Here is a 57,671-nt window from a genome sequence, read left to right as displayed (position 1 = left end):
ATTTTTCTTTATCAACAATAATATAGCCGTCTTTATCGCGCCCTATTTGCCAACAATCGTCAATTACAATATACTCATAACCAACATCTTTTAACCCTTTTTCTACCATGGCATCTGCCATTTCTCTAATAACAGTTTCGTTTACGCCTTCACATTCAAAAGCGTTCCAACTGTTCCAGCCCATGGGAGGCGTTAAGGCTAAATTTTCGAATTTTTGACCAAAAACCAGGCTTGATGTTAGCAAGCATCCTAAAAAAAATAATTGTAATGATTTCATGTTTTATATATTAATTTATTCTATTATGTTCGTAAATGTTGATGCAGGAAATCTGTATTTGTTGATTAAGTTTCCGTTTGTAAACGACGAAAAAGCATATCTTACAAATCTAGGATTTTCAATTTTTGGCGACCAAACAATCAATTTATCATTTTTGATTTTCGCCATTGCTTTTACAAATACTTTATTAGCTCCTGCAATTTCTATATCGTTTATTTCATTTCCGTTTAGAGTTTTTAAACCTTCGGCATGTTTAAAATGGACTTCTAGTTTACTGTCGATTACGTTTACAAAGTCGAGTAAAGGACCCGAAAAAGCAATTGGTTTGTTATATAATTTTGCAAGTGCAATTTTAGACAATCGCTCGCCAACAATCCATTTTTGCGTAGGATGCACGTCGGTTTTGTGTCCCGCATCATAAGAAACCGCCATTCCTGTGTTTTTAATAGTTAATAATTTACGTTGCGCATTTCTAAACGCACCCCAATTGGGGCGATTGATGCTACTTAACTGCACATAATAAAACGGAAGTTCGGGCTTTTTAAAATGAGTTCGCCAATCGTTTACAAGCATTTTAAATAATCGAGTATATAAATCTTCGCGCTCTGCATTCGATTCGCCTTGATACCAAATAACGCCTTTAAAATTAAAATTTTTGAGTGGCGAAATTCCTGCATCAAATAAAAATGTTGGATCGTAAGGATGTCTGTTTTTTAAGTTTTTATTAAAATTGAAATTCTCAGATTTACGTTTCGAGTTCCAAGAATCTACCAATGGATTTAGCCACAAATCGTTAAGCATGCTAATAGTTTCGTGGGTTTTCTCCATACGTTCTCTACTTATCCAGCTTTGTATGGGCGAACCTCCAACGGCATTGCAAATAATACCAATGGGCACATTTAGTTCTTTTTGAAGGCGATAAGCATAGGCGTAGGCTATTGCCGAAAAGTTTTTAAAAACCTCGTCTTTTTGGTTACTCCAACCCGAATATTTAAAATAATCGTTTGCGTTAATTTTTGCAAAATCTTGCTGGGTATATTTGTTTCCGTGCAATACTTTGGCATCCATAGAAAACACAAAAACATTTGAATTAAGTGAATCTTTTACAACGGAAGGTGCCGATTGCATTTGATGGACTTTCCAATCCATGTTCGATTGTCCTGAAGCCAGCCAAACATCACCAACAAACACTTTGTTGAAAGTGATGTTTTTAGAACTTTGAGATGTCACAGAGAACTTATAAGCACCGCCAGCTTTCATGGCAGGAAGCGTAACTTGCCAAGTACCGTTTTTTGTTGCTTTTGTAGTTGCTTTATTATTGTGTAAACTAACCGAAATAACTTCGCTTGTGTTGGCAGTACCAGTAATAATAATGGGTTCGTTACGCTGAAACACCATGTTTTCGCCGTAGTATTCAGGAAGTTTTAATCCGCCAAAATCGCCAGAAATTGCGCCATAAACTTTAGTTGCAATTACATAAGCACCTTGTTTTGTGGGGTGTAAATTGTCTGGGAAATATTCTGGAAAACGATATAAAGGTTCGTGCAGATTTATAAGCTCTACGTTTGCGGTTTTAGCGATGGTTTCAATTTTATCTTGAATTTCTTGAAAATTTTCTCGCATGCCTTCTTCAAACCAATGATGCCCCGAAAAAGTAGGTGTCATTTTACAGATAATCACTCTGGGTTTTGAAGGTAGATTTATATACAGCGCAATCATCTCTAAATAATCGGCTATAAATTCGTCTTTATGTTTTGGCCAGTTATTATTGCCTTGGTCGTTTAATCCTAAATGAATAATTACGATGTTAGGGGCAAAGTTTTGCGAAGCTTTAAATTCAGTTTTATCCCAATACGGTTTATGCCCGTTTTTAAGCATGGTTGCTCCAGAGAACCCAAAATTGGCAACTTCATAATTGTTACCTAGTAAATTTTGTAATTGGGCAGGGTAAGCATTAGTGGCCCTGTCTTTAATACCAGCGCCATAGGTAACCGAATTGCCAACGCAAGCCACTTTTATGGTTTGGGCACAAATAGGGTTTGTTGTAAAAAACATTAGAAATACACTAATTAGAAGTATTTTAAGAGGCATATTTGGTATTAAGTTAAAATGTTGCAATTTGTTTAATTAGGTTTTTTAACTTTAATTTTGCCCAAATTAAACAGGTTTAATTGCTGGTGTTTAAAGTTAAGCAATAACACAAAACTATTGTACATTTTAAACCACAACAATGGCTGTAAGGGTTTAGCCAATTATTTGTTTAATACTTTAACTTCAAACAATTTGTCCCAGCGCTTACCTGTAACAAAAATAGTTTTATTTTCTGGGTTGTAGGCAATACCGTTTAAAACATCTAATTTATTATGTTGGGTAACTTTTTCTTTAAGTGAAGAGAAATCTATAACAGCATCAACAGCGCCGTTTTTTGGGTTTATAATGGCAACGCCGTTTTTTTGGTATATGTTAGCGTATATTTTTCCGTTAATCCATTCCAGTTCGTTAATACGTCCTATTTTGCCTTTATTGGTAAGTACTTGAATGTAATCTTGTTCAACCAAGGTTTCGGGGTGCAGTATCCATATTTTTTCTGTACCATCGCTTTTGTAAATAATATTCTTATCATTACATAAGCCCCAACCTTCTTTACTGTTTCCGTATTTAAAGCTGCTTAATTTGTTTAAGGTATTTACGTCGTAAACAAAGCCTGTATTTTCTTGCCATGTAAGCTGGTAAATTTTATCATTCAAAATCGTTAAACCTTCACCAAAATATTCATCGGCTAAATTTATATTTTTCAGCACTTTACCTGTTTTGTAGTCCACTTTTCTAAGTTTAGACTCTCGGTACTGCCCTGTGCTTTCGTATATGGTATCGTTAAAAAACTCGAGCCCTTGGGTGTACGAGGTAATATCGTGCGGATATTGGTTAATAATATTAAAGGTATATATTTTTGGGGCTACATCATTTAAAATGGTAATGCTGGTATTTGCGGTTTGCTTGCCGTTGTTAAAAAAAACGGAAGCTTCAATAGCATACTTACCTAGTTTGTGTGTATGCAATGCGAAGCTTTTACTAATTCTTTTTCCGTTTAAAGTATAGATTACAGAATCAATTATGTATTTTTTTTTATTTTCTAAGGAAAGGTTTAAGGTGTCTGATATCGAAATATTACCTTTCTGGGCATTGGTTTTAATAGAAAAATCATTTTTTTTCTCGGCAGAATTTGATCCACAGGATAATATAAAAAAACCTAAAAATATGATTGTGAGGTGTTTGAGGAAATACATGATAAGCTTAAATTTTCAAGCAAGATATTTATTTAAAAACAGTTTAAAAAATTATTGTGAAAATTTTAAAAGGTTGTATCTTTGCAGCCGGCAAGTCCTACACAACCAGCTCCTGTTGAATCCTCCAGGGCGGGAACGCAGCAAAGGTAAATGGTCGTAGCGGTGTGATGTAGGTAGCTTGCCTTTTTTAAGACTATCCTAAAATCCTTTCCAAATAAAAAGGGTTTTTTAAATTATATAAAAGATTTGTTGGTAATAATACCAACAAATCTTTTTTCATTTATACTATTTATATCGATATCATTATTAATTTTACCTTTTTAAATTTTTTATTAATATTTATGTCTAAAGTTGTTTTAATAACCGGCGGTTCATCGGGAATAGGAAAATCTGTTGGCGAGTATTTAACCCAAAAAGGCTTTACTGTTTATGGCACGAGCCGAAATCCAGATAACTATAAAAACAGCAAGTTCCCAATTTTAGCACTAGATGTTAAAGATATTACAACCATAACCAGTACAGTAAAGTTAGTAATTGAAAAAGAAGGGTGCTTAGATGTGCTAATAAACAACGCAGGCGCAGGCATTACAGGCCCCATAGAAGAAATCCCAGAGGCAGAAATTAAAGCCAATTTCGATACCAATTTTTTTGGTCCCATAAACGTTATCAAAGCAGTTTTGCCACAAATGCGCAAGCAACAATCGGGTTTAATTGTAAACGTAACATCTATTGCGGGCTACATGGGTTTGCCGTATCGCGGTATTTACAGCGCCAGTAAAGGCGCTTTAGAGCTTTTAACCGAAGCCTTTAGAATGGAGCTTAAAAACTTTAATATAAATATGACGAACGTTGCACCCGGGGATTTCGCCACCAACATTGCAGCTGGCAGATACCATGCGCCACTTTTAAACGATTCGCCCTATAAAAAAACCTACGGCAAAACTTTAGAATTAATGAACGAACATGTCGATTCTGGAAGCAACCCAAACCTAATGGCTGAAGCTATATTTAAAATCATAAACACCAAAAACCCAAAAGTACATTATAAAGTAGGGGAGTTTATGCAAAAGTTTTCTATTGTGCTAAAACGGATTCTTCCCGATAAGGTTTACGAAAAATTGTTGATGAATCATTACAAGCTTTAACAATTTTTTGGCGTTTCCCTGCGGGTCGGGCTTTTCGTTACAATCTTTTTGTTCGTGCCTCGCAAAAAGGATTTTCACTGCAATCCCTAACGCAATAATCCGCCAATGCCAGTAATAAACCAATAAACTTGTTTTTGTTTACTGTCAAAGCTAACCAATGTTAAACTTTAATATTTTTTATGGTATGTTATTTGATATAAGGTTTCAAAAAAATCTTTCATCATGAAACAATCAATACGCCTCATGCTTTTGCTTTCCTTTTTTACGTTCACTAATTGCGAAAACGTTGTCGATTGTATTATTAATGTACGCCCTGTTCTATCCGATGAAAAACTAGCTGTTGGTGGCGTTAATCAATATTATTCAGAAAAAATATATGCAGAAATAAAGAATGAACCCCAAGACAATGCCTACGACTACCATTTTGATGTTCGAGGAAAAATTCCCGATGGCTTGGAAGTAATTATTGATTTCAGAGAAGTGTTTATTGAAGGCATGCCAACCAAAGCGGGCAGATATACCTTTACAGTATATTTGGATGTCGATCCGCCAAACGGGTATTATTACGATGAATTTGGTAATGAAAGGTACGACGATTCTTTGTGCAGCGACAGTACCTCGAAGACTTATACCATTGCCATTAAATAACAACGAATACATATTTAAAATTGTTAATATATTTTAATTAAATTTTCTTCTGGAGGTCTGTTTTAGTTGTAAATTCGCAAAGAATTTATCACAACTAAATATATACAAATGAAATTTTTTATTGATACTGCAAATCTTAATCAGATAAAAGAAGCGCAAGACCTTGGTGTGCTTGATGGCGTTACCACAAACCCATCGTTAATGGCCAAAGAAGGCATTACCGGACACGATAACATTTTAAAGCACTACGTTGATATTTGTAATATTGTAGATGGCGATGTAAGTGCCGAAGTTATTGCTACAGATTTTGAAGGTATGGTTAGAGAAGGCGAGGCATTGGCCGAATTGCACGAGCAAATTGTTGTAAAACTACCCATGATTAAAGATGGTGTTAAGGCCTGTAAATATTTTGCCGAAAAAGGAATAAAAACTAATGTTACCCTAGTGTTTTCTCCCGGTCAAGCCTTATTGGCGGCCAAAGCTGGCGCTACTTATGTGTCGCCGTTTATTGGGCGATTAGACGATATATCTACCGATGGATTAAACTTGATTTCAGAAATTAGACATATTTATGATAACTACGCTTTTAATACTCAAATTTTAGCAGCTTCAGTAAGACATACCATGCATGTAATAGATTGCGCTAAATTAGGTGCCGATGTTATGACGGGGCCACTAAGCTCTATTGAAGGCTTGTTAAAACACCCATTAACCGACATTGGTTTAGCCAAATTTTTAGAAGACTACAAAAAAGGAAACTAAAACGTATTCGTTTTTTCAATATAAAAAAGCCTCAACTAAATAAAAAAAATTGAGGTTTTTTTTTACCTATTTATTAAACCCAAAAGCTGTTCTTCAAAATTTCGGGCAAAAATATTGGTTTTGCTGTTTACTATCTTTTTGTTTTCATCTACAATAAAAGCTTTAACCATAGGGTAAATGGCCAGCACTTCTTTTGAGGCTTTTGGGTTTTTAAATTGATACTGGTTTTTAAACGAAAAACGGTTGCGTTTTAATGCTTTTAATGAAGAGTCCAAACCATAATCATCAACATTAATAGCAATAAACCTTACTTCTGGGTATTTGGAACGCAGCTCGCTAATTTTATGTTGGCTTTCTTTAAAATGATCGTAATAAGATTGCGACCAAAAACTAATTACGGTTGGAGAGTTAATAAGTGTAGTAATACTGGTTTCGGTATTATTGCTATCTATAAGTTGTATTTCTGGGAAAGAGGCACCCGTTTTTAACTTGTTTAAAGTATTGGCGTAATGGGTAACCATTGCTTTGCCCTTTTTATTGGAACTTTTGTTTAAGTAATAATTTAGAATGGTGGTATTGTTTTTTTCGTTGTTGCTTTTATTTAAAAAGTTTATTGTATAGTGGTGCAACAGTTCTTCCTTTATTTGGGTATCTGTTACCAAACTATCAATTAATGCAAGCCGGTCTAGATTATAGCAAATATTAGAGCTTTTAAAACCATTGTTATTAGCGTGTTTATAATGCTCGTTAAGGGCAATATTGCTAAAATTCCACCGTAAAAATGTATTGTAAATATGGTAGTCTTTTAAAAAAGTATCGTTGTAGTTAATGTTTTTCCTGTAGTTGTAAAAGTCTTTGGGAAGGCCTTCTAATATGTCGTTTTTATTATGTCCATAATGTACAAACGGATAGATTTCTTTGTTAAAATAATAGTAATACTCAATATTGGCAAGTGCAATTTTGTTAAACAGCTCTGAGGTATCATATTTGTTTTTAAAATCCTTAAGCTTTTTGTGTTTTTTGTTTTTTAGGTTTTCTATTTCTTTTTGGTAAGCCCCTGCACTTAATTGGCAGAATTTAAAAATCTTTTTTTCTTCAATTTCGTTTTGTAAAAACTCGTTAATTAAGTAGTTGTTTTTTTTTGCGCCCTTGCCGGTGTAAACCAACGACTCGTCAAACTCTAAAGTATTTAACCTAAGCATAATACTGTCTTTAGGTTCTAGCAATACCATTTGCAGCTCGCCTCCATGTTTAAACGTGTAAATGCCAGGTTTTAAGTTGTTTATTTTATAAATAAAACGGCTGTTGCCGTCTAGCCTAATGGTATCTATAATATGTTTGGATTTAGAGAGCACCACAAAATTACCATTGGCATTAATAATTTCGCCACCCAAATAAGCATAGTCGCCATTGTTATTGGTGCCATCTTGTTTACATCCCAATAGGGTTATTGCAATAAGTAGTGTACAATAAAATAATTTCATAGTCCCGCTTCGGTTTTTTAGCATCAATGCTCAACAAAAACAAAAATATAGCTTGTATTTATAAAGTGCTGTTAAGGCGTTGTTAAATGTTAAACCTATGGTTTTAGGCTTAGTAACATTGCAAAAATAAGTAATGGAAGTTTCGACTTGTGGTTTGAATTTTCTACTTTTGCAAAAAATTAAATATATACTATGTTATCAGTTTCTAACTTATCAGTACAATTCGGGAAGCGTGTACTTTTTGATGAAGTAAATACCGCCTTTAATAATGGTAATTGTTATGGCATAATTGGAGCCAATGGTGCTGGAAAGTCAACTTTTTTAAAGATTATTTCCGGAAAAATGGAGCCCACATCCGGCCATGTGTCTTTAGAGGCTGGCAAACGTATGTCTGTGTTAGAACAAAACCATAATTTGTATAACGACCACAGTGCGTTGGAAACTGTTTTAATGGGAAACAAACCCTTATTTAAAATAAAAACTGAAATTGATGCCCTTTACGCTGATTATACCGATGAAAATGCTGAAAAAATTGGAGAGCTTCAAGTACAGTTTGAAGAAATGAACGGTTGGAACGCCGATAGCGATGCCGCATCCATGCTATCTAACTTAGGCATTAAAGAAGAGCATCACTATACCTTGATGGCAGATTTAGACGGAAAACAAAAAGTACGTGTACTATTAGCGCAGGCCTTATTTGGAAATCCGGATGTGTTGATTATGGATGAGCCAACCAACGATTTAGATTACGAAACCATTTCGTGGTTAGAAAATTTCTTGGCCAATTACGATAACTGTGTAATTGTGGTGTCTCACGACAGACACTTTTTAGATGCCGTTTGTACTCATATCTCTGATATCGATTTCGGAAAAATAAACCATTATTCTGGTAATTATACCTTTTGGTACGAGTCGTCTCAATTGGCTGCAAGACAGCATGCACAACAAAACAAAAAAGCCGAGGAAAAGAAAAAGGAACTCGAAGAATTTATACGTCGTTTTTCTGCCAATGTTGCAAAAAGCAAGCAAGCCACCAGTAGAAAGAAAATGATCGAAAAGCTTAATATTGCCGATATTAGACGAACCAGTCGCCGTTATCCCGCCATAATTTTTGAACGCGATCGAGAGGCCGGAGACCAAATACTAAACATTAACGGTTTAGCTGCTTCAATAGACGGCGATGTGTTGTTTAAAGATATCGATCTTAATTTGAATAAAGGTGAAAAAGTGGTTGTTTTCTCCAGAGATTCTAGAGCAACAACGGCATTTTATCAAATTTTAAACAATAAAGAAAAAGCTGAATCCGGTAAATTTGCATGGGGCGTTACAACCACACAATCGTATTTACCGCTTGATAACAGCGAATATTTCAACAACGATTTAACACTTATAGATTGGTTGCGCCAATGGGCAAAAACCGAAGAAGAACGCGAAGAGGTGAACATTAGAGGTTTTTTGGGTAAAATGATTTTTAGCGGAGAAGAGGCCTTTAAAAAATCGTCGGTATTATCAGGAGGCGAAAAAGTACGTTGTATGCTTAGCAAAATGATGATGACAAGGGCTAATGTTTTAATGCTAGACGAGCCAACAAACCACTTAGATTTAGAGAGTATTACGGCGTTTAACAACTCGCTTAAAAACTTTAAAGGCACAGTGCTTTTTACAACACACGACCATGAGTTTGCGCAAACCGTTGCCAATAGGGTGGTGGAGTTAACTCCAAATGGCATTATAGATAGGCACACTACTTTTGATGAATATATGCAAGATCCCAAAATAAAGGAACTGCGCAATAAAATGTATGCGGTTACTGCTTAATTTACCCATGCTAATAATAAGAGTAAACTGATCTGCACTGAGCGCAGTCGAAGTGTAGTAATCTTTTAAATTGAAACTAACATTAAGATTCTAATTTAAAATAAACAGATTGCCACGATTTTTATTTAAAAATCTCGCAATGGCTCTATATTTTCAAATCAGCATTGATAGTTTCAACAATTTCAACAGCTTTGTCGAGTTCGTCTTTATGCACATATAATTCTTGTTGACCCGGAAAGGATGGACCAAAACCAGCTAAACGACCAGATTCTGATTCGTCTTTAACAACGGGGATAATACCTGTTTTTTCCAACTCAGAAATTATGCGTTGTACGGTAATAAAGCTTCCCGTAAAAATTTTAATATAATTAGAATTTAGCATGGCGATGGATTTTTTTAATTTATGTTTTTAATAATGGCATGGGCTTTTTCAAGTTCGTCTTTGTGCACATAAATTTCCTTTAGCAAGTGGCCACCATATATCTTTGGGTCAAGCCCCGATTCGTTTTGGTCTTTAATAACAGGGCTAATATCTATTTTTTCCAGATCTGAAATTATACGCTGTACGTTAATAAGGCTCCCTGTGAAAATTTTAATATAATTGGAATCAGACATAGCAATGGGTTTTAAAAGTTGTTTACTAAAGATACAAAATATATAAATACAAAAAAAGCCAGCTTTCGCTGGCTTTAAATAAATTTTATAAGAATTACCTTAACTCTGCACCAAGTTGTTTTTCAAAATTGGTTTTAAGCTTGTTCATAATTTTATCGATTTGTTTATCGGTAAGTGTTTTGTTTTCGTCTTGAAAGGTAAAACCAACGGCATAACTTTTTTTGCCTTTTGGTAGGTTTTTACCTTGATAAACATCAAATAAATTTACGTCTTTAAGCAATTGCTTCTCGGTTTGTTTGGCTATTTTGTAAATAGACCCAAATGTAACGGCATCGTCTAAAAGTAGCGCAAAATCGCGTCTTACTTCCGGGTATTTGGGTATGGCCTTAAAAGTAATGCTGTGGTGTTTTAAAGCTTCTAAAATAGCATCCCAATTAAAAACGGCAAACAGTACATCTTGCGAAATGTTAAAATGTTTTATAATGGATTTTTTTACCAATCCAAGATCAACTAATTTGGTTTTGCCCAAGCTTAAACTTAGGCCTTCGCTAAATAAATCGCTTTTAATGGGTGTTTCGTTGTATCTTGCAATGCCTAAACGGTTTAATAATGCGCTAACACTTCCTTTTAAGAAAAAGAAATCGCTCTTTTTTGAAGCCACATTCCAGCTTTCTTTATGTTGGTTACCTGTTACAAAAAGTGCCAAATGCTTGTTTTCTGCTCTGGTTTGGTTGTAATGGTGGTAGGTTTTGCCAAATTCGAATAATTTTAAATCTTGGCGTTTCCTGTTGATATTGTGCGAAACGGCTTCCAGTCCAGAAAACAATAAAGATTGGCGCAACACCGATAAATCGTTACTTAAAGGGTTAAGTATGGTAATATTGTGCTCGTCTTTTAATTGCTCGCTTAAGGCCGTATAATTTGGGTTTGTTAAGGAGTTTGAAAGGATTTCAAAATAGCCTTGGGCTGCCAATTGGTTACCAATAATTTTCTGTATTCTATGGTCTTCAAATCGGGATGTACTGGAAATAGACGCGTTAAGCTTTTTGCTGGTTTTAACATTGTTATAGCCGTAAACACGTAAAATCTCTTCAATAATATCGGCTTCGCGCTGTACATCGTTTCTGTAAGCAGGAACGGTTACGCCCAATCCGGTTTCGGTAACATTGTTTACTTTAATATCCAGCGAGGTTAAAATGCGCTTAATGGTTTCTTTAGGGATTTCTTCGCCAATTAATTTCTTGGCATTGTCGAAGCTTAAACGTACTTGAAAGTCCTCAATTTTATTGGGATACACATCAATAATATCACATGTAATTTCGCCACCGGCCAATTCTTGGATTAATAAAGCGGCACGTTTTAGGGCATATTCTGTGATGTTGGGGTTTATGCCACGCTCAAACCTAAACGAGGCATCGGTATTTAAGCCGTGGCGTTTTGCCGATTTACGCACCGTTATAGGGTTAAAAAAAGCACTTTCTAAAAAAATACTTGTGGTGGTGTTTGATACGCCAGAGTCAATGCCGCCAAAAACACCAGCGATACACATGGGTTTTTCGGCATCGCAGATCATTAAGTCGTCTTCGTGCAATTCGCGCTCAACACCATCTAAAGTTGTAAATTTAGTTCCCGCATCAACTGTTTTAACTTCAATTTTATTGCCAGAAATTTTTAAGGCATCAAAGGCATGTAGTGGTTGCCCCAGTTCGTGCAGTACGTAATTTGTGGCATCTACAATATTGTTAATAGGGCTTAGGCCAATTGCTTTTAGGCGGTGTTGCAGCCATGAAGGAGAAGTTTTTACTTTTACCCCAGAAATGGTAAGACCACAGTAGCGCGGGGCCAGATCTTTGTTTTTTACTTCAATATCTATTTTTAATGTTCTATTATCTACACGAAAGGCACTTACCGATGGCGTTATAAGTTCTAAATTAATATCTTTTTGAATTAATCCAGCTTTTAAATCGCGAGCAGTACCGTAGTGGCTCATGGCATCGGCGCGGTTTGGAGTTAACCCGATTTCGAAAACTTGATCGTTTTCAATATCAAAAATATCGGCAGCAGGTGTGCCAACCTTGATTTTATCATCTAAAACCATAATGCCGTCGTGCGATTTTCCTAATCCCAGTTCGTCTTCGGCACAAATCATGCCGTGGCTTTCTTCGCCGCGAATCTTTCCTTTTTTAATGGTCCAAGGCTCGCCTTCTTCAGTATATAATGTTGTTCCTATTGTGGCTACAGGTACTTTTTGTCCGGCAGCTACATTGGGGGCACCGCAAACTATTTGCAATGGCGCATCGCCACCAATGTTTACGGTGGTTAGTTTTAATTTATCGGCGTTTGGGTGTTTAACGCAGGTTAAAACTTCTCCAACCACAACGCCTTCCAATCCGCCTTTAACCGATTGGTAGGCTTCAATGCCTTCAACTTCAAGTCCTAAATCGGTAAGCAGTTCGCTGGTTTGTTCTGGGGTCCAATCTGTTTTTATAAACTGTTTTAGCCAGTTGTATGAAATCTTCATAAATCAAAATGGTGTTAAGCCCGCAAAGATAAAATAATGCATTGTAATTTATAAAACTTAAAAGAATAATTAATACCTTTATTTGTTAGGGACTTAAGTTTAATGGGTTTGTGCTAACGCCATGGCTAATTTAGAGTTTATAATTTAGAGTTGATAGCAATTTTATAATTCACAACAACGATTTGAGATGTCTCCCAAACCGTTGTTGCTTTTTTGTATTGATGTTTTTTTAAGTTATTTGAGTTCTTCAAAAATTGTATCAATGGTTTTTCTTGTTTTTTTTTGGTTTTGTGCTGTATCCTCAGAATGTCTATAACCAACTGCTAGTAATACAGTGGCATTTAGCCCTTTTGCCTTTAGCTTTAATTTTTCATTGATGGCATTTGCATCGAAACCCTCCATGGGTGTACAGTCTATTTGTAATGTTGCGCAGGCAGTTATTGCGTTTGATAGTGCAATGTAGGTTTGTTTGGCTGTCCAATAAAACATTTCAATTGCCGATTTTTCTTTGATTTTGCCTTTTACAAAATTGCCATAACCCGAGATATTTTCGATTGGAATATTGTTGGTTTTGGCTTTTAATTGCATCAAATCATCAACATCTTTATCTGTTACTTCAACAGTATTACAAAATACAAATAAATGCGAAGCCTCTGTAATTTGTGTTTGATTCCAGGATAAGGGTTTTAGTTGTTCTCTTATTTCAGGACTTTTGATTTCCAGGACTTTATAAGGTTGAAGGCCATAAGAAGAGGCAGATAGCTGTACCGCTTCTTTTATATAATCTATGTGGTGTTGCGCTACTTTTTTTGAAGCATCAAACTTTTTGGTGGCATAGCGCCATTTTAAGTTTTCTATTAATTGCATGATTTAGTTAAGATTGTTTTATTAATTGTACATCAATTACCAACTTTACCGTGTCTGATACGACAATGCTGCCCGCTTCTGTAACGGCGCTCCAAGTAAGGTTGTAGTCTTTTCTGTTAAGTTTCCCGGTAATTTCAAAACCAGCTTTTGTTTGTCCATAAGGGTCAACGGCTATTCCATTAAAATCTACATCTAAGGTAATTTCTTTGGTTACGTCTCTTATGGTTAAATCGCCAATTAATTCATCGCCATTAAATGATTTTGATGTAAATTTTAGTTCGGGAAATTTTTCAGCATTAAAAAAGTCGTCCGATTTTAAATGGGCATCTCTGTCTTTGTTTTTGGTATTTATAGATGCGGTTTTAGCACTAAATTGAAAACTGGCATTATTAAAATTATATCCATGTGTTTTTGCAGTTGCCTGAAAATCTTCGAAATGACCTGTTACTGTAGAAATCATCATGTGCTTTACCTTAAAAGCAATTTCTGAATGTGCGTTGTCTATTGACCAATTTGTATTGTTCATTTTTTATAATTTTTATGTTTTTATTTTTATTTATTTTTCGATAGCAAATAATCTAAAGAGTATTTACCAGCACCTATTATTGCAATGCTTAGGTATATTACCGCATACAGAAGTGCAAATTCTTGCTTAGCAAAGCCATCGTTTGCGTGTATAACAAAGGCTGCAACCAGCATGGTTATTAACAAGGGTATTGCTGCAAAACGGGTGGCCAAACCTAAAATTAGCAATATAGAACAGACAACTTCTGAAAATACGGTAAGTGCCAAAGAAGCCGTTGCCCCAACGCCCAATGGATCTGGAAATTGTATTGGGCCGCTGCCAAATAAAGTTACTAGTTTGCCCCAGCCGTGGGTTAGCATAAAAATTCCGATTACTACGCGTAGTATTAAAAGAGCGTTATTTACGTTACTAGGGTAATCGCCTGAATAGAACATGTGCTTTGTTGTTTTTTTCATTTTTTTTACTGATTAAACGGTTAATTTATTATTGTTTTAAAACGTCTTTAATATCTGCTGATTTTTTAAACATGGCATTTGCAAATGGACATAATGGTATTATTTTTATGTTTTTCTCTCTTGCCATTTCCACAATCTTATAGAGCAATTGTTTACCAACTCCTTTTCCTTTAAATGGTAGCTCTACTTCTGTATGATCTATAATAATAAAACTTGGGGAAGGTATCGAGTAAGTCATTATACCAGCTCGTTCACTACCTTCTCTAGCTACTGCAAAACCTTTGTTTTCTTGTTGTTTTATTGTTGTTTCCATTATAAGGTTTTTAAAATTTAAAGATTGTAATTAAATGGTTTGTTTACATTGTCATTGGTACTTCCATTAAAAGTACACGAGCATTTTCTGTGGCTTTTACACTAATACTTTCTGTGTCCCAAATACCTATTCCGTCTCTTTTAGATAATTTTTCGCCATCAATTTCCACTTCACCATTTAAGATAAACGCATAAACGCCATTGCCGTTTTTTTTGATTTTGTATTCATCGGTGTTTCCTTTTGTAAAATTCCCTAAATGAAACCAAGCATCTTGATGCAACCAAACACCTTGGTCGTTTTTATTTGGAGAAAGCACTTGGTAGAATTTATTGTCTTTGGCGATTTCCCTGATAGAAATTTGGTCGTATCGAGGTGTTACATTTTTTGTTTTTGGAAACACCCAAATCTGAAGAAATTTTACTTCTTTGTCTTTGTTTTTGTTTTTTTCTGAATGCGTTATGCCCGTTCCAGCACTCATTACTTGCACATCGCCTTCTTTAATTACGGCCACATTGCCCATACTGTCTTTGTGTTCTAAATCGCCATCTAACGGAATTGAAATGATTTCCATGTTATCGTGCGGATGCGTGCCAAACCCCATTCCTGCTTGTACACGGTCGTCGTTTAAGACACGAAGTGCGCCAAAATTAATTCTTTCCGGATTGTAATAATTGGCAAAACTAAAGGTGTGGTACGAGTTTAACCAACCGTGATTGGCGTGTCCTCTTGTTTCTGCTTTGTGAATTATTTTGTTCATGGTTTTTTTATTAGTTATACTTGCCTGCATCTTAGTTTGTTTTATTTTTATGATGCAAAGATGGGGCGGTTAAAAAAACCTTAGAATATAAAAAAAAGGTAGAAACTTATAAAAAAACGATATTTAATGCTTTTTTTCGTTTTTCTTGAAGTTTGAAGGCGATACTTGCGTGTGTTTTTTAAAAAACGCACTAAAATTGGCAGGCTCGTTAAAGCCTAATTCGTAGCCAATTTCTTTATTCGATAAGGCAGTAAAATAGAGTAACCGTTTAGCTTCGGTTATTATTCTGGTTTGAATGTAGTCTTTTGCGGTTTTACCGATGCGAGCTTTTACCGTTCGGTTTAAATGGTCTGGTGTAATATGAAGCTTGTTAGCGTAAAATGTAGTGGAGTGTTCTTTTTTATAATTTTTTTCAACCCCTTTTTTAAATGCCCTGATTAGGCTTTCTCCAGTTGTATCGACATCAGATTCTATGGGGTTTATGGCACAAACATTGTTGCATTCTATAAGTAACAGTTTTAAAAATGCGCCAATAGACAAGAATTTCATGTTGTTTTCGCTATTGAAGAGTTTAAAAATTTGATTGGCAAAGTTATCTATGGCTTTAAATTGTTCGTGCTTTGGTGATAAAGGAGGGCTTTGTCCGTAGTTTTGAAAAAGGTTTAAGTTTTCTACAAACGATAACGGAATAGAGTTTTCTAACAAAAACTGATTGGAAAACACCATTGAGTAGCCAAAAGATTTTTCAGCCTCCATAACTTGGTGCACCTGCCCGGGCGATACAAAGAAAATTTGTTTTTTAGATAAGCTATACGCGTTAAAGTCTATTTTATGCAGCCCTTTTGCTTTATGTATAATTAAAACCGTATAGTAATCGTGTCTGTGGGGTTCGTCTATTTTACCGTTTCGCTTGGTGTATATAGCTTCCATTTTGGAGATTCCAAAACTTAGCTCATCCTTGTAGCTGTTTACTTTTTTATATGTTTTAACTAGACTCATTTTTGGTTTTTTTTACCTTTTAAAAACCTGTGGCATAATATTTTCTATTTGTTTTGTTCTGTGTTGTTATAGCTTGCTGCCATAATATAGCAAATTTTGGTTAACACTTGTTTTTAAGCTTGCAAATCCTCTAACATCAAATTATAATCGTATTGCAAATCGTCGTGCAAGGTCGCTATTGCCTTTTTTGTTAAAAGGATTTGGCGGTTATAGGTGTTTTGCAATTGAGTACTGTATTTTATGTTTGGAGAAAAGTCTTTTAATTTCTGGCAGAAGTAGAGCAGTAGTTCCACTTCGGTTTCCTTTTTTTGTGAATACCGGATGTACTTTTTTATGTTTTTTAAAATTTTCCGAACGCTTTTTCTAATGTAAAAATAACTTTTTGTATTAATGGTTTCAAATTCCTCATCAATATAATTTTTAACCGATGCGATATAACCGTCTTCATTGAATGATTCAAACAATAAATAGGTAAGCAGTTCTTTGTTTTCTTTTTTAAATCGCGATAAACGCAAGCAAAGTTTTATTAATTCGTCTGCCGATTGATGCTGTAATTCCTTTTTTATTACCGTTACCGATACTGCTTTCATTTTGTTTATTATTTGTTAATTTCCGCGTTAAGCGAAAAAACAAAGGCTTTTGTCGTAAATGTTATGGTTTTAATTAAGCTATTAAAATAAGCATGCAGCAAGTTAAAAAAAGAAATTTGCTATTTAGGTTAAATTTATAAATAAAACCTTTTTGCTTTATATGGAATAAACTCTTGTGGGCTTTTATATGGATTTAATTACCTTAATTTTGGGTAGTTTTCTGGGTTGGCTTCGTGCATGACCTCGTAAACGGCTTCAAAAATATCTTCGGCCGATGGCTTCGAGAAATAATCGCCATCGTTGCTATAGGCAGGTCTGTGCGCCTTTGCGGTTAGGGTTTTGGGTTGCCCATCTAGATATTGATACGCGTTTTGGGTGTTTAATATTTCGTTTAAAATATAGGCCGATGCGCCACCGGGAACATCTTCATCTATAACCATAACTCGATTGGTTTTGGCTATGCTTTTTACTATGTCGTGGTTTAAATCGAATGGTAATAAAGACTGTACATCAATTACTTCGGCATCTATACCAACCGAGAGCAATTCTTTGGCGCTTTCCTGTACAATTCGAAGTGTAGAGCCGTAAGATACCAGTGTAATATCTGTACCGGTTTTTAAGGTTTCAACCACGCCAATAGGTGTTTTAATAGCACTTAAATTATTGGGCATTTTCTCTTTTAGCCTATAGCCATTAAGGCATTCAATTACTAATGCGGGGTCGTCTCCTTGCAAAAGGGTGTTGTAAAAGCCAGCGGCTTTGGTCATGTTTCTTGGCACTAAAACATGAACACCGCGTACTAAATTGATGATGCCACCCATTTGAGAACCAGAATGCCAGATGCCTTCTAGCCGGTGCCCACGTGTTCTTAAGATTAAAGGTGCTTTTTGTTTGCCTTTTGTTCTGTAATGCGTTGTGGCCAAGTCGTCGCTAATAATTTGTAGGGCGTACATAATGTAGTCTAAATACTGTATTTCTGCAATGGGTCGCAAACCGCGTAATGCCATACCAATACCTTGGCCTACTATGGTGGCCTCGCGTATTCCTGCATCGGCTACTCTAAGCTCACCGTATTTTTCTTGTAAGCCTTCTAGACCTTGGTTAACATCGCCAATAGCTCCTGAGTCTTCACCAAATATTAAGGCCTCTGGATAGGTATTGAAAATAGCATCGAAATTATCGCGCAAAATAATGCGTCCATCTACTTGGGGTGCGTCAACATCATAACAAGGTTTTATTTCCTTTACAAGAGTTGGGGACTGTTTGGTATTGGAATATAAATGCGAGCTGAATTTTGGTTGTAAAGCTTCAATAGTAGTATCTATCCATGTGGCCAGTTGCTCTTTGGCTTCGTTGTTCTCTCCTAAAGTGTGCCTTAATGCTTTTCTGGCATGCGAGATAATGTCTTTTCTGGAAGGTTCGTTTATGGTAGATAAGCTATTTATAAGGGGCTTAACAAACACCCCATTGCTGCTTGTGTTTGCAACGCTGTTCAATATAGAGATTAATTGCTGTTTTTCTTTAAGTATGGGTTGTAAAAAGTCGCTCCATGCTTTGTTTTTTGCTGTTCTAACTATTTTTTTTTGTTGGCGCTCTATATCTGTAAGTGTTTCGTTGGTGGCAATACCGCTTTCAATAATCCATTGGCGCATTAATAGGTTGCAGTCGGTTTTCTTTTCCCATTCCAAGCGCTCTGGAGACTTGTAGCGTTCGTGCGAACCAGAAGTAGAGTGCCCTTGGGGTTGGGTTAATTCTGTAACGTGTATAAGTACCGGTACATGTTCTTCTCTGGCAATGGTAGAGGCTTCTTGGTAGGTTTCAACAAGATTGGCATAATCCCAACCTTTAACACGTAGAATCTCAAAACCTTTGTTGGTTTTGTCGCGTTGAAACCCTTTTAATATTTCAGAGATATTTTCTTTGGTAGTTTGATGTTTAGCGTGTACCGAAATACCGTATTCGTCGTCCCAAATGCTAATAACCATTGGTACTTGTAAAACGCCAGCGGCATTTATGGTTTCGAAAAACAAGCCTTCGCTTGTACTGGCATTGCCTATGGTGCCCCAAGCAACTTCGTTTCCGTTATTAGAAAAATTACTGGTGTTAATGCCTTTAACTTCCCTAAATATTTTTGAAGCCTGTGCCAACCCCAATAAACGCGGCATTTGTCCAGCGGTACAAGAGATGTCTGCACTGGAGTTGTATTGGGTGGTTAAGTCTTTCCAATTTCCGTTATCATCTAGACTGTGGGTTGTAAAATGCCCTCCCATTTGGCGGCCTGCAGACATTGGTTCCAGGTTAATGTCTGTGTTGGCGTAAAGTCCTGAAAAAAACTGCTCTGGGTTTAGTTCTCCAATGGCCATCATAAAGGTTTGGTCGCGGTAGTAACCAGACCTCCAATCGCCCTTTAAAAAGGCTTTGGCCATGGCTAGTTGAGGCAGCTCTTTACCGTCTCCAAAAATGCCAAATTTTGCTTTACCGGTTAATACCTCGCGACGCCCCAGTAAACTACATTCTCTACTTCTTACAGCAATGGTGTAATCGTTTAGGACCTCTGCTTTAAAATCTTCAAAAGAGATGTTGTTTTTCAAATCTGGAATGGTTTGCATTTTTAAGGGTTTTTACATTTGCAAAAGTAGTTAAATTTTGTCGTTTTTACAATTATTAGATATATAAACAAATTGAGTAATTCTTATAAATTCGTATTTTATTTTAATTGAATTGTTAATAGTTTAATAAAACAACAGATTTAATGAAAATAGCTTAAAGGATTTGGGTTTTAATACCAGCGTCTTCTAAATAGCCCTAATAGCGATTGCGGATCTACGGTAAACTTGAATCTTATTTTTTGGTCGTAGTGAGGTTGCCCAATTTCCCAGCCCAAATTTGAATATATGGGGAAATAGATTTCAAAATAATCAGTTACCAGATTGATTCTAATACCCGAATCGTAAACAAATTTTGGGTTATCAAATTTATTTTTTACAAAGCCCATATCGCCGTATGCCAAAATGTATTTCCATAGTGTCGTGCTGGCGTTAAATGTGCTAATCCATTGGTTTGCAAATGGGGTTTTTAGTTTCGATTTAAAGCCGCCTTCTGCGGTTATGTACTGTTGGCTGAATATTCCGGTGGCTTCAGAACGCCCCAAGTAGTTGTAATCAAATAAATAATCGGTTGGCCTATCGAGTGCAAAGCTAAAATAATCTGAAGTGATATCGGTTCTGTTGCTTAAAAAGGCGCCGGTGTAAAATCTTAGGTTTAATTGCCTGTTGCTTTCAAATAGCTTTCTGTATTCGTAATTAAATGAAACTTTACTGAATGTTTTGGCTATTTGCAAGTCTGTGGACCACTTGCTAAAGTTTATTAGGTTGTCGTTAGAGTTTAAGTAGTTTACGTTAAATATGTTGTAGTTGGGCTCGTCTGCGTTTGTTATGTTGTTTAGGTCTTTGTCTCTGTGAATGTCTATATATCTTAACTTTAAGCGTTGGCGTTTGTTCGATCTAAAATCATTGTCATTTCTAAATAAAAATGTTAGCGATGGTATTATTTTTCTAACAAATAGATCTTCTGCAAAAGAGGTGTAGCTGCCTTGTATTCCGTAATTTATAGAATAAAGGTTGCTGTTTTGTAAATAGTGGGTTACTGATGCCGAAGCTGCACCGGTAAAGGATTTCGATTTTAAGGCGTATCGGGGTTGTATTTTATAATTAAACTGTTTTCTAAGCAGTGTGGTGTTGTAGGCTTTTATTCCAAAAGTAATGCCATCGTAAATGTTATTAAATTCGGCTAGTGGCATTAGGAATACTTGGTTGTAATTAGGGTCTTCAATATCTTTAAAAAGCCTGAATTGTAAGGGTTTGTTGTTAAAAAAGAAGCCTTTCAGCGATTTCCAGTTGTCTCTTAAATTCTGCTCTGGAATGATTTGTTCGTAATTTAAAACCAGCTTATTGCCATTGTTTCGTGGTATGGTAATCGTTTTGCTTTTTGTAACATTTTCTATCCAAGATTTAGAAATAATGCTGTCGTTGTTCAATGTGTATAAAGAAATAGGCATACTGTTATTTCTTTTGTTCTTTATGGTTAAGGTTATGGAGTCTTCTGTTTTTTTAACCTTTTTTATTTTAAAGTCTATTTTTTTTCTGGTGTTTATATAATCTTTAAAAAACCAATCGATATCTTTTTGTGTTTTTGTTTTTATATAAGCTTCAAAGGCTTTGGGCGATGTTTGCTTAAGTTTTGTTTGCTCTAAAAATGATTTTAGCGTGTTTTCTAAAATGCTGTCATTTATAAAATCATCTAAATATTTAAGGCCAACCGCAGCTTTGTACTTATTTGCTATGCTGGCATTAAATTTAAGCAGAGAGTCTTTGGCCATGGTTAAGGGCTGGTCTCTGTTGGTTCTTGCCATCGTCATAAACGCGAATATGTATTTATCGTTAAAAGACATGTTTGCAGCATGAAACGACCTAACGCCCCAAAAATCTGCTAGCGAACCAAGAAATTTCATGTTTGGGTAATGGGCTTCAACATAATTTATTAAATAATAAATTTGTATGCCATCAAACAGCCATTGGTCTTTTCTTGGGTTTATTAACAAGGTGCTTTCCAGGTAATTGTGCAGTGCGACTTTTAGAAGTTTTAATTCGTATTGAAAATGATTGGGGTAAAGTTTAATAAAACTGGGCAGAAAATTTAAGCCATAAATAGGGTCTTTATTGTAATCGATGTTGCTTAACACCAGTTTTTCGTGCGGATACTTGCCAAAGTTATTAAATAGGAATTTGGTTATTTTCTCGGTGATTAAAACCTTGTCTAAAACGTCCAGTTCTCCATTTTTTATATTCGATATTAATGATAAGCCTTGGGTTTGTATGGTTTCGAAATCTGAAACTTTACTTAAAAACAATTTACTGTCTATTCTGTTTTTTCCTTTTAGGGTAACGGTTTGTTTTTTAGTGCTTTGGGTTTTGTTACTTATATTTAATTCTGAAGTAATGGTATAACCTTTAGGACAGCTTATCTCTAAATTCAAGTCTGCTTTAGGGACAAATAAATCGTCTAAATTCTTATTGCTGTAATACTGCCATTTGCCATTGTAAACCGCAGGGGTTATGTACCAATATCGCAGGCTTAAATCTCCAGTTTCCGAAATGCCGTAACTTGTAAATTTATCTTTTGGTATTTGTACAATATATTCTAGATTAATGGTGTAGGTTTCATTGGGTTTTAAAGGTGTTTTTAAATCTACTTTTACAACATCCAATTGGTTTTTTAGCTGGCTAAAAACCAATGGTTGGTTGTTTTGCCTAATTGAGGTAATTACCGAGTAGCCCCTATCTTCGTTTTTTGCTAAATGGAATTGATTGTTGTACTCTTCGGCAAACCTAATGGCAAGTGGTGTTGTTTTTGTAGCGTAGCTATTGCTCCAATCGTTAAGGTAAATGCTTTGTAGTATATCTTTCGATGTGTTTTTATATTGAATGGTTTGCGATATGGTTATTTTTCTGTTCTCAATATCGAAATCAGCTTTTAGGTCAATTTTATTTTGACTAAAATTTATGATGCTGCTAAAGATAAATAGGATAGAAAAAAAAGGGCGTAACTTCAATTTAATTATAGCATTAATAAGGTTAACAATAATAATGGCTTTGCAATATAATACAATATCGTGTTTGGTTAATGTTAAAGCCTTTGTATTATAAAAGTTTTGCTTGTTAAAAATTAGGTTTTAAATCTGATTCTTTGTAAAAAGCATCTAAAATATCAATTACCTCTTCTTCGGTATCTACTAAATGAATTAAGTTTAAATCTTCAGCAGATATATTTCCAAATGTAATTAACAAGGTTTTTTTTATCCATTCTAAAAGGCCTTCCCAAAAATCTGTACCCACCAAAATAATGGGGAATTTTTCAATTTTATGGGTTTGTATAAGTGTAAGCGCTTCAAAAAGTTCATCTAAAGTGCCAAAGCCCCCAGGCATAACCACAAAACCTTGGGAGTATTTTACAAACATGACTTTGCGTACAAAAAAATAATCGAAATCCAAGCTTTTATCTGGGTCAATATACGGGTTGTCGTGCTGCTCGAAAGGCAGGTCTATATTTAGCCCAACAGAAGTGCCGCCTCCTAAATGCGCTCCTTTATTTCCTGCTTCCATAATGCCTGGGCCACCACCTGTAATAACACCGTAACCAGATTCTACAATACTTTTGGCAATACTTTCGGCTTGTTTGTAATACTTGTTGTCTGGTTTGGTTCTTGCTGACCCGAATATAGATACGCAAGGGCCTATTTTACTTAGTTTTTCGTAGCCATTAACAAACTCGCCCATAATTTTAAAAATAGCCCAAGAATCGTTTGTTTTAATCTCGTTCCAGCCTTTATGGTGTTTTTCTTTTCTCATTTTTTTGTAGTCTTTAGTTGGTAGTCTTTAGGTGTTGGTTTTGCATTTTTTTCAAGAGTCTAAAGTCTATCGACTATAGATTAGTAGGCTAATTTAACTCTTTTTTTAAAAATTTTGCGGTATGGCTTTTTTTGTGTTTTATAATGCCTTCTGGCGAGCCTTCGGCAATTATTTGTCCACCGCCTTTACCGCCTTCGTAACCTATGTCTATAACGTGGTCAACGGTTTTAATAACATCTAAATTGTGTTCAATAATCAACACCGTATTGCCTTTGTTTACAAGCTTGTTAAGTACAATCATAAGCACTCTAATGTCTTCAAAATGAAGTCCAGTAGTGGGTTCGTCTAAAATATAAAAAGTGTTTCCTGTGTCGCGTTTACTTAATTCGGTGGCGAGTTTTATACGTTGCGCCTCACCGCCAGAAAGTGTTGTGCTTTGTTGCCCCAAAGTAATGTAGCCTAAACCAACATCTTTAATGGTTTTGAGTTTTCTATTGATTTTAGGGATATGCTCGAAAAACTCTACCGCTTCGTTAATCGTCATGTTCAATACATCGCTAATCGATTTTCCTTTATAGCGAATTTCTAAGGTTTCACGATTGAAACGTTTGCCTTGGCAGGTTTCGCACTCGACATAAACATCGGGGAGAAAATTCATTTCTATAACGCGCAATCCGCCGCCTTTACAGGTTTCGCAGCGTCCGCCAGTAACGTTAAAACTAAATCGGCCCGCTTTATAACCGCGAATCATAGCCTCGGGGATTTTAGCATATAAGGCTCTAATTTCGCTAAAAGTGCCTGTATAGGTTACGGGGTTGCTTCGCGGTGTTCTCCCGATGGGCGATTGGTTAATGTCTATAACCTTATCAATATGTTCCAAGCCTTTTATGCTTTTATAAGGCATTGGTTTTTTAACACCATTAAAATAATGCGCGTTTAAAATTGGGTAGAGCGTTTCGTTTATTAACGTAGATTTTCCGCTGCCCGAAACCCCTGTAACACCAATCATTTTTCCTAAGGGGAATTTTACCGAAATGTTTTTTAAGTTATTTCCGGTGCAGCCTGTTAGCTCTAAAAATTTACCGTTTCCTTTACGGCGTTTTTTGGGGATTTCTATGGTTTTGTTGCCGTTTAAATAATCGGCGGTAAGTGTATCGTGTGTTTTTAGCTCATCAGGATTTCCAATGCTAATTATTTCGCCACCGTATTTCCCTGCTTTTGGGCCAATATCAATCACATAATCGGCACGTTCTATCATGTCTTTATCGTGCTCAACTACAATAACGGAGTTCCCAATATCTCGTAATGATACCAATGAATTGATAAGTTTTTCGTTGTCGCGCTGATGTAACCCAATACTGGGTTCGTCTAAAATATAAAGCACTCCAACCAGTTGAGAGCCTATTTGCGTTGCCAAACGAATGCGCTGTGCTTCGCCACCAGATAAGGATTTAGAGCTTCTATTTAGCGATAAATAATCTAACCCAACATCCAACAAAAATTGCAATCGCGATTTAATTTCCTTTACAACTTCTTCTGCTATTTTTAATTGTTTTTCTGAAAGGTGCTCGTGCAAGGTATTAAACCAATCGGCAAGTTCAGCAATATCGGTATTGGCAAGTTCTGCTATGTTTTTATTGTTTATTTTGAAATAAAGCGATTCTTTTTTTAATCGAGAGCCTTCGCAAACTGGACATTTAATTTTGTCCATATAGTCTTTTGCCCAACGTTTTAGCGACTGAGATTCGGCCGTTTTGTATTGGTTTTCAATAAAGTTTGCAACACCTTCAAAATCTATTTTGTAATTGCGGGTAACGCCCAAAGTTTTACTTTCAATAGAAAACTTTTCGTTGCCACCGTATAAAATCATCTGTTTGGCAGCTTTCGGAATATTTTTGTAAGCATCAGTTAATTTAAAATTGAAGCGTTGTGCAATGGTTTCAAATTGCTTAAAAATCCAAGAATTTTTTTCTGGGCCATGAGGCGCTAGTGCTCCATTTTTTATAGAAAGTGAATCGTCTGGAATAATTTTATTTTCATTTACTTGGTATAATTCCCCAATACCGTTACAGTTTGGGCAGGCGCCTTTTGGTGAGTTGAACGAGAAATTATTGGGTTCTGGATTTGGGTACGAAATTCCAGAAGAGGGGCACATTAAATTTCGGCTAAAGTAACGTGCTTCTTGTGTGTCTTGATCGATAACTAAAAGAACGTCTTCGCCGTGATACATAGCTGTATTAATGGTTTCGTTAAGACGTTTGTCGTTATCTGCAGAATCATCAATTACCAACCTATCGATAACAATCTCAATGTCGTGGGTTTTGTAACGGTCCAGTTTCATGCCCTTAACAATATCTCGAATTTCGCCATCGGTTCGTACTTTTACAAAACCCTGTTTGCCAATTTGCTCGAACAATTCGCGGTAATGCCCTTTACGAGACCTTATAACGGGGGCAAGTATATTAATACGCTTTCCGCTAAAATCACTTATAATAAGCTCTTTAATTTGCTGGTCGCTGTAGCTTATCATTTTGTCGCCTGTGTTGTAGCTATATGCATCACTGGCACGCGCAAAAAGTAAGCGCATAAAATCGTAAATCTCGGTAATAGTACCAACGGTAGAGCGTGGTGATTTGCTGGTTGTTTTTTGCTCGATGGCAATAACGGGAGAAAGTCCATCAATTTTATCGACATCGGGCCGTTCTAATCCGCCTAAAAATTGCCTCGCATAGGCCGAAAAGGTTTCTATGTACCTGCGTTGCCCTTCGGCATAAATGGTATCGAAGGCTAAAGATGATTTTCCGCTACCCGATAAACCGGTAATTACTACCAGTTTTTCGCGAGGAATAGACACATCAATATTTTTAAGATTATGAACGCGTGCGCCTTTTACTTCAATAAATTCTTCGAAATTAGTCATAGAAATGCAAAGTTGCAAAGATAAGGTTTTAGATGTTAAATTCTTGTGAAGTTTTATTCATAACACTAAGCTTTCAAAATAATTACTTGCAAAGAGGTAAAGTGAGCAATTCTAGTTTTCCATTAGTAACTGTTGGCTTACTAAATCGCCAATTTTTATACCCTGATTAATGCCCACTTCAACTGCGGCTCTGTAATGAATGCCACCATACATTCTGCTAATAGCTGCTTCTTTGGCGGCGGCATTAAACGATGTAAATGGGCGTACGGGCAAGCCATAGGCGGTTTCGGTATCGTCTAAAAAACTAAAATTATCACCAAAAATATTGGTTAATACTGTAGCGGCGGCTCCAGAAACTACTGAGTGTCCGCTGGTGTATTCCGGAAAAGGTGGCGTTTGTAATATGGGTTTCCAATCGGCATCAAAATATTTGTTTATAAGTGTTTCGGGCCTTACAAGGTTGCTACGGTATTTTTCGTCCCAACAACTTATAAAGGCATCGGCAATGGCGATGGCTGTTTTGGTGTATGCGAAAACGGTGCGGTTAAAATTGGCATTTTCGATTTTGCAAGCAATTTTTGTTATGCCAATCCAATGTGCGCCCGGAGTTATTTTTTTTACTGCAAACATTAAGTGCCCGCGTGTAACTGAAACATACGGATTGCAATCCCAAAATCGGGCAATTAGTATTTTTTCAGAGTTATCGCCTTCTTCGGTGATTTGGTTGCTAATGTCATAAACTTCTTTAAGCTCCTTGTAAAAATCTGAATCTTCGTTTATTGAAAATTCGGGCGGCAAAACAGGTTTAAATTGAGCTGATGAATCTATGGCAAACGGCCGGATTTTACCCCAATGTGGCTCAATTGCATCCATATAGGCAGGTGGCGTAGGTTGCCAACGTGCCTCATTTTCTGGTTCGATGGTAAATTTAGGCATGGTTCGCGTTTGGTTATAATTATCATCATTCATCCAGTTTACAATAAAATTTGAAACCTGAAGACCGTAATGTTTTGAAACTTCAAACTCTAATTTATTTTCAGATTCCCAAACTTGGTATAAGCTATCTCGATAAGTTTCAATAAGCTGTTCAGAAAAAATTAAATGTTTGCTCACATCAATATGGGCAATTAAAGCTGCTAATTGATAATTGATGTTTTTGGTTTTGGCTCTAGGAATGCTTTTTAAATGTGTTATTTGCCCTTTTAGTGAATTGTATGCGGAATCATTTTGCGCGATGATTTCATAAGCTGCAATATTTGGATAAGCAAAAATCCGGCTTGCAACCGGTGGAGAAAATATATCGTGCACCATAACTTCAACAACCTTATCAACCGATGCGTGAAAATGGTTGGGTGTTATAACAATTGGTTTTGAATTGTTTTGACAAGACACGACAAATAACCCTATTGAAATAAGTAAGAATGATACTTTATTTAATTTCATGTTTAAAAATATTTATTTTATGAGTTCGTAAACCTGAACTTTATCGTTGTTTATCGTTGTTAATAAATATGGTTTTTTATTGAAATGAATAATGCTCAGCTCTTTGATGGCTTTATCGCTAAAATCGAGTCCTATTTTGTTTCCTAAAACAATGTCAGTTTCATTTTTTATAAGAGCTCCGGGAAAAGAATCGAACTTACCGTGAAAAGGTGTAACCCCAAAATAGTTTCCTGCGGCCAAAACTTCATCTTTTCCATCGGAATCAAAATCGAAACTTAAAAAAGAGCTTATGGGCGACACTTGCAATTCGTTTTTAAAAGGTACAAAAGTAAAGTGGTTGTTTTCGTTTTTTAGGTAGCCCGATTTAAGCTCGTTAACTTCTAGTATGGTGGCTTTTTCAATGTTGTTTTTTCCTAAAATAGCTTCAATGGGCTGTCCTGCAAAGTCTTTGTACGATGTAAAAATTTTATGTAATTTAACAAGTTGGCTTGCCAATTCGTTTAAACCCAATAAGGGGTAATAAGCACCGTTTTTGTAGGTGCACACAATGGTTTCTGTGCGTCCGTTTCCGTCAAAATCGCCATAATACATGCGCATAGGGTAATCTGGCGAGGCTTTAAATTTCGAGTTGGTGCCCCAATTTCCCAAAAGGTAATCTGTATCGCCATCGTTATCAATATCAAAAGGTTCAATGTGTCGCCAAAGGCCTTTTAATTTTGAATCGATAAGCTGTTCTTCTGTAAAAACACCTTTGTTGTTTTTGAAGAATTTTGGGGCCATCCATTCGCCAACTAAAATCAAATCAACTAGCCCATCATTGTTAAAATCGCTCCATATAGCATCGGTAACCATACCTGTTTTTTGCAAAGCGTCATTTTTTACTATTGAAAAAGTGCCGTTTTCATTTTCTAGAATATAAGAATTCGGAATATTTCCAAAATCGCTAGATACGGCGTGGCTTCCTATAAAAAGATCTAAATCATTATCGTTATCAAAATCGTTTGCAATAATTACCGATGCATTTTCGTAAAACTCCGGAAAGGTTTCACTTTTAAAACCTTTGTTGTTTTGTATAAAATAACTATCGAGTAGCGGTTTGGTTTTGTTGGAAAAATCTGCGCCGCCAGAGCCAATAATTATATCGTTTTTAGCGTCGTTATTAAAATCTGCAATAAGTGCTTCTACATCTTCTTTTATAGAGTCGTTGGTAAAAATGTTTATTCTATTTTCTTTAAAAGTGGAATTGGTTTGAAAAAATATTTTTGATGCTTTTTGTTTCGATCCGCCAAAGTAAACATCATCTTTCCCGTCGTTATCCAAATCGCCAACAGCTACTGCTGGCCCACGATCTGAAACGCGGTAAGGGATAAGTTTTTGCCTGTTGAAATCGAGATATTTGTCTTCAACATGCGTAAAATCGATACCTAAGTTATTGTCTGTTTTTTTGAATAGCTTTTTTTGATTATTTAAAAGTGAGTTATAATCAAAGGGTTTTGTATTGCTTGGTTTTATGGTTAATGTTTGATTTAGCGCCACATTTTTTATAGTCTGGCTGGTTTTATTTGGCCATATTATTTTAAGAGAATCAATGTTTTGAATAGCACCAAAACCAAAATGCATGATGGGTTCTGATGAGGATTGAAAACCTCTTGCTGTGTACAATTCTTTATATTGGAGTTTACCTTGGTTATATGTAAAAACCTTGGTGCCAATACCATAATGGTTTGGGCTTTTGTAATCAAATTTTATTTTGAGATAACTGGTTTTGTTAGTTGTTTTATTATTGGTTTGGTTTATGTAAAGCGAAACTATATCGTTAATGTTACTAACCACAATATCTATATCACCATCGTTATCCAAATCGCCCAAAGCGGTTGCGCCAGAGACGAGTTTTTCGTTGGGCATCCATTGTTCGGAAACGTTTTCAAACTCTAAATTTTTACTGCCTTTAAACATGTAATTGCCCACTTTTCCGGAAGGCATCGCATCAAGTGATTCTTGATTCATCAATTTAGAATTGTTTATATTATTTTGAATTTTTTCGTTTGAAAAAAAGTTGGTAAAATCTAAATCATTGGGGCGTTTTAAAATGCCGTTGGTTACAAAAATATCTTGTTTGCCATCTTGATTGTAATCTGCAAAAAGGCAGCTCCAGCTCCAATCGGTCGCCGCAACACCGCTTAACAATGCGGTTTCCATGTAGTTTGAGTTTTGCTGATTGATGTGCAGCATGTTTCTTGTAAATTGGTAATGGTAACCAAACATGAGTTTGCGAACGTTTTGCGTTTGCACGTCATCATCTCCTTGCGAAGATTTTAAAACCACTTCGTCTTCGGGAAGCATATCCAACGACATAAGGTCTGGCCAACCATCGTGGTTTATATCGGCTACATCGTTGCCCATGGAAAACCTGCTGGCATGCCCAAAAAATTCTCTTAATTTTTCAGAGAAGGTGCCATCGCCATTGTTTAAATAATAGTAATCGTCTTCATAAAAATCGTTTCCAACATAAATATCTGGATAGGCATCTTGGTTAAAATCGGCAACGGCAACACCTAATCCGTAACCGCTAATACTGCCAATAATACCGGCTTTTTCGCTTACGTTGGTAAATTTTCCGCCATCATTTCGCAGTAATTTATCGCCTGTTTTATAATTTCTTTTTTGGCGTAAACTAACACCTTTGTAAGACTCATCAGTATGCACCGCGTGGTTTAAAAGGTAGAGGTCTAAATCGCCATCTAAATCGTAATCTAAAAAGGCTGCCGATGTACCAAAAGATTGAAAGTCTAGCTTGTATTGCGCGGCACTTTTGGTGAAGGTCTGGTTGCCATTGTTTATGTAAAGTTCGTTATGCCCAATAAAATTATTTAGGCCAACAACGGCACAAACGTAAATATCTAAAAGCCCGTCGCCATTAACATCGCCCATAATGGCACCTGTGTTCCAGGAGCTGTTTCCGCCAACTTGGGCTTTATCAGTAATGTCTTCAAATTGAAGATTTCCTTTATTTAGGTACAATTTATTTTTTACTTGGTTACCGGACAAGAAAATATCCGCAAGTCCATCGTTATTTATATCACCAATGGCAACGCCGCCACCGTTGTAAAAATAGATGTAGTCCAGTATGTTTAAAGCGTTTGTTTCTGTTATGGTGTTTTTAAAACCGAGTCCTGTTTCTTGAGGAGTTACGTTAACAAATAATAGGTCTTTTTTTTGATTGCAAGAAACTATTAGCAACCCAAGTAATATGATTATTAACTTGAAATTATTCATTTAAAAGATATTGATTTATTTTGAAATATTTTAAAATTTGAATAGCAAAACATCGTAGCGAATATACGTTTTTTGCATATATTTTTTAAGAGGAATGCGTTTGATTATTAAAAACTTGCTGTTTGTTAGTCGATGGTTTTTGCTGTAAAGATGCTATAAATGACAATTAAAACATATAATTGCTATTCCGTACCCTTAATAACGCCCATGTCAATACCAATAAAAAGTAGTTTATGAAACGTTGGCAATTGCGCACCGCTTTCGGTAGTAATCCAGTTGCTCCAAGTGGCCTCTAAACCATCAATAGGAAGTAAGGAGGTCCACATTTTAAAGCTTTTGGGTTTGCCCGCATCATCAAATAACCATAAATACGAATCGCCCGGTGTTGAGCCGCCAAATGTGTAGGTTACTAAAAGGGCTTCTTCGTTATTATTCAGTTTAACCAATCTGCGTTCAGCACCTTCATCAAATACTTTATAGGGGGCCACAAGCCAAAACGAATCGTTATTAAAAATTTTAATGGCTTCGTTTATCAAAGCTTCTGCCATTTCGCCATTTTTTTTAAAGCTGTGTACATATACTTTGCTTAGTGAATAGTCGTTTAGGTTAAGGCTAACACGGTATTCATCCCAAAACACATCGCAAACCCCTTCGTTTTTTTTCCATTCAAAATGATGTCTCTTATTAAAAGTCCACTCAATATAATTGGTGTTTTTGTAAGCTTCATAATCTAAAACCTCAAGCATTCTGTAAGCTAGTGCATCGGCCTTTTTACCTTGAATTCCCGTTGGAATCGCTTCGTTGTATTTAAAAAAGAGAAACCCGAATAAAATTATACTGGGCAGGGTAAAGAATATGATAACCCCTGTTGCTATTTTGATTATTTTTTTTGATTTGGATTTCACTATAATAGCCTTTGTTATCTAGCTTTTATGATAGATAATTAATGAGCTAAATTATTAAATATAAGGGACTAAGTGAAGGAAAAATGTTAAAAACCGACAGCCGTATCATCTCCTCGATAATCTGCGCCACCCTCTAACGTTTTGTCCTGTAAAACCATAATTCCATCGACTTTACCAATTACTGGTGAATCTTTTTCGTTAATGGAGTATCCGAGTTTTTCAAGCTGATTTACCAAATTAGCATCAAAAGCGTTAGGTTCCATTCTAATCTCGTCTGGCAACCATTGATGATGAAAACGTGGTGCGTTTACCGCTTCTTGCATCGTCATATCAAACTCGTGCACGTTTAAAATAGTTTGCAGCACCGATGTTATGATGGTAGAACCACCGGGAGTTCCCAAAGTCATAAATAATTCGCCATTTTTTTCAACAATAGTTGGTGTCATCGAGCTCAGCATGCGTTTTTGCGGTGCAATACTGTTTGCTTCGGCGCCAATGAGACCAAACATGTTTGGTTCTCCGGGTTTACTGCTAAAATCGTCCATTTCATTATTTAAGAAAAAACCAAGTTCAGAGCAATATAACTTTGAGCCATAACCAGCATTTATGGTTGTTGTGGCTGCAATGGCGTTACCAAATTGATCGATAATAGAGTAGTGGGTGGTTTCATCACTTTCAATAATTTTAATATTGCCGTGCGATACATCATTAGATTTTGTGGCTTTTTCAAACGAAAAATCATCCATTCTTTCGCTTAAATATACTGCATCAAATAGTGCGGCACTGGGTATGTTTACAAAATCCGGATCGCCTAAATAAAAACTTCTATCGGCATAGGCACGACGTTCGGCTTCGGTAATTACCTGAATGGTTTTAAGTGAGTTGTGCCCAAATTCATCTAACGGAAAAGGTTCTATCATTTTCATAATTTGTCCCAAACAAATACCACCGCTAGATGGTGGTGCCATAGATATAATTTTTAAATTGTCGTAACTAAAGTTTATGGGTGTGCGCCATTTGGCTTCGTAATTTGCTAAATCTTCTTCAGTAATTATACCACCGTTATCTTGAATAAATTTTGCTAATTTTTTGGCGGTTTCACCTTTGTAAAATTCATCTCTACCGTTTTCTAAAATACGTTCTAAAGTATTTGCTAAGGCGTTATATTTTATAGTGTCATTTTGTATCCATGGATTTTCTAAAAGAATGGAATCTTTGTTTGCTTTTCTAAAATATGGCTGAAAATGCTTAATCCTGCGTTCCTGTTTTTTGGTAACCACAACGCCTTTTCTTGCTAAGGCTATTACTGGTTTTAAAATAGCTTCAATGGGTAACGAACCTAGTTTTTTATGGACCTCGAACACACCTGCAACCGTTCCTGGTACACCAACTGCCATAGCGCCCAATGTGCTTTTTTCTGGGATTACATTACCGTTTTCGTCTAAATACATGTCTTTTGTAGCTGCTAACGGTGCTTTTTCGCGGTAATCAATACTACCAATTTCGCCATCGTTTTTTCTGTAAACCATAAAACCGCCACCCCCAATATTTCCAGCATAAGGGAAAGCTACGGCCAAAGCCAATTCGGTAGCTACCATGGCATCAAAGGCATTACCGCCTTTTTTAAGAATATCGCTGCCAATTTGCGAGGCTTCTACACGTGCCGAAACCACCATGGCTTTTTGGGTTATTAATCCTCTTTTTAAAGTTTTATCTGGTAATGATTGTTCTGATTTTTTACAAGAAATAATTATAAATAAAATTATAAATAAGGATATAAAATGTTTCATAAAGTAGTATTTAATTCTTTTAGTTTTTGTTTAGAAGATGCTATCAATTCATCAAAAAAAGAGGTAAATTCATTTTCAAAATCGTTGTAAAAGGCCTCGAGTTCAATTACGGCTTCATTCATTCCAGAACGGTTTTTTGTGCGCCTGTTCATACCTTCCAAAACCCTTTGAATACCTTCAATAGAGGCGTAATTAAGCAGCCAATTGTCAGCCATCATAAAGGGCATCATTTTTTGGATGCGGACTGGCAATATATGGTAATGTTCTTGCAACGAATCGTAAAACCTATTCGCAAACTCTTCCAAAGGAATATCTGAATAATGCCTCCAATTTTTTGCTAGAAAATGATCGTATAAAATATCGACAATAATACCCGAATAATGTCCGTATTTTTTGTGCAATCGTTTAGTGCTTTGTCGTACCGTCTTGTGCGCATCGGTAAACGTATCAATGTGCCTATGCAGCAAAATACCTACTTGAATAGCTTTGGCATAATTTTTATAACTTTTGCCCTTTATCCCATCGGCCATAAAGTTGCCAATGGTTACCAAGTCGTTTTCGCCCGAAAGATAAATATGCGCCAAATAATTCATTTTTGAAATTTACGAATTACGATTTAATAAATACAACTTTGTAATTGTATATTTGTAATTAACAATAATACAATTTAAGGAATGACACTAATAAAATCTATTTCAGGAATTCGAGGTACCATTGGCGGTCAAGTGGGCGATAATTTAACACCTATTGATGCGGTAAAGTTTGCATCGGCTTACGGTGTGTGGCTAAAACAACAGCGCAACAAAGAAAACTATCGTGTTGTGGTGGGCAGAGACGCACGTATTTCTGGAGAAATGATTCAGAATTTAGTAATGAATACCTTGGTTGGATTAGGCATCCATGTTATTGATTTAGGCTTATCCACCACACCAACCGTTGAAATTGCTGTACCCATGGAACATGCCGATGGCGGTATTATTTTAACAGCGAGCCACAACCCAAAACAATGGAATGCCTTAAAACTTTTAAATGAAAAAGGCGAGTTTTTAGATGCCGTTGAAGGGGCTAAAATCTTAGAAATTGCAGAAAGTGATACCATGGATTTTGCCGATGTTGATAGCTTAGGAAAAATAACAAAAAACGATGCTTATATCGATTTACATATTGATGAGGTTTTAAAGTTACCCTTGGTAAACGCAAAAGCCATAAAAGATGCTAAATTTAAAGTGGTTGTAGATGGGGTAAATTCTACGGGAGGTATTGCTATACCTTTGCTTTTAGAGCGATTGGGTGTAGAGCCCATTAAATTATTTTGCAATCCAACAGGGCATTTTCCGCACAACCCAGAACCTTTAAAAGAGCATTTGGGCGATTTATCAAAAAAAGTAGTTGAAGAACATGCTGATTTTGGCATTGTAGTCGATCCTGATGTGGACCGATTGGCCTTTATGGATGAAGCCGGAGACATGTTTGGTGAAGAATATACTTTGGTAGCCTGTGCCGATTACGTATTGAGTAAAACACCCGGAAATACAGTAAGCAATATGAGTTCTACCCGTGCATTACGAGACATTACAGAAAAACATGGGGGCACTTATGAAGCCAGCGCCGTTGGAGAAGTAAACGTGGTAAAACTAATGAAGAAAAATAAAGTGGTTATTGGTGGCGAAGGTAACGGTGGTATTATTTACCCAGATTCGCATTACGGGCGCGACGCTTTGGTTGGAGTGGCTTTGTTTTTGAGTTTATTGGCTGAAAAGAAAATGAGTGTAAGTGAGCTACGTAAAACCTATCCTAATTATTTTATGAGTAAAAAGAAGATACAATTAACACCAGGTTTGGATGTTGATGGTGTTTTAAAAACGATAGAAACCCGCTACCAAAACGAGCAATTAACTACCATTGATGGTGTAAAGATTGATTTTGCCCAAAGTTGGGCACACCTGCGCAAAAGCAATACCGAACCCATTATCAGGATTTATACCGAAGCAAAATCGCAAAAGGAAGCAGATGGTTTGGCAGATAAATTTATTGAGGAAATTAGTTACATAGCTAAGACTTAGTAACCAAAGCAATTTAGCTGTCATTGCGAATAGCACTTTTTTGTGCGATGTGGCAATCTGTTTAAAACTATTTTCGCTTATAAGATTATTACGTCGCAAAAAAAAGCTCCTCATAATGACGGAAAGCAGAGTCTATTTCACTTCTTTCTCCCGATGCTTCCAACGTTTGTGAGTCCAAAAATAATATTCGGGAGCGTTGTAAATTTGCTGTTCAACTTCATGCAAAAACATATCGGTAATTTGGTAATCTTTGTAGTCTTTTGGTTGTTCGGCAAGCGTCATGATTTCTGCCTCATAAAAACCGCGTTTTACTTTGGTAACTTTTAGGTAAGCAATGGTTAAGTCCAGTTTTTTTGCCAAACGTTCGGCACCTGTAAAACAAGGTACTTTAATGCCCATAAATTTGCCCCAATACACTTCTTTGGTTAATCTTGGTGATTGGTCGCTTAAAAATGCAACAGTGCTTTTTATACCTTTGGTTTCATTGTGGTTAATAACGTTAATGGTTTCTTTGGTGCTAATTAATGTGGTGTTAAATTTAGAACGGATATTACGCACCAACCTATCAAAATGTTTGTTCGCCAGCTTTTTGTAAACACCAAAACCTTTGTAGCTTATATGGTTTTGAAGCTCGACAGACCATTCCCAACTTGCGTAATGCCCATACATTAATAAGATGCTTTTGTTTAAAGCTTCCAAACGTTTAAATTCCTCTGGGTTTTTAAGCTTAAAACGCTTTTTTAATGCCGTTTCAGAAATGCCCATCGTTTTTACCATTTCTAAAAACATATCACATAAATGCTTGTAGAATTTCTTTTGTATGGTTTTAATTTCTTTATCTGATTTATCAGGAAACACCAATCTTAAATTACTGTTTACCACCTTTTTTCTGTAGCCAATTATATGGTACAAAAGTATATAAACACCATCAGAAATTATATAAAGCAATCTAAAAGGCAATATAGAAATTAACCACAAAAACGGATAAACAATAATATAAACTAGAAATTGCATTAATTAATTTTAGATTTGTAGCCGCAAAGATATATTAATTCATTTTAAAGTTTCGCTATGGGCAAATTAGATTTAATTACCATTATAATTATTGCAGCCAATGTTATTGCGTCTTACAAAGGTTTTGGCGATTATGGCTTTTTCGAAAAATACAAGTTTAATGTTGGCGCTGTAAAACGTGGCGAACAAATTAGATTGTTTAGCTCGGGGTTTTTGCATGCAGATAACGCCCATTTGTTTTTTAATATGTTTACCCTGTATTTTTTCGCAGATGTGGTTATAAATGCTATGGGCACTTTCAGTTTTGTTGTGGTTTATGTGGGAAGTTTGCTTTTAGGAAGCTTGTTGTCGCTTTATTTTCATAAAAACGAATACCATTATAGTGCTGTTGGGGCGAGTGGAGCGGTTTCGGGTATAATATATTCTGCTATTTTATTGCAACCTGGAATGAGTTTGTATATGTTTTTTATACCCATTCCAATTCCTGCTTATCTTTTTGGTATTGGCTACTTATTATATTCCATTTACGGCATGAAAAACCGAATTGGCAACATTGGGCACGATGCCCATTTTGGAGGAGCTGTTGGTGGTTATATCATTACTTTAGCGCTTTCGCCATGGCTGTTTAAAACCAATTTGTTAATGATTGGTTTATTGGCATTGCCCATTGTTTTACTATATGCGTTAAAGCGTATGGGGAAGATATAATAACTTAGCTTAGAATTTTAGTAACAAATCTATAGAAATGGCATAGCTATTGAAATTATAAACTGAAAGCACATATCGAATATATTTTAAGTATTTGATTTTCAGAATTTTAAGTTAATGCATAAACCCCAAAAAATAAAAAGTAATTTGTTTTAATGACAGATTGACTTAAAAAACATATATGAAGAAATCCAATTTTACAACATTAGACAGTTTGTCATTTCAGGAATTTGATGAAAATTCAGAATTAATTCCGTTAATGACACCTGAAGATGAAGAACTGATAAATAACGAGCAACTGCCAGAAACGCTGCCCATTCTTTCGTTACGAAATACCGTGTTGTTTCCGGGAGTAGTCATTCCAATTACCGCTGGTCGCGATGCATCAATCAAACTTATTAACGATGCCAATAAAGGCAGCAAAGTAATTGGTGTGGTGGCACAAAAAGACGAATCGGTAGAAAACCCAACGGCAAAAGACATTCACGAAACAGGTACGGTTGCACGAATTCTTCGTGTTTTAAAAATGCCCGATGGTAACGTAACGGTTATAATTCAAGGAAAAAAACGCTTTAAAGTGGCCGAGGTTATTACCGAAAAACCTTACATGAATGCCACCATACGCGATTTGCCAGAAGCTAAACCAGCAAACAACAATAAAGAGTTTTCTGCCATTATCGATTCTATAAAAGATTTGGCGCTAGAGATTATTAAAGAAAACCCAAACATTCCTAGCGAAGCTTCATTTGCCATAAAAAATATAGAAAGCAATTCGTTTTTAATCAATTTTGTGTCGTCTAACATGAACCTCTCTGTAGAAGAAAAGCAATCGCTTTTGGAGATGAACAACCTAAAAGAGCGTGCGCTGGCCACATTAAAATTTATGAATGTGGAGTTTCAAAAGTTAGAGCTAAAAAACGATATCCAATCTAGAGTACAGATGGATATGAACCAGCAACAGCGCGAGTATTTCCTGCACCAGCAAATGAAAACCATTCAAGAAGAATTAGGCGGTGTAAGCCATGACGAAGAATTAGAGGAAATGAAAGCGCGTGCCAAAGAAAAACAATGGGACGAAAAAGTGGCAAAACATTTTAATAAAGAAATTGCCAAAATGCAACGCATGAATCCGCAAGTTGCAGAATATTCTATCCAGCGAAATTATTTAGAGCTGTTTTTAGATTTGCCTTGGAATGAGTTTAGTAAAGATAAATTCGATTTAAAACGTGCCAAAAAAATTCTAGACCGCGATCATTTCGGACTGGAAGATGTAAAACGGCGTATCATAGAATACTTAGCCGTTTTAAAGTTGCGTAACGATATGAAATCGCCAATTCTCTGTTTATATGGACCTCCGGGAGTTGGTAAAACATCATTGGGCAAATCTATTGCCGAAGCTTTAGGTCGCGAATACGTTCGTATTTCGTTAGGTGGATTGCGTGATGAGGCCGAAATTCGCGGACACCGTAAAACCTATATTGGTGCGATGCCAGGGCGTATTATTCAAAGCCTTAAAAAGGCGGGAACATCAAACCCTGTTTTTGTTTTAGACGAAATCGACAAGCTATCCAACTCGCATCAAGGCGACCCGTCTTCTGCCATGTTGGAAGTTTTAGATCCGGAGCAAAACAACGCCTTTTACGATAACTTTTTAGAAATGGGTTACGATCTTTCTAAAGTCATGTTTATTGCAACTTCCAACAGTTTATCTACCATTCAACCTGCCTTGCGCGACCGCATGGAAATCATCAATGTTACAGGTTATACCATTGAAGAAAAAGTTGAAATCGCAAAGCGTCATTTACTGCCAAAACAATTAAAAGAACACGGTTTAACCGATAAGCATATTAAAATTGCTAAGCCTCAATTAGAAAAAATTGTAGAAGGTTACACACGAGAATCCGGTGTTCGTGGATTGGAAAAACAAATAGCGAAAATGGTACGTTATGCTGCCAAAAATATCGCTATGGAAGAAACTTACAACGTTAAAATTTCAAATGAAGATATTATTGAAGTTTTGGGCGGCCCTAAATTAGAACGCGATAAATACGAAAACAACAACGTTGCAGGTGTTGTAACAGGATTGGCGTGGACTAGTGTTGGTGGCGATATTCTGTTTATAGAATCCATACTTTCAAAAGGAAAGGGGACGATGACCATTACCGGAAACCTAGGGAAAGTAATGAAAGAATCGGCAACAATTGCCATGGAATATATAAAATCGAACGCTGATGAATTTGGTATTAATTCTGAAATTTTCGATGCATACAACGTACATATCCACGTACCCGAAGGCGCTACTCCAAAAGATGGCCCAAGTGCCGGAGTTACTATGTTAACATCTTTAGTGTCATTATTTACACAACGAAAAGTAAAGAAAAGTTTAGCCATGACCGGCGAAATTACACTACGCGGAAAAGTACTGCCTGTTGGCGGCATTAAAGAAAAAATATTGGCAGCAAAACGTGCTCGTATCAAAGAAATTTTACTTTGCGAAGAGAACCGTCGCGATATCGAAGAAATAAAACCAGAGTATTTAAAAGGTTTAACCTTTCATTACGTAACCGATATGAGCGATGTAATAAAAATAGCAATAACAAATCAAAAAGTAAAGAATCCGAAGAAATTATAAAAAAAGTGCATTACTAAAACCTCGACATAGTTCGAGGTTTTTTTATGATTCCCGTTTTTTCGGGAATAACAATTTTAGTTGAAACCTCAAGGCTCTGTTTTGAAGAATTCTTTTTAGAGTAAAATAAAAAATACTCGCTGCCGTTTTAAGATAGATTTGTTTACTTTGTGGCGGTAAACTACCTCGGTATAAACGCAGGGGGCTTTTAAGGGTACTAATTTTGATTTCGAGCTAAAACTCGGAGCATTCAAACCTCGATTATCGAGTAAATATGCTAAAGAAAATTATCACTATTTTTTGCTTGCTTTCGGGCGGTTTAATTATTGCTCAAGTTGGAGGTGAGGCAACTTACCAATTTCTCAATTTGGTGTCATCGCCACGTCAAGCAGCTTTGGGCGGCAAAGTGTTAACCAATGTAGATTACGATGTTACCCAAGCCCTTTACAATCCGGCAACCATCAATGTGGCCATGGATAATCAATTAGCTGTAAATTACACCAGTTATTTAGGCGGCATTAGTTACGGTACGGCAGCTTATGCTTATACAATTGATAGGCGTACCCAAACCTTTCATGCCGGAGTAACTTATATAAATTACGGTTCTTTTGAGGGGTATGATGAAAACGGAAACCCAACCGGAAGCTTTACGGGTAACGAAGCCGCTTTATCAATGGGCTATGCGACGCAAATTGGGTATTCTGATTTTTATTTTGGCGGAAATTTAAAATTAATAACCTCAAAATTAGAACAATACAGCTCGTTTGGTGCTGCAGTAGATTTAGGGTTATTATATATTAATGAAGATTTGGATTTTCATGCTGCCCTTGCCGTTAGAAACTTAGGATCCCAAATAACAACGTACGCAGGTTTAAACGAACCATTGCCTTTTGCTGTAGATTTTGGTATGTCGCAAACCTTAGAACATGTCCCCATTCGTTGGCATGTAACGTTTGAAAATCTTCAAAATTGGCCCATTGCAAGACCAAACCCAGCACGAACTACAAGCGATTTAAGTGGTAATCAGTCTAATGAAAAAATTGGCTTTTTAGGGCAAGCAATCAGGCACACTATTTTGGGTGCTGAACTGTTCCCCGAGGGCGGATTCAATATCCGATTGGGCTATAATTTTAGAAGAGGCGAGGAGTTGCGCATTATAGACCAGCGTAATTTTTCGGGCTTATCGGCAGGTATTTCAATTAAAATGAATAAAATGCGATTTAGTTACACCCATGCCAAATATACCAGTGCCGCCAATTCCAATTTTTTTGGTTTGCAAATCGATTTACAGTAAAATCGGTATTCAGTAAACAGTTGCAGTATTCAGTTACACTCAAACGCATGATTTCATTTATAAATAATTAAAGAGCATTGTGTTTTTCATTTTTGAACACTTTAAGTATTTTTGCAGCATCTAAAAAGAATATTATTTTCCAGTGACTTTAGGCATTTTAAGTACTTTAGGCACTTTTAACTTTATATATGTCAAAAATCACCATAGCCATTGATGGCTTTTCATCTACCGGAAAAAGTACCGTAGCAAAACAAATCGCAAAATATTTGGGTTACGTTTACGTCGATTCTGGTGCAATGTATAGGGCGGTAACCTTTTTCGCGATGCAAAAAGGGTTGATAGACAACAATCATTTTAATGTTGAAGCCTTAATTTCACGATTAAACGAAGTAGAAATTAGTTTTAAATTTAATGAAGCCTTAGGTTTTGCCGAAGTGTATTTAAACGGTGAAAATATTGAAAAACAAATTCGCACTTTAGAGGTTTCAAGTTTTGTAAGTCAGGTAGCAACGGTTTCAGAAGTACGCAAACAATTGGTAAGACAACAGCAAAAAATGGGGCAAGATAAGGGTGTGGTTATGGATGGCCGCGATATTGGTACTGTTGTTTTTCCCGATGCCGAACTTAAAATATTCATGACCGCTTCCGCGGAAAGACGCGCAAAACGTAGATTTAATGAACTTTTAGAACGCGGTGATGCGGTTATTTACGACGATGTTTTAAAAAACGTACAAGAACGCGATCATATCGATTCCAACAGAAAAGATTCGCCGTTGTTAAAGGCTGAAGATGCTATTGAGATTGATAATTCAAATTTATCATTACAAGAACAATTTGAAAAAGTTTTGCAACTAGCAAAAATAACCATTGAAGGGTTGAAATAATTAAATAATTAATTGTCATAAAAATTAACTTTTCAAAATCATTCCAGAATTTATGCCGTAAAAAAGCGAATCTTCTAATTAGGGCCCGCTGGTAAAAATGTTCTATTTTAAATCTTAACTATGGATTCGGAATAATCAATTCCTGATCGGGATGAATTAAATCTGGGTTTTTCAAAATATCAGAATTTGCTTTAAAAATAACTTTGTATTTCATAACATCGCCATAATAGTCCTTAGCAATTTTCCCTAAAGTTTCACCGCTTTTTACAGTATGTCTGTGGTAAACGCTTTCGTCTGCCACTTTAATATCTGCCATAATATCGCTGGGGTTTTCGCCACCAATCTCTTTAATTTTATCCCAAAGTAGGTTTTTATGGTATGGTGTGCCCGCGGTTCCCCAAACTTTTAAAATCCCGTTTTCTTCTTTAACATCGCCGTTTTGTATGTTAAGCTCTTGCCCTAAATCGAGTACCGATTGGTATTTTGCTTTTGTTGTCATTGTGTTTTGTTTTTAATGGTTAATCTAGCTAAATATAGCAAAAAGGGCATTTAAAAAACGCATTTTTAAGTTTATTTACAGGTCTAACAATCAGTGGTTTAAAATAATTAAATCAAATTAGGCTAATTTGTTGAAAATATGTATTTTTGCACTCCTTTTAGCGAATTATTGGAAAGATAAAAGGGACGAAACTATAAACAAAATAACACTTCTGTGTGTTAATCGCTTAAATCTTCCAAAGCATACAGAATACAAAAACACATGTAATTATATTTCCGCGAAAGCGAAAAGCAACAATTAATTGCATATTTTATTAAATGGCTGAAAAAGCAAAACAAGCTAATCCCGAAGTTTCTGGAGAAGCAACCGAAACAAAAACCGTTGAAGCTCCAGTAGTATCTGAAGCTAAAGCAAACCCTGAAAAATTCTTAAAAGACTTTAACTGGCACAATTACGAAGAAGGTATTGATGAGGTTGATGACAAACAATTACAAGAATTTGAAAAACTAGTAGCCGAAAATTTCGTTGACACTTTAGATGACGAGGTTGTAGAAGGTACTGTAGTGCACATTACAGATCGTGATGCCATTATAGACATTAACGCAAAATCTGAAGGTGTTATTTCTTTAAACGAATTTCGTTACAACCCAAACCTAAAAGAAGGCGACAAAGTAGAAGTATTGATCGATGTACGCGAAGATGCTACGGGCCAATTGGTATTATCGCACAGAAAAGCGCGTGTAATTAAGGCTTGGGATCGCGTAAATAAAGCCCACGAAACAGGCGAAATCGTTAACGGTTTTGTGAAGTGCAGAACAAAAGGCGGTATGATTGTAGATGTATTTGGCATCGAAGCATTCTTACCTGGTTCTCAAATTGATGTGAAGCCAATTAGAGATTACGACCAGTACGTAAATAAAACTATGGAATTTAAAGTAGTGAAAATCAATCACGAATTTAAAAACGTAGTGGTTTCCCATAAAGCACTTATTGAGGCTGATATCGAGGAACAAAAGAAAGAAATTATTGGTCAATTAGAAAAAGGTCAAGTGCTGGAAGGTGTTGTTAAAAACATTACATCTTACGGTGTGTTTATAGATCTTGGTGGCGTTGATGGATTGATTCATATCACAGATTTATCGTGGTCTAGAATTAACCACCCTAACGAAATTGTAGAATTAGACCAAAAACTTAATGTGGTAATTCTTGATTTTGACGAGAACAAATCAAGAATCCAATTAGGATTAAAACAATTAAGCAAACACCCATGGGAAGCTCTTGCAGAAGAGGTTAAAGTTGGCGATAAAGTAAAAGGTAAAGTTGTTGTAATTGCAGATTATGGTGCATTTATCGAAGTTGCCGATGGTGTTGAAGGACTAATTCACGTATCGGAAATGTCGTGGTCAACACACTTGCGTTCCGCTCAAGATTTCGTGTCTGTAGGAGACGAGGTAGAGGCTCAAATCTTAACTTTAGATAGAGAAGATCGTAAAATGTCTCTGGGTATCAAGCAATTAACCCCAGACCCATGGACCGATATTACAGGCAAATACCCACTAGGTTCTAAGCATACCGGTATTGTGCGCAACTTTACAAACTTTGGTGTTTTTGTTGAACTTGAAGAAGGTATAGACGGATTGATTTATATCTCAGATTTATCTTGGACCAAGAAAATCAAGCACCCATCTGAATTCTGTGCCGTTGGCGATAAATTAGATGTTGTTGTTTTAGAATTGGATGTTGAAGGCCGTAAATTATCTTTAGGTCACAAACAAACCACTGAAAACCCTTGGGATAAATACGAAACTGAATTCGCTTTAGATACCGTTCACAAAGCGGCTATTTCTGAAATAGTTGACAAAGGTGCCACTATCGAGTTTAACGAAGACATCGTTGCTTTTGTGCCGTCTCGTCATCTTGAGAAAGAAGATGGATCTAAACTTAAAAAAGGTGAAGAAGCCGAATTTAAAATTATTGAGTTCAATAAAGAATTTAAACGTGTTGTAGCATCTCACACTGCTATTTTTAAAGCAGAAGAGATTAAGAATGTAAAAGCGGCTGTTAAGAAGCAAGCCTCTCAAGCTGCAGAAGCTAAACCAACTTTAGGTGACGCTAATGATGCTTTACAAGCGCTTAAAGATAAAATGGACGGGAAATAGTAATAATTTCTGTGTTCCTGCTCAGGTAGGAATCTCATTTTAAATAATTTAAAGCCTCTCGGTACCGAGAGGCTTTTTTTGTTGTTATTGCCAACGCATTAAAGCAATCTATTGATGTGCACTCCAAATTTATAAGCATACTAAGCAATGCACACTCGTAACACCGTTGCGTTTTAAAAACTGCAGTTGCGAACAAGCTATTGAGTCCCGAAGCTTCGGGTAAGGAAACGAGTAGTAAAAGCCCGACCCCTTTTCGGGTTGCGCCCAAATAAAGATTAGCGTTAATGGTTTTAACTTCTAAAATTTTGCATTACCTTTGTACTCCAAATACGTTTGGAAATTCTATGAGTCAAAAAGTGTTACTTAACGCCAAAGCCATAAACATCATTCTTCATCGATTGGCTTGTCAACTTATCGAAAAATATAACGATTTCTCTAACACCGTTTTAATTGGCCTACAGCCCAGGGGCATTTATTTGGCCGATAGGTTGGCCAAAATTTTAACCGAGCATTACAAGGTTAAAAACATTAAAGTTGGGCATTTGGACATTACCTTTTTTAGAGACGATTTTCGTAGAAGTGGCAAACCTTTAGAGGCAAATGCAACTAAAATCAATTTTTTAGTAGAAGATAAAAACATTGTGTTTATAGACGATGTGTTGTACACAGGCCGAAGTATTCGGGCTGCTTTAACAGCAATACAGTCTTTTGGAAGACCAAACGAAATAGAATTGCTAACCTTAATTGATAGGCGTTTTAGCCGGCATTTGCCCATTCAGCCCGATTACACAGGAAGACAGGTAGATGTAATAAATAACGAAAAAGTAAAAGTAAACTGGAAAGAGCGCGATAATGAAGATTCGGTTTACCTAATAGAAAAATAAATAACTAAAGTTTGGTTTTAAGTACTTGTGAGTAGCTTTTAACTTTTAACTTTTAACTTTTAACTTTTACAATGAGCGAATTAAGTGTAAACCACTTATTAGGAATTAAATATCTCAATAAAGACGATATTAAACTTATTTTTGAAACTGCCGATCATTTTAAAGAAGTGATTAACAGACCCATAAAAAAAGTGCCTTCGCTCAGGGATATTACCATTGCCAACTTGTTTTTTGAAAACTCGACCCGAACCAAACTCTCTTTCGAGCTTGCCGAAAAACGTTTATCTGCCGATGTTATTAATTTTTCGTCTGCACAATCTTCAGTAAAAAAAGGAGAGACTTTAATAGATACTGTAAACAACATTTTATCTATGAAAGTAGATATGGTTGTTATGCGCCATCCCAATCCTGGAGCTGGTGTGTTTTTATCAAAACATGTAAAGGCAAGCATAATAAATGCCGGCGATGGTGCGCACGAACACCCAACACAGGCCTTATTGGATTCTTATTCAATAAGAGAAAAACTAGGAAGCGTAAAAGGGAAAAAAGTAGTTATTGTGGGCGATATTTTGCACAGTCGGGTAGCGCTTTCAAATATATTTGCATTACAATTGCAGGGTGCCCAAGTTATGGTTTGTGGGCCTAAAACTTTAATTCCTAAGTACATAGATAAACTTGGTGTAAAAGTTGAAACAAACTTACGTAAAGCGTTAAATTGGTGCGATGTAGCCAATATGCTTCGTGTGCAAAACGAGCGTATGGATATTAGTTATTTTCCATCAACAAGAGAATATACACAACAATTTGGGGTGAATAAAGAATTGCTTGATTCTTTAGATAAAGAAATCACTATTATGCACCCAGGCCCCATAAATAGAGGTGTTGAAATTACCAGCGACGTAGCCGATTCTAAACAAGCCATTATTTTAAATCAGGTTGAAAATGGCGTTGCAATACGTATGGCGGTTATTTATTTATTGGCTTCAAAAATAAAACAGTAAAACATGATTATAGATCAAAACGGAAATACAGCAATCATTACCCAAGAAAAAGCCTCGATAGTAGAATTGGTAAAAAAAATTCAGGCTTTATATCCTAAATTCAAACATAACAACATTGTGGTTTCTCTAAGTGTGCTTGCTAAAATAAGCACCTCAGATATTGTAGAGTTTTTAGAGCTATCAAATACGCACAGAGCATCAAAACAATCGTTTGTAATTGTTTCAGATAAGGTGAATTTAGACGAAACCCCAGATGAAATTGTTGTAGTGCCTACCATTCAAGAAGCGTATGATATTATTGAAATGGAAGATATGGAACGCGATTTAGGGTTTTAATGTTTGTTCGTTAGTCGTTTAGTTGTTTAACTGATTCGACTTAACGACTTAACAAATCAACAACATACAAGCTTACATGAAATTAACCATTTTAGGTTGTTACAGTGCCACACCGCGCACTTTAAACAATACGACTTCTCAGGTTTTAGAAATTAACAACCACATGTTTTTAATAGATTGCGGCGAGGGTACACAGGTTCAGCTGCGCAGGCATAAAATTAAATTCAATCGTATAAAACACGTATTTATTTCGCATTTACATGGCGATCATTTTTTTGGTCTGGTGGGGTTAATTTCAACATTTAGATTGCTAACTCGCGAAACCGATTTGCATATTTACGGACCTAAAGGTATTAAAGAGGTGATTACGCTTCAAATGAAATTAGCCGATTCTTGGACAAATTATAAACTCATTTTTCACGAATTAACATCAACCGAAACAGAATTGATTTTTGAAGACGATAAGGTTGAAGTGCATACCATTCCGTTAAATCATCGAGTTTACACAAACGGTTTTCTTTTCAAAGAAAAAGCAGGCGAGCGCAAATTAGATATTAAAGCTGTTGAAGCTGCTAATATAGATACCGCTTATTTTAGAAAGTTAAAGCAAGGGTTTGATGTAAACAATAAAGATGGCATTTTAATCGATTACAAAAAAGTTACCAAGCCAGCCAACAAACCCCAAAGTTACGCGTTTTGTAGCGATACTATGTATAAAGAAGATATTGTGCCACTTATAAAAAATGTAGATGTTTTGTACCACGAATCTACTTTTTTAGAAAAACACGCACATTTAGGGCCAAAAACAAAACACTCCACAGCAATAGAAGCGGCCAAAATTGCTAAACTTGCCAATGTGGGCACACTAGTTCTTGGGCATTATTCTACACGATACGATAGTTTAAACGCATTTAAAGAAGAAGCGCAAACTGTTTTTAAAAATGTTGAATTGAGCGAAGATGGTAAAACGTTCGAGTTTTAATCAGATTTTGTTTACAAACAAATAAAACCTCATTCCATCGTACTATTTTTATTGGCGTTAATAAGCGTGTACAGCAATCCAAAAACAATAATTAGGGTTTCGGTTAAAAGGCTGTACAACAACGGTATCTTTAAAATGCAAAACAGTACGCTTACCAATATTGCCAAAGCACCGGTAATTATTAAACCGTTATGCAAAAATGTCGAGAATTTTTTAATATCGATGTTCTTTTTTTCTTCTGCAGTCATAGTATTATAACCCGCAATTAGGTTTGGGTATTTTTTTACAAAAAGACCGCAAATAATAAAAATGGCGCCCACAAGCGTTACTACAAAAAGCATTTTACGTAAATTTGAACACTTAAAGATACCATTTATTAGAAACATAAAAGCTATGCAAAACGATTTAAGCGATTATAGAAAATCTTACGAAAAAGGAGCGCTTATATTAAGCGAAGTACCAGAAAACCCAATGGAATTGTTCCAAAAATGGTTTTTTGAGGTCGATAAGTATTTTGCTGAAGACGAAACCAATGCCATGACGATTTCTACCTTGGGAAGCGATGGCTATCCTAAAAACAGGGTGGTACTGCTTAAAAAGTACACCTACGAAGGGTTTATATTTTATACCAATTATGAAAGCGATAAAGGAAAAGCCATAGCACAAAACCCAAATGTATGCTTGTCGTTTTTTTGGCAGGGTGCCGAACGGCAAATTATTATAAAGGGAAAGGCTGAAAAAATTTCTGAAAATTTAAGCGATGGTTATTTTGAGTCCAGACCACGAGGCAGTCAATTGGGTGCAATCGTATCTAAACAAAGCGACACCATAGAAAGCCGTGAATTTCTTGAAGCGAAGTTACAAAAACTAGAACAAGAATTTCAGGGCAAAGAGATACCTAGGCCAGATTATTGGGGCGGCTATATTGTAAAACCTGTAGAAATTGAGTTTTGGCAAGGGCGCCCAAACCGATTGCACGATAGAATACGCTATAAATTACAGAGCGATTACAATTGGAAAATAAATCGACTATCTCCATAAAACATCGATTAAATACCTAATTTTATTACAAAAAAATGTATTTCATCGATTAAAAACAATAAATAACGACAAACTACACGCCTTTTGTCGATTTTAACATTTTATTAACAATTACTTCTAAGTAGGCAGTTAAATTTGTAACACCAAATCTAAATTACCTACTTATGAAGTTATTGAAAAAGTTGCCATTATTGGCATTGCTTGCTATTTTAGCGTTTTCTTGTTCTACAGATAGCATTGATGATAAAGCAGACACTCTTGTTGAAAATCTAATTGTTCCGCCTACAAAAACAATAGAGATTGAAATTTTAGAGCTTATTAACAACCACCGGTTATCTAAAGGCTTGAACCCTTTGGATGATTTAAAAATTGTTAAATCCGTAGCTTATAGCCATACCGATTATATGGTTGACAAGAATAAAGTATCTCACGATAATTTTTTTTCGCGTAGCAACTATTTAAAAGCCAATGCCGGAGCCAAAAAAGTATCTGAAAATGTAGCTTTTGGTTATAGCAGTGCAGCCTCGGTAGTGAAAGCTTGGATTAAAAGCGACGGACATCGTGCCACCATTGAAGGCGACTTTACCAATTTTAATGTATCGGCAGAACAATGTGCCGACGGAAAATGGTATTACACAAACATTTTCATTAAAAAATAAAAATTGTTAAAAAAAACAATTACAACTTAATCTTTTAATTTATTTGTATTTAAAAATGCTGTATTAGGTAGGCAGCACAAGAAATTAATTGGTTGTTTTTTAAATAACTATGTAGTTATTGAATTTAGCTTTAGGTATAAAACCCCCTTGGTTTTCTTAGGGGATTTTTTGGTTTATAATTTTGCTATTTAGATTTCATATTTACTTAAATTTTTCAATTCTTTTGAAATTCTTTCATTCCAATAATTTTGCATGTCTTTATTGAAATAACTTTCATTGTCATATTGATTTTGTAATTCAGAGCCATACTTTATCATTTCTGAATATTTTTCATAATATAGCGAAACGTTTTTTTCGGATTTTGCATTAAGGTCGGAGAATGCTTTTCTAATTTTTCTTGTAATAAGTTCCCACAAATCAAAATGTAATTGCTCGTGTTTTAGTGTTTCTAAATCATTTACGACTGTCCAAGATTCATTTTTACTGAAGAAGCATTTAATAGAAAATTTTGGAACTCCATTATTATCATAGTAGCTTCCTGTGTATTTTATATGACATTGAGTTTCCGCTATAACATAAACAGGTTCTTTCTTAGGTTTTCCCTTAAAATCAGTCCATTCTAATTTTTTCGTTTTATTCCACGCAATTAGTGTATCATTTAATATTTCATTTTGAGAAAATCCAAAATGTGAAAAAATAATTAAGAATGATATTAAAAGGTTTAATTTCAATTTGAGATTGTATTATGAGCAATTAAAGTATATAAATTGTTATAATAATCTAACATATAAAAAACCACCAAAAGATATTTCCTTTGATGGTTTTTAATCATTATGAATTTAGCTTGGTATTATTCCATTTTAACTACAATAAACTGTGTACGCCTATTGAGTTGGTGCTGAGCTTCGGTACAGTTTTTAGTGCCATCGCAACCGTTTGCTAATTTGCGTTCTCCGTAGCCGTTGAACTCGGTTATTCGCGAGGCATTAACACCATTGGCAACTAAGTAATTGTAGGTCGCTTTTGCCCTTTCTTTTGAAAGCTTATCGTTGTAAGCAAACGAGCCTCTGGAATCGGTATGCGATTCAATTTTAATTACCATGTATGGGTATTTGTTTACCATTAAATCTACAATCCTGTCTAACTCTGCTGTGCTTTCACTGCGTATATTATATTTGTTAAAGTCGAAGTAAATAGGGTAGAGCTCGCTTATTGGTACTTCTTTTTTAGCGACCGGGTTTAAAACAAAGTTCGCTTTTATGCTAGTTACACTAGACTCAATGCCTTTTGTACTTACTGTTCTGGAATTGTCTATATAGTTGTCTTTTTGGGTAATTAGTTTATAATTGGTGTTTCTATCAATGTTAATCTCAAAATGTCCGTTTTCATCTGTTAGCAAATCAGCAATTTTATTATCGTTGCTATCCAATAAAGTAACCACGGCATTTGGTACGGGTGCATTTGTGGTTGCATCGGTAATGGAGCCTTCTATTTTTAATTGCGGAATTCTGTTGTAGGCATAAATATCGTCTCCACCAATGCCACCAGCTCTATTAGATGCGAAGAAACCAGACAAACCGTCTTTATTCATAAAAAACGAAAAATCGTCTTTACTTGAATTTACCGGAACTCCAAGATTTATAATGCTTTTAATGTTGTTGTTATCGTCTGTAACGGTTGCGAAAATATCCAACATACCTAAACCTGCATGACCATCGGACGAGAAAAAAAGCGCGTTTTCACTATTTATAAACGGGAACATTTCGTTTTTATTGGTGTTTATTATGTTACCTAAATTTTGAGGTGTACCAAAGGTGCCGTCGGCTTTAATATCCACATAATAAATATCCGAACCTCCAAAACCACCAGGTTTATCCGAAGTGAAATATAACCTGCTATCGTCGTTATTTAATGCTGGATGCCCATTAGAATAGGAGTTGCTGTTAAAACCTAGAGCTTCTACATTAGTCCATTTTCCATCAACTAAAGTGGCTTTGTAAATGTTTAGGTGTGTTACTCCCTGGTTATCTTTTCCTAAAACGTTTTTGTTAAAATCGTTTCTGGAAAAATACATGGTTTTGCCATCTTTGGAAATGGTTAATGGCCCATCGTGATACACCGAATTTATATCGCCTTTTATTTTGGATTTATGATTTACTATACTATCGGTACGTTTTGCTGTGGTATAAAGATCTAAAAAGGGTTCGTGGTTCCAACCGTAAACATGTTTTTTTAGAGTACCTAAATTTCTTGACGAAGCAAAATATATCGTGCCATCTTTCTCGAAAGCACCAAAATCGCTATATTTTGAATTGAAGTTAACTGGTGCTAAAAAGTAGTGGTGTTTAGCGTTAAATATAGAATTAAGGAAATCGTTGTCTTTTAAGTACCTGTCTTTTTTAATAAGGCCACCGGCTTCTTTAAAGCGTTTTAGCCATAAGCGGGATTGTTTATACTCTTTTATTCCACGCAAAGCTTGGGCATAATTGTAGTAGTAATCTATAGGAACGTTGTCTTGTTGTACTGCTTTTTTATAGTAAACAGTGGCGCTATCAGGATTTCTCATGTATGCATAACTATCGGCAAGTTGTCTGGTTGCAAAGTCTGCATTGAAATTTTTTTCGATTAGATGATGATAGATTTTGGTAGCATCAGCAAATGCGAATTTATTAAATAGATTATCTGCTTTTTTTTGTGAGCCATATTGAGCTGAAGCAGAGATGCTTAGCGCTAATAAGGCATAGGTTAGTATGTGGTGTTTTGTTTTCATTGGGACGATATTTAGGTTTCCGCTTTAGCGAGAAAAACATTTTCAACGGCAAATTTAAGGCGGTTTTTTAAGCCTGTTTTTTTGTAAAATACATCTTTTGTTTACGGGCACGATTTAGGTTAGTATTGTGCGTTCTATTCCATTTTTACAACTATAAATTGGGTACGTCTGTTTAATTGATGATCTGCCTCTTCGCATTTTTGCCCATCTTCACAACCATTGGTTAATCTACGTTCGCCAAAACCTTGGTGCTCGGTAATTCGTTCTGGTGCAACACCTTTAGAAATTAAATATTCGTAAGTTGCATTGGCTCTGTCTATCGATAATTTATCGTTATAGGATAGTTTACCTCTGGAATCGGTATGCGATTCAATTCTAATAACCATTTCCGGATAATCATTAAGCATTAAATTCACTATTTTATCTAGTTCTAAAGCCGCATCTTTTCTAATGTTGTGCTTGTCAAAATCAAAATAAATGGTATTTAATTCGGCTAGTTTTACAACATTGGGTTCTGGGTTTAGCAATAAATTTGCCGTTATGGTTGTTAGTTCAGTCTGTAAATTTTTTGATGTAAAAGTTCTGTAATCGTCAATGTATTTATTTTGGCTTCCAACAATTTTATAATCTTGGTTTCGGTCTATGTTTATTTGATAAAAACCGTTTTCATCAGTTACCATATATGCAATTTCATTATCTTTATCGTCATATAAGGTAATTTTAGAATTGGCAATTGGTTTTGCGTTAATGGCATCGGTTACAACGCCTTCAACCTGCATTATGGGTTCTCTGTAGTAGGCATAAATATCGTCGTCGCCACGGCCGCCTCTTCGGTTAGAAGCGAAATAGCCGGTTATGCCGTTGGTATTCATGGTAAAAGAAAAGTCGTCTTTGTTTGAGTTTACGGGAACACCTAGGTTTACAACATCTACAAACTCATCGTTTTCGCCTTTAATGGTGGCAAATATATCTAGCAAGCCAAGGCCAACGTGCCCATCGGATGAAAAGAACAGTACTCCTTCGTTATTTATAAAAGGGAAGCCTTCGGCATTTTCGGTATTTACCACATTGCCAAGGTTTTTGGGTTTGCCCAAAGTACCGTCGGGGTTAATATCAACAACGTAAATATCAGATCCGCCATAGCCGCCAGGTCTGTCTGAAGCAAAGTACAGCTTGGTGTCATCGTTGTTTAATGCTGCGTGTTGGGTAGAAAAATCGTCGCTGTTTATGGGTAGGTCTTCTATGTTTGTCCACACGCTGTCTTTTAGGGTGGCTCTGTAGATTTTCATGGCGGTTAAGCCATTGTTGTCTTTTTTTCTTATTTGATCGTTGTAATTATTTCTTGAGAAATACATGGTGCGACCATCTTTGGTGATGGTAACGGGGCCATCGTGGTAGATGGAATTTACATCGCCTTTTAACTTACCAGTGTGATCTACATTTCTGCGGGAGCCTACTTCTGCTACGTAAATATCTAAAAAGGGTTGTTCGTTCCAGCCATATAAACGTTTAACCGCTACACCTTCATCTCTTGAAGATGCAAAATATACTTTTCCGTCGTGCTCAAAAGCGCCAAAATCGCTATATTTTGAATTGAAGCGCACGCGATCTAAAAAGTATTGCTGTTTGGCGTTAAACACACTGGTAATGAAATTGGTGTTTTTAGAAAAGTCGTTAGCGTTTACAACGCCTCCCGAATCCTTAAAACGTTGTAGCCATGTTTGAGATTCTTTATATTTTTTAATGCCCCGAAGCGATTGTGCATATTTGTAATAATACTCTATGGGCACTTTGTCTTGTTCTACCACTTTTTTGTAGTAGCGAGAAGCTTTTTGCGGATTTCTTAAATAGGCATAGCAATCGGCTAATTTTCTAGTAGCATAATCTTTGTTGTAGTTTTTTTCAATAAGGTCTTGATAGACTTTTGCAGCTTTTACAAAAGAAAACTTATTGAATAGGGTGTCTGCTCTTTTTTGTTTTCCTTGTTGCGAAAAAGCAGAAAGACTGAGCATTAAAGCTAAACAAAATACTATTTGATTTTTTATTTTCATCTATACAATAATTAATTGTTAGAAATATCTTGGTGATTTTAATTTAGAGCTCATAAATTTGAATTCGTAAATCAATAATATCTCGTGAGTACCAGTGGTATATCTTGCAATATCTGAAATGGGTTTTTCATAAGCATAGCCTATACGCAGTTGTCTTGATACTTGAAAATCGGCAAAACCTCCAATGGCTGCTGCCTCACGGTTAAGCCTATACGAACCGCCCAACCAAAATTTCTCGTTAAATAGGAAACTTCCGGTAAAATCGTAAGACATGGGCGCACCGTTAGTGGCTTTTAAAAGTGCAGCAGGTTTAAGTTTTATGCTCTTGCTTAAATCGAATACATAACCACCGGTAAAATAATAACTGATTCGCTCTAAAGCTTCAAACTCTCTATTGTTATTGCTAAAATCGTTAGTTAATATTCTTGGAGCCGATAAGCCTAAATACCATCGGTTTGAGTGCCAAAATACACCAGCACCAATATTGGGTGTCCATCGATCTTCAGTTCCTAAAATCAAAGGGTCATTAATGTTTCCAGGATCTCCCCGAAAATCAGCATCAAAACTAAATTGTGTAAAACCAGCTTTTAAACCAAAGGCTAGTTTTCCATCATCACCTGTTGGAATGGTATATGAAAAATCGCCATAAACGTATGTAAAGTTTTGAGGTCCTAGATCATCTTCAATAAACGATAATCCTACTCCAATCCTATCGTTCCTAAGCGGCGTATGAATAGACAGTGTTTGTGTAATTGGGCCACCTTTAAAACCAACCCATTGGCTACGGTGCAATCCAACTACGCTTAAAGCTTCTCTACTGCCGGCATAAGCGGGATTTACAGAGATTGTATTGAACATATACTGAGTGAATTGCGGTAATTGTTGTGCAACTCCAACCGTACAGCTAAACAAGGCAATAGCGATTATGTTATGTTTAATAAGTTTCATATAGGTTAAGTTTTATTTGGTTCCTAAGTAAATTGGTCCAGTTAATGGTTTCAATCCACTGTTTTCTAAATTAATAATATAATAATAAGTGCCGTTTGGTAGTTTGCCCTTATTTCCTATTGAGGATTTAGGTGAGTTTCCTAGCCAACTACCTCCTGGTGGCAACAGTTTGTCTTTCGGTTTTATAGTAGGTATAAGAGGATATTGGTTGGATTCGAAAACTAAAGCACCCCAGCGGTTAAATATTTTAATGTTGGCAGTAAATCCGCATAAATCAATACCAGATATATAGAAAAAATCATTTATTAAATCGCCGTTTGGCGTTATGGCTTTAGAGATGACTATATCATTTTCACCACATGGCAGAACGGTACAATAATTAACTGTAACATCTATATCTGTAATGCTTATACAACCTTGATCTGTAGTTGTATATCTAAACTTATGGTTGATTCCTGTTTGTACAGTATTGGAATCCCACTCAATATTTGTTGGATCAAATATATTATCGGTTAGTGTTACTCCCGTACCACCTTCTAATAACTCCCATGTGCCATTAGTGTTAAGTGTGTCTGGCGTGAAATTATTCAAATCAACTGCACCTTCATCAAAACATAAATCTGGAGCTACTACATCTAAAAGGACTTCATCTAGCGACACATTTAATGTTTGTGTGTAGGTCTCTTGGTTTGCACACTCATCTGTTACTGTCCATGTTCTAATAATTTGATAATCAACTAATACATTTTCATCAAAGGTATTGGTTTCTTCAAAAACTACGGTTATTCCAGCGGTAGTGGAGCAGTTGTCTGAAAACTCCAGGGCCGGAGCATCGGGTACATCTGCACAACTTACATCTAATTCTTCATCAAATGTTGTTGTTGGTACTGGAGCCGTGGTGTCTTGTACGGTTATTATTTGTACATGCGAGGTTATTAGCCCACAAGCATCAGTTGCAATCCAAGTACGTGTAATAGTATAGTTATTAGCACAGTTTCCAGGAGTAATTACATCGCTTAATGATACGGATGCATCGCCACAATTATCTGTTGCTGTTAATGTTGAAGCATTGGGTACGGCATCACATTCCACGGTAATATCTTCAGGTAAATCTTCTACAAATTCTGGTCTGGTTGTGTCTTGAACGGTTATGTTTTGTGTGTGTATGGTTGTTAATCCACTAGTATCGGTTGCTGTCCAAGTACGAACTAAAGTAAAATTAGATGCGCAAGAGCCATCAATTCTTTCTTCACCAAAAGTAACTTCGGCAGAACCGCAATTATCTGTAGCGGTTAAAACTTCAGCTTCTGGAATTTCACTACATTCAACAGTTGTATCGGCAGGTAGTGCTTCAACAAACGTTGGATTTATATTGTCTATTACGGTTACAACTTGTGTACATGTTACACTATTACCGGCTAAATCTGTAACCGTCCATTCTACTATTGTATCTCCTTGAGGGAAAACACTTGGCGCATCGTTACTATAGGTTACAGCTGTACAATCTGACGCGTTAGGTGTACCTAAATCAACATTCGTTGCTGTACATAAACCTGCATCTACATTTACAGTTACGTCAATAGGACAAGCTATAGTTGGTGCGGCATCATCAACTACGGTTACTGTTTGAGTACAAATTGCTGAGTTTCCAGCAATATCGGTTACGGTCCATGTTACTATGGTATCTCCTAATGGAAAAATAGTAGGTGCATCGTTTGTTACCGTATCAACTGAACAGTTATCGTCTGTTATTGGAGTGCCTAAGTTTACACTTGAAGCTTCACAAGACCCAGCATCAACATTAACCGAAACATTGCTTGGGCAGGTAATGGTTGGATTAGTGGTATCGTTAACGGTTATGGTTTGCGTTACATTAATAGAGTTTTCACAAATATCGGTAACACTGTAAGTACGGGTAATAATTTCTGGATTTGAACCATTATC

At 36.0% G+C, this 57,671-nt stretch carries 47 protein-coding genes and 1 other RNA gene (1 of these 48 running past the window's edge); 17 read left to right on the top strand and 31 right to left on the bottom strand.

Annotated features, from left to right (window positions below):
- From ACFSQS_RS04555 to ACFSQS_RS04545, 3 genes are all read right to left on the bottom strand, one after another.
- On the bottom strand, positions 1–277 hold the start of the coding sequence (locus tag ACFSQS_RS04555; RefSeq protein WP_388014770.1) for a glycoside hydrolase family 27 protein. 902 nt of this gene lie to the left of the window's left edge; only the first 277 of its 1,179 coding nucleotides appear in the window; its start codon is at positions 275–277; its stop codon lies off the left edge, out of view.
- Positions 278–292: 15 nt separating this feature from the next.
- Positions 293–2,332, bottom strand: a complete 2,040-nt coding sequence (locus tag ACFSQS_RS04550) for a GDSL-type esterase/lipase family protein (RefSeq protein ID WP_388014767.1) — start codon at positions 2,330–2,332, stop codon at positions 293–295.
- Positions 2,333–2,529: 197 nt separating this feature from the next.
- On the bottom strand, positions 2,530–3,564 hold the full coding sequence (locus ACFSQS_RS04545; RefSeq protein ID WP_388014764.1) for a glutaminyl-peptide cyclotransferase: 1,035 nt from the start codon (positions 3,562–3,564) through the stop codon (positions 2,530–2,532).
- 88 nt (positions 3,565–3,652) lie between these two features.
- Between ACFSQS_RS04545 and ffs the strand changes: the two genes are divergently transcribed.
- The 4 genes from ffs (at position 3,653) to fsa (ending at position 6,119) form a co-directional block, all read left to right on the top strand.
- Positions 3,653–3,751, top strand: an RNA gene (gene ffs / locus ACFSQS_RS04540) — signal recognition particle sRNA small type.
- 154 nt (positions 3,752–3,905) lie between these two features.
- On the top strand, positions 3,906–4,709 hold the full coding sequence (locus ACFSQS_RS04535) for an SDR family oxidoreductase (protein WP_388014761.1): 804 nt from the start codon (positions 3,906–3,908) through the stop codon (positions 4,707–4,709).
- Between the two features lie 222 nt (positions 4,710–4,931).
- Positions 4,932–5,357, top strand: a complete 426-nt coding sequence (locus ACFSQS_RS04530) for a hypothetical protein (RefSeq protein ID WP_388014758.1) — start codon at positions 4,932–4,934, stop codon at positions 5,355–5,357.
- 108 nt (positions 5,358–5,465) lie between these two features.
- Positions 5,466–6,119, top strand: coding sequence for a fructose-6-phosphate aldolase (gene fsa / locus ACFSQS_RS04525; protein WP_388014755.1), 654 nt, complete (start codon positions 5,466–5,468; stop codon positions 6,117–6,119).
- A 62-nt stretch (positions 6,120–6,181) separates the two neighbouring features.
- Here the strand turns inward: fsa and ACFSQS_RS04520 are convergent, their stop codons facing one another.
- Complete coding sequence (locus ACFSQS_RS04520; protein WP_388014752.1) at positions 6,182–7,603, bottom strand: TlpA family protein disulfide reductase; 1,422 nt, start codon at positions 7,601–7,603, stop codon at positions 6,182–6,184.
- A gap of 192 nt (positions 7,604–7,795) precedes the next feature.
- Between ACFSQS_RS04520 and ACFSQS_RS04515 the strand changes: the two genes are divergently transcribed.
- Positions 7,796–9,421 (top strand): ABC-F family ATP-binding cassette domain-containing protein, encoded by a 1,626-nt coding sequence (locus ACFSQS_RS04515; protein WP_388014749.1) that lies wholly within the window; start codon positions 7,796–7,798, stop codon positions 9,419–9,421.
- A 145-nt stretch (positions 9,422–9,566) separates the two neighbouring features.
- Here ACFSQS_RS04515 and ACFSQS_RS04510 read toward each other — a convergent pair whose 3' ends face one another.
- The 19 genes from ACFSQS_RS04510 to ACFSQS_RS04420 all read right to left on the bottom strand — a co-directional run bounded on the left by ACFSQS_RS04510 (position 9,567) and on the right by ACFSQS_RS04420 (position 34,398).
- Positions 9,567–9,803 (bottom strand): putative signal transducing protein, encoded by a 237-nt coding sequence (locus ACFSQS_RS04510; RefSeq protein WP_388014746.1) that lies wholly within the window; start codon positions 9,801–9,803, stop codon positions 9,567–9,569.
- A 14-nt stretch (positions 9,804–9,817) separates the two neighbouring features.
- A complete protein-coding gene (locus ACFSQS_RS04505) occupies positions 9,818–10,036 on the bottom strand; it encodes a putative signal transducing protein (RefSeq protein ID WP_388014743.1) in 219 nt (72 codons plus the stop codon).
- A gap of 94 nt (positions 10,037–10,130) precedes the next feature.
- On the bottom strand, positions 10,131–12,557 hold the full coding sequence (pheT, locus tag ACFSQS_RS04500) for a phenylalanine--tRNA ligase subunit beta (RefSeq protein WP_388014740.1): 2,427 nt from the start codon (positions 12,555–12,557) through the stop codon (positions 10,131–10,133).
- 234 nt (positions 12,558–12,791) lie between these two features.
- Positions 12,792–13,424 (bottom strand): NAD(P)H-dependent oxidoreductase, encoded by a 633-nt coding sequence (locus ACFSQS_RS04495; RefSeq protein ID WP_388014737.1) that lies wholly within the window; start codon positions 13,422–13,424, stop codon positions 12,792–12,794.
- A gap of 7 nt (positions 13,425–13,431) precedes the next feature.
- Positions 13,432–13,950, bottom strand: a complete 519-nt coding sequence (locus ACFSQS_RS04490; RefSeq protein ID WP_388014734.1) for a YceI family protein — start codon at positions 13,948–13,950, stop codon at positions 13,432–13,434.
- Positions 13,951–13,976: 26 nt separating this feature from the next.
- On the bottom strand, positions 13,977–14,405 hold the full coding sequence (locus tag ACFSQS_RS04485; protein WP_388014731.1) for a DoxX family protein: 429 nt from the start codon (positions 14,403–14,405) through the stop codon (positions 13,977–13,979).
- A 28-nt stretch (positions 14,406–14,433) separates the two neighbouring features.
- Positions 14,434–14,718, bottom strand: a complete 285-nt coding sequence (locus ACFSQS_RS04480; protein ID WP_388014728.1) for a GNAT family N-acetyltransferase — start codon at positions 14,716–14,718, stop codon at positions 14,434–14,436.
- A 43-nt stretch (positions 14,719–14,761) separates the two neighbouring features.
- Complete coding sequence (locus ACFSQS_RS04475; protein WP_388014725.1) at positions 14,762–15,475, bottom strand: pirin family protein; 714 nt, start codon at positions 15,473–15,475, stop codon at positions 14,762–14,764.
- Between the two features lie 123 nt (positions 15,476–15,598).
- Positions 15,599–16,474: an AraC family transcriptional regulator gene (locus tag ACFSQS_RS04470; RefSeq protein ID WP_388014722.1), complete on the bottom strand. Its 876-nt coding sequence runs from the start codon at positions 16,472–16,474 to the stop codon at positions 15,599–15,601.
- A gap of 113 nt (positions 16,475–16,587) precedes the next feature.
- The gene (locus tag ACFSQS_RS04465; protein ID WP_388014719.1) at positions 16,588–17,064 is read right to left on the bottom strand and encodes a hypothetical protein; all 477 of its coding nucleotides are present in this window, start codon (positions 17,062–17,064) and stop codon (positions 16,588–16,590) included.
- 197 nt (positions 17,065–17,261) lie between these two features.
- Positions 17,262–19,673, bottom strand: coding sequence for an alpha-ketoacid dehydrogenase subunit alpha/beta (locus ACFSQS_RS04460; RefSeq protein ID WP_388014716.1), 2,412 nt, complete (start codon positions 19,671–19,673; stop codon positions 17,262–17,264).
- Between the two features lie 170 nt (positions 19,674–19,843).
- Positions 19,844–22,675: a metalloprotease gene (locus tag ACFSQS_RS04455; protein WP_388014713.1), complete on the bottom strand. Its 2,832-nt coding sequence runs from the start codon at positions 22,673–22,675 to the stop codon at positions 19,844–19,846.
- A 106-nt stretch (positions 22,676–22,781) separates the two neighbouring features.
- Entirely contained in the window at positions 22,782–23,471 is a 690-nt protein-coding gene (locus tag ACFSQS_RS04450; RefSeq protein WP_388014710.1) for an LOG family protein, read from the bottom strand.
- Positions 23,472–23,559: 88 nt separating this feature from the next.
- A complete protein-coding gene (gene uvrA, locus ACFSQS_RS04445; RefSeq protein WP_388014707.1) occupies positions 23,560–26,391 on the bottom strand; it encodes an excinuclease ABC subunit UvrA in 2,832 nt (943 codons plus the stop codon).
- Between the two features lie 111 nt (positions 26,392–26,502).
- Positions 26,503–27,834 (bottom strand): vanadium-dependent haloperoxidase, encoded by a 1,332-nt coding sequence (locus ACFSQS_RS04440; RefSeq protein WP_388014704.1) that lies wholly within the window; start codon positions 27,832–27,834, stop codon positions 26,503–26,505.
- A gap of 12 nt (positions 27,835–27,846) precedes the next feature.
- Positions 27,847–31,110 carry a VCBS repeat-containing protein gene (locus ACFSQS_RS04435; protein ID WP_388014701.1) on the bottom strand — a complete coding sequence of 1,088 codons (3,264 nt, stop codon included), beginning with the start codon at positions 31,108–31,110 and terminating at the stop codon, positions 27,847–27,849.
- Between the two features lie 182 nt (positions 31,111–31,292).
- Entirely contained in the window at positions 31,293–32,015 is a 723-nt protein-coding gene (locus ACFSQS_RS04430; RefSeq protein ID WP_388014698.1) for a hypothetical protein, read from the bottom strand.
- A gap of 86 nt (positions 32,016–32,101) precedes the next feature.
- Positions 32,102–33,805, bottom strand: coding sequence for a gamma-glutamyltransferase (ggt, locus tag ACFSQS_RS04425; protein ID WP_388014695.1), 1,704 nt, complete (start codon positions 33,803–33,805; stop codon positions 32,102–32,104).
- Positions 33,802–34,398 (bottom strand): acyl carrier protein phosphodiesterase, encoded by a 597-nt coding sequence (locus tag ACFSQS_RS04420; protein ID WP_388014692.1) that lies wholly within the window; start codon positions 34,396–34,398, stop codon positions 33,802–33,804. The genes ggt and ACFSQS_RS04420 overlap by 4 nt, the downstream gene beginning before the upstream one ends.
- Positions 34,399–34,479: 81 nt before the next feature.
- Between ACFSQS_RS04420 and glmM the strand changes: the two genes are divergently transcribed.
- On the top strand, positions 34,480–35,868 hold the full coding sequence (glmM, locus tag ACFSQS_RS04415; protein ID WP_388014690.1) for a phosphoglucosamine mutase: 1,389 nt from the start codon (positions 34,480–34,482) through the stop codon (positions 35,866–35,868).
- 132 nt (positions 35,869–36,000) lie between these two features.
- Here the strand turns inward: glmM and ACFSQS_RS04410 are convergent, their stop codons facing one another.
- On the bottom strand, positions 36,001–36,882 hold the full coding sequence (locus ACFSQS_RS04410; RefSeq protein WP_388014687.1) for a lysophospholipid acyltransferase family protein: 882 nt from the start codon (positions 36,880–36,882) through the stop codon (positions 36,001–36,003).
- 57 nt (positions 36,883–36,939) lie between these two features.
- On the opposite strand from ACFSQS_RS04410, the gene ACFSQS_RS04405 reads away from it, so the two are divergent.
- From ACFSQS_RS04405 to cmk, 4 genes are all read left to right on the top strand, one after another.
- A complete protein-coding gene (locus ACFSQS_RS04405; RefSeq protein ID WP_388014684.1) occupies positions 36,940–37,590 on the top strand; it encodes a rhomboid family intramembrane serine protease in 651 nt (216 codons plus the stop codon).
- A 181-nt stretch (positions 37,591–37,771) separates the two neighbouring features.
- The gene (gene lon, locus ACFSQS_RS04400) at positions 37,772–40,222 is read left to right on the top strand and encodes an endopeptidase La (protein ID WP_388014682.1); all 2,451 of its coding nucleotides are present in this window, start codon (positions 37,772–37,774) and stop codon (positions 40,220–40,222) included.
- Between the two features lie 271 nt (positions 40,223–40,493).
- Positions 40,494–41,513 (top strand): type IX secretion system protein PorQ, encoded by a 1,020-nt coding sequence (gene porQ / locus ACFSQS_RS04395; RefSeq protein WP_388014679.1) that lies wholly within the window; start codon positions 40,494–40,496, stop codon positions 41,511–41,513.
- 188 nt (positions 41,514–41,701) lie between these two features.
- Positions 41,702–42,397 (top strand): (d)CMP kinase, encoded by a 696-nt coding sequence (gene cmk, locus ACFSQS_RS04390; protein ID WP_388014676.1) that lies wholly within the window; start codon positions 41,702–41,704, stop codon positions 42,395–42,397.
- Positions 42,398–42,515: 118 nt separating this feature from the next.
- Here the strand turns inward: cmk and ACFSQS_RS04385 are convergent, their stop codons facing one another.
- Positions 42,516–42,896, bottom strand: a complete 381-nt coding sequence (locus ACFSQS_RS04385; protein WP_388014673.1) for a LysM peptidoglycan-binding domain-containing protein — start codon at positions 42,894–42,896, stop codon at positions 42,516–42,518.
- 317 nt (positions 42,897–43,213) lie between these two features.
- On the opposite strand from ACFSQS_RS04385, the gene rpsA reads away from it, so the two are divergent.
- The 5 genes from rpsA (at position 43,214) to ACFSQS_RS04360 (ending at position 48,258) form a co-directional block, all read left to right on the top strand.
- Positions 43,214–45,055 (top strand): 30S ribosomal protein S1, encoded by a 1,842-nt coding sequence (gene rpsA / locus ACFSQS_RS04380; RefSeq protein ID WP_388014670.1) that lies wholly within the window; start codon positions 43,214–43,216, stop codon positions 45,053–45,055.
- 344 nt (positions 45,056–45,399) lie between these two features.
- Complete coding sequence (pyrR, locus tag ACFSQS_RS04375) at positions 45,400–45,939, top strand: bifunctional pyr operon transcriptional regulator/uracil phosphoribosyltransferase PyrR (protein WP_388014667.1); 540 nt, start codon at positions 45,400–45,402, stop codon at positions 45,937–45,939.
- A gap of 71 nt (positions 45,940–46,010) precedes the next feature.
- Positions 46,011–46,940 (top strand): aspartate carbamoyltransferase catalytic subunit, encoded by a 930-nt coding sequence (locus ACFSQS_RS04370; RefSeq protein ID WP_388014664.1) that lies wholly within the window; start codon positions 46,011–46,013, stop codon positions 46,938–46,940.
- 3 nt (positions 46,941–46,943) lie between these two features.
- Positions 46,944–47,276 (top strand): ribonuclease Z, encoded by a 333-nt coding sequence (locus tag ACFSQS_RS04365; RefSeq protein ID WP_388014661.1) that lies wholly within the window; start codon positions 46,944–46,946, stop codon positions 47,274–47,276.
- Positions 47,277–47,352: 76 nt separating this feature from the next.
- Positions 47,353–48,258, top strand: a complete 906-nt coding sequence (locus ACFSQS_RS04360; RefSeq protein ID WP_388014658.1) for a ribonuclease Z — start codon at positions 47,353–47,355, stop codon at positions 48,256–48,258.
- A gap of 29 nt (positions 48,259–48,287) precedes the next feature.
- Here ACFSQS_RS04360 and ACFSQS_RS04355 read toward each other — a convergent pair whose 3' ends face one another.
- Positions 48,288–48,599 carry a DUF3784 domain-containing protein gene (locus tag ACFSQS_RS04355; protein ID WP_388014655.1) on the bottom strand — a complete coding sequence of 104 codons (312 nt, stop codon included), beginning with the start codon at positions 48,597–48,599 and terminating at the stop codon, positions 48,288–48,290.
- A 52-nt stretch (positions 48,600–48,651) separates the two neighbouring features.
- On the opposite strand from ACFSQS_RS04355, the gene pdxH reads away from it, so the two are divergent.
- Together pdxH and ACFSQS_RS04345 are read left to right on the top strand one after the other, a co-directional pair.
- The gene (gene pdxH, locus ACFSQS_RS04350; RefSeq protein WP_388014652.1) at positions 48,652–49,299 is read left to right on the top strand and encodes a pyridoxamine 5'-phosphate oxidase; all 648 of its coding nucleotides are present in this window, start codon (positions 48,652–48,654) and stop codon (positions 49,297–49,299) included.
- A gap of 164 nt (positions 49,300–49,463) precedes the next feature.
- Positions 49,464–49,958: a CAP domain-containing protein gene (locus ACFSQS_RS04345; RefSeq protein ID WP_388014649.1), complete on the top strand. Its 495-nt coding sequence runs from the start codon at positions 49,464–49,466 to the stop codon at positions 49,956–49,958.
- A gap of 188 nt (positions 49,959–50,146) precedes the next feature.
- Here ACFSQS_RS04345 and ACFSQS_RS04340 read toward each other — a convergent pair whose 3' ends face one another.
- From ACFSQS_RS04340 to ACFSQS_RS04320, 5 genes are all read right to left on the bottom strand, one after another.
- Positions 50,147–50,689: a hypothetical protein gene (locus tag ACFSQS_RS04340; protein WP_388014646.1), complete on the bottom strand. Its 543-nt coding sequence runs from the start codon at positions 50,687–50,689 to the stop codon at positions 50,147–50,149.
- Positions 50,690–50,808: 119 nt separating this feature from the next.
- Complete coding sequence (locus tag ACFSQS_RS04335; RefSeq protein ID WP_388014643.1) at positions 50,809–52,728, bottom strand: OmpA family protein; 1,920 nt, start codon at positions 52,726–52,728, stop codon at positions 50,809–50,811.
- 134 nt (positions 52,729–52,862) lie between these two features.
- The gene (locus ACFSQS_RS04330; protein ID WP_388014640.1) at positions 52,863–54,779 is read right to left on the bottom strand and encodes an OmpA family protein; all 1,917 of its coding nucleotides are present in this window, start codon (positions 54,777–54,779) and stop codon (positions 52,863–52,865) included.
- An 18-nt stretch (positions 54,780–54,797) separates the two neighbouring features.
- Complete coding sequence (locus tag ACFSQS_RS04325) at positions 54,798–55,727, bottom strand: PorP/SprF family type IX secretion system membrane protein (protein ID WP_388014637.1); 930 nt, start codon at positions 55,725–55,727, stop codon at positions 54,798–54,800.
- Between the two features lie 12 nt (positions 55,728–55,739).
- A partial coding sequence (locus tag ACFSQS_RS04320; protein WP_388014634.1) for an HYR-like domain-containing protein occupies positions 55,740–57,671 on the bottom strand: 1,932 nt, incomplete at its 5' end.

This window comes from Gelatiniphilus marinus, from assembly GCF_042684345.1.
In the GTDB taxonomy this organism is placed as follows: domain Bacteria; phylum Bacteroidota; class Bacteroidia; order Flavobacteriales; family Flavobacteriaceae; genus Gelatiniphilus; species Gelatiniphilus marinus.
The sequence above is the reverse complement of the archived record's forward strand: the minus strand, read 5'-3'. Positions and strand labels throughout refer to the sequence as shown.

What these genes read in the sequence shown, in the direction of transcription:
- ACFSQS_RS04550 (WP_388014767.1), bottom strand. Translation starts at nt 2,332, where the DNA reads ATGTTTTTTACAACAAACCCTATTTGTGCCCAAACCATAAAAGTGGCT.
- ACFSQS_RS04545 (WP_388014764.1), bottom strand. Translation starts at nt 3,564, where the DNA reads ATGTATTTCCTCAAACACCTCACAATCATATTTTTAGGTTTTTTTATA.
- ACFSQS_RS04535 (WP_388014761.1), top strand. Translation starts at nt 3,906, where the DNA reads ATGTCTAAAGTTGTTTTAATAACCGGCGGTTCATCGGGAATAGGAAAA.
- ACFSQS_RS04530 (WP_388014758.1), top strand. Translation starts at nt 4,932, where the DNA reads ATGAAACAATCAATACGCCTCATGCTTTTGCTTTCCTTTTTTACGTTC.
- fsa (WP_388014755.1), top strand. Translation starts at nt 5,466, where the DNA reads ATGAAATTTTTTATTGATACTGCAAATCTTAATCAGATAAAAGAAGCG.
- ACFSQS_RS04520 (WP_388014752.1), bottom strand. Translation starts at nt 7,603, where the DNA reads ATGAAATTATTTTATTGTACACTACTTATTGCAATAACCCTATTGGGA.
- ACFSQS_RS04515 (WP_388014749.1), top strand. Translation starts at nt 7,796, where the DNA reads ATGTTATCAGTTTCTAACTTATCAGTACAATTCGGGAAGCGTGTACTT.
- ACFSQS_RS04510 (WP_388014746.1), bottom strand. Translation starts at nt 9,803, where the DNA reads ATGCTAAATTCTAATTATATTAAAATTTTTACGGGAAGCTTTATTACC.
- ACFSQS_RS04505 (WP_388014743.1), bottom strand. Translation starts at nt 10,036, where the DNA reads ATGTCTGATTCCAATTATATTAAAATTTTCACAGGGAGCCTTATTAAC.
- pheT (WP_388014740.1), bottom strand. Translation starts at nt 12,557, where the DNA reads ATGAAGATTTCATACAACTGGCTAAAACAGTTTATAAAAACAGATTGG.
- ACFSQS_RS04495 (WP_388014737.1), bottom strand. Translation starts at nt 13,424, where the DNA reads ATGCAATTAATAGAAAACTTAAAATGGCGCTATGCCACCAAAAAGTTT.
- ACFSQS_RS04490 (WP_388014734.1), bottom strand. Translation starts at nt 13,950, where the DNA reads ATGAACAATACAAATTGGTCAATAGACAACGCACATTCAGAAATTGCT.
- ACFSQS_RS04485 (WP_388014731.1), bottom strand. Translation starts at nt 14,405, where the DNA reads ATGAAAAAAACAACAAAGCACATGTTCTATTCAGGCGATTACCCTAGT.
- ACFSQS_RS04480 (WP_388014728.1), bottom strand. Translation starts at nt 14,718, where the DNA reads ATGGAAACAACAATAAAACAACAAGAAAACAAAGGTTTTGCAGTAGCT.
- ACFSQS_RS04475 (WP_388014725.1), bottom strand. Translation starts at nt 15,475, where the DNA reads ATGAACAAAATAATTCACAAAGCAGAAACAAGAGGACACGCCAATCAC.
- ACFSQS_RS04470 (WP_388014722.1), bottom strand. Translation starts at nt 16,474, where the DNA reads ATGAGTCTAGTTAAAACATATAAAAAAGTAAACAGCTACAAGGATGAG.
- ACFSQS_RS04465 (WP_388014719.1), bottom strand. Translation starts at nt 17,064, where the DNA reads ATGAAAGCAGTATCGGTAACGGTAATAAAAAAGGAATTACAGCATCAA.
- ACFSQS_RS04460 (WP_388014716.1), bottom strand. Translation starts at nt 19,673, where the DNA reads ATGCAAACCATTCCAGATTTGAAAAACAACATCTCTTTTGAAGATTTT.
- ACFSQS_RS04450 (WP_388014710.1), bottom strand. Translation starts at nt 23,471, where the DNA reads ATGAGAAAAGAAAAACACCATAAAGGCTGGAACGAGATTAAAACAAAC.
- uvrA (WP_388014707.1), bottom strand. Translation starts at nt 26,391, where the DNA reads ATGACTAATTTCGAAGAATTTATTGAAGTAAAAGGCGCACGCGTTCAT.
- ACFSQS_RS04440 (WP_388014704.1), bottom strand. Translation starts at nt 27,834, where the DNA reads ATGAAATTAAATAAAGTATCATTCTTACTTATTTCAATAGGGTTATTT.
- ACFSQS_RS04435 (WP_388014701.1), bottom strand. Translation starts at nt 31,110, where the DNA reads ATGAATAATTTCAAGTTAATAATCATATTACTTGGGTTGCTAATAGTT.
- ggt (WP_388014695.1), bottom strand. Translation starts at nt 33,805, where the DNA reads ATGAAACATTTTATATCCTTATTTATAATTTTATTTATAATTATTTCT.
- ACFSQS_RS04420 (WP_388014692.1), bottom strand. Translation starts at nt 34,398, where the DNA reads ATGAATTATTTGGCGCATATTTATCTTTCGGGCGAAAACGACTTGGTA.
- glmM (WP_388014690.1), top strand. Translation starts at nt 34,480, where the DNA reads ATGACACTAATAAAATCTATTTCAGGAATTCGAGGTACCATTGGCGGT.
- ACFSQS_RS04410 (WP_388014687.1), bottom strand. Translation starts at nt 36,882, where the DNA reads ATGCAATTTCTAGTTTATATTATTGTTTATCCGTTTTTGTGGTTAATT.
- ACFSQS_RS04405 (WP_388014684.1), top strand. Translation starts at nt 36,940, where the DNA reads ATGGGCAAATTAGATTTAATTACCATTATAATTATTGCAGCCAATGTT.
- lon (WP_388014682.1), top strand. Translation starts at nt 37,772, where the DNA reads ATGAAGAAATCCAATTTTACAACATTAGACAGTTTGTCATTTCAGGAA.
- porQ (WP_388014679.1), top strand. Translation starts at nt 40,494, where the DNA reads ATGCTAAAGAAAATTATCACTATTTTTTGCTTGCTTTCGGGCGGTTTA.
- cmk (WP_388014676.1), top strand. Translation starts at nt 41,702, where the DNA reads ATGTCAAAAATCACCATAGCCATTGATGGCTTTTCATCTACCGGAAAA.
- ACFSQS_RS04385 (WP_388014673.1), bottom strand. Translation starts at nt 42,896, where the DNA reads ATGACAACAAAAGCAAAATACCAATCGGTACTCGATTTAGGGCAAGAG.
- rpsA (WP_388014670.1), top strand. Translation starts at nt 43,214, where the DNA reads ATGGCTGAAAAAGCAAAACAAGCTAATCCCGAAGTTTCTGGAGAAGCA.
- pyrR (WP_388014667.1), top strand. Translation starts at nt 45,400, where the DNA reads ATGAGTCAAAAAGTGTTACTTAACGCCAAAGCCATAAACATCATTCTT.
- ACFSQS_RS04370 (WP_388014664.1), top strand. Translation starts at nt 46,011, where the DNA reads ATGAGCGAATTAAGTGTAAACCACTTATTAGGAATTAAATATCTCAAT.
- ACFSQS_RS04365 (WP_388014661.1), top strand. Translation starts at nt 46,944, where the DNA reads ATGATTATAGATCAAAACGGAAATACAGCAATCATTACCCAAGAAAAA.
- ACFSQS_RS04360 (WP_388014658.1), top strand. Translation starts at nt 47,353, where the DNA reads ATGAAATTAACCATTTTAGGTTGTTACAGTGCCACACCGCGCACTTTA.
- ACFSQS_RS04355 (WP_388014655.1), bottom strand. Translation starts at nt 48,599, where the DNA reads ATGCTTTTTGTAGTAACGCTTGTGGGCGCCATTTTTATTATTTGCGGT.
- pdxH (WP_388014652.1), top strand. Translation starts at nt 48,652, where the DNA reads ATGCAAAACGATTTAAGCGATTATAGAAAATCTTACGAAAAAGGAGCG.
- ACFSQS_RS04345 (WP_388014649.1), top strand. Translation starts at nt 49,464, where the DNA reads ATGAAGTTATTGAAAAAGTTGCCATTATTGGCATTGCTTGCTATTTTA.
- ACFSQS_RS04335 (WP_388014643.1), bottom strand. Translation starts at nt 52,728, where the DNA reads ATGAAAACAAAACACCACATACTAACCTATGCCTTATTAGCGCTAAGC.
- ACFSQS_RS04330 (WP_388014640.1), bottom strand. Translation starts at nt 54,779, where the DNA reads ATGAAAATAAAAAATCAAATAGTATTTTGTTTAGCTTTAATGCTCAGT.
- ACFSQS_RS04325 (WP_388014637.1), bottom strand. Translation starts at nt 55,727, where the DNA reads ATGAAACTTATTAAACATAACATAATCGCTATTGCCTTGTTTAGCTGT.